This is a genomic window from Curtobacterium sp. NPDC087082, assembly GCF_044745045.1.
In the GTDB taxonomy this organism is placed as follows: domain Bacteria; phylum Actinomycetota; class Actinomycetes; order Actinomycetales; family Microbacteriaceae; genus Curtobacterium.
This window is the reverse complement of record NZ_JBIUZN010000003.1, coordinates 56,820-100,039: the sequence shown is the minus strand read 5'-3', so window position 1 is coordinate 100,039 and position 43,220 is coordinate 56,820. Positions and strand designations below refer to the sequence as shown.

34 protein-coding genes and 1 tRNA gene (1 of these 35 only partly in view) are annotated in these 43,220 nt (G+C 72.2%); 17 read left to right on the top strand and 18 right to left on the bottom strand.

The genetic code is table 11. The features are described from left to right. Positions 1-144: 144 nt before the first annotated feature. From ACIPEP_RS09485 to ACIPEP_RS09465, 5 genes are all read right to left on the bottom strand, one after another. Positions 145-1,431, bottom strand: a complete 1,287-nt coding sequence (locus ACIPEP_RS09485) for a carbohydrate-binding protein (RefSeq protein ID WP_402717112.1) — start codon at positions 1,429-1,431, stop codon at positions 145-147. Positions 1,432-1,591: 160 nt separating this feature from the next. After that, positions 1,592-2,440: a class I SAM-dependent methyltransferase gene (locus ACIPEP_RS09480; RefSeq protein ID WP_402717111.1), complete on the bottom strand. Its 849-nt coding sequence runs from the start codon at positions 2,438-2,440 to the stop codon at positions 1,592-1,594. Between the two features lie 10 nt (positions 2,441-2,450). Beyond that, on the bottom strand, positions 2,451-3,611 hold the full coding sequence (locus ACIPEP_RS09475; protein ID WP_402717110.1) for an Mrp/NBP35 family ATP-binding protein: 1,161 nt from the start codon (positions 3,609-3,611) through the stop codon (positions 2,451-2,453). Next, entirely contained in the window at positions 3,604-4,101 is a 498-nt protein-coding gene (locus ACIPEP_RS09470; protein ID WP_070416691.1) for a DUF1003 domain-containing protein, read from the bottom strand. The genes ACIPEP_RS09475 and ACIPEP_RS09470 overlap by 8 nt, the downstream gene beginning before the upstream one ends. Positions 4,102-4,153: 52 nt before the next feature. Beyond that, positions 4,154-5,473 carry a magnesium transporter MgtE N-terminal domain-containing protein gene (locus ACIPEP_RS09465; protein ID WP_070416690.1) on the bottom strand — a complete coding sequence of 440 codons (1,320 nt, stop codon included), beginning with the start codon at positions 5,471-5,473 and terminating at the stop codon, positions 4,154-4,156. Between the two features lie 104 nt (positions 5,474-5,577). On the opposite strand from ACIPEP_RS09465, the gene ACIPEP_RS09460 reads away from it, so the two are divergent. Then, a complete protein-coding gene (locus tag ACIPEP_RS09460; protein ID WP_229085194.1) occupies positions 5,578-6,546 on the top strand; it encodes a general stress protein in 969 nt (322 codons plus the stop codon). A gap of 279 nt (positions 6,547-6,825) precedes the next feature. Here the strand turns inward: ACIPEP_RS09460 and ACIPEP_RS09455 are convergent, their stop codons facing one another. Then, entirely contained in the window at positions 6,826-7,314 is a 489-nt protein-coding gene (locus tag ACIPEP_RS09455; protein ID WP_092384196.1) for a GNAT family N-acetyltransferase, read from the bottom strand. A 9-nt stretch (positions 7,315-7,323) separates the two neighbouring features. Continuing rightward, complete coding sequence (locus ACIPEP_RS09450; protein ID WP_071302018.1) at positions 7,324-8,808, bottom strand: aminopeptidase P family protein; 1,485 nt, start codon at positions 8,806-8,808, stop codon at positions 7,324-7,326. A gap of 70 nt (positions 8,809-8,878) precedes the next feature. Here ACIPEP_RS09450 and ACIPEP_RS09445 point away from each other — a divergent pair, with 70 nt between their 5' ends. Then, positions 8,879-9,751 (top strand): PHP domain-containing protein, encoded by an 873-nt coding sequence (locus ACIPEP_RS09445; RefSeq protein ID WP_402717109.1) that lies wholly within the window; start codon positions 8,879-8,881, stop codon positions 9,749-9,751. 84 nt (positions 9,752-9,835) lie between these two features. Here the strand turns inward: ACIPEP_RS09445 and ACIPEP_RS09440 are convergent, their stop codons facing one another. Next, positions 9,836-11,350, bottom strand: a complete 1,515-nt coding sequence (locus tag ACIPEP_RS09440) for a DEAD/DEAH box helicase (RefSeq protein WP_071294990.1) — start codon at positions 11,348-11,350, stop codon at positions 9,836-9,838. Between the two features lie 82 nt (positions 11,351-11,432). On the opposite strand from ACIPEP_RS09440, the gene ACIPEP_RS09435 reads away from it, so the two are divergent. Then, the gene (locus ACIPEP_RS09435) at positions 11,433-12,149 is read left to right on the top strand and encodes a ferritin-like fold-containing protein (RefSeq protein WP_070416686.1); all 717 of its coding nucleotides are present in this window, start codon (positions 11,433-11,435) and stop codon (positions 12,147-12,149) included. A gap of 11 nt (positions 12,150-12,160) precedes the next feature. On the opposite strand, the gene ACIPEP_RS09430 is transcribed toward ACIPEP_RS09435, so the two are convergent. Next, positions 12,161-12,457, bottom strand: coding sequence for a hypothetical protein (locus tag ACIPEP_RS09430; protein ID WP_070416685.1), 297 nt, complete (start codon positions 12,455-12,457; stop codon positions 12,161-12,163). A gap of 1 nt (position 12,458) precedes the next feature. Continuing rightward, positions 12,459-12,683 carry a DUF3107 domain-containing protein gene (locus tag ACIPEP_RS09425; protein WP_070419176.1) on the bottom strand — a complete coding sequence of 75 codons (225 nt, stop codon included), beginning with the start codon at positions 12,681-12,683 and terminating at the stop codon, positions 12,459-12,461. Positions 12,684-12,767: 84 nt separating this feature from the next. Between ACIPEP_RS09425 and ACIPEP_RS09420 the strand changes: the two genes are divergently transcribed. Together ACIPEP_RS09420 and ACIPEP_RS09415 are read left to right on the top strand one after the other, a co-directional pair. Next, positions 12,768-15,923: a PD-(D/E)XK nuclease family protein gene (locus ACIPEP_RS09420; protein ID WP_402717108.1), complete on the top strand. Its 3,156-nt coding sequence runs from the start codon at positions 12,768-12,770 to the stop codon at positions 15,921-15,923. Further along, the gene (locus ACIPEP_RS09415) at positions 15,920-19,192 is read left to right on the top strand and encodes an ATP-dependent DNA helicase (RefSeq protein ID WP_402717107.1); all 3,273 of its coding nucleotides are present in this window, start codon (positions 15,920-15,922) and stop codon (positions 19,190-19,192) included. Before ACIPEP_RS09420 ends, ACIPEP_RS09415 begins: the two co-directional genes overlap by 4 nt. A gap of 283 nt (positions 19,193-19,475) precedes the next feature. Here ACIPEP_RS09415 and ACIPEP_RS09410 read toward each other — a convergent pair whose 3' ends face one another. Then, positions 19,476-20,474 carry a phosphotransferase gene (locus tag ACIPEP_RS09410; protein WP_070416684.1) on the bottom strand — a complete coding sequence of 333 codons (999 nt, stop codon included), beginning with the start codon at positions 20,472-20,474 and terminating at the stop codon, positions 19,476-19,478. 108 nt (positions 20,475-20,582) lie between these two features. Between ACIPEP_RS09410 and nudC the strand changes: the two genes are divergently transcribed. Beyond that, positions 20,583-21,518, top strand: a complete 936-nt coding sequence (nudC, locus tag ACIPEP_RS09405) for an NAD(+) diphosphatase (protein WP_071294993.1) — start codon at positions 20,583-20,585, stop codon at positions 21,516-21,518. Then, positions 21,515-23,278, top strand: coding sequence for an ATP-dependent helicase (locus ACIPEP_RS09400; RefSeq protein WP_402717106.1), 1,764 nt, complete (start codon positions 21,515-21,517; stop codon positions 23,276-23,278). Before nudC ends, ACIPEP_RS09400 begins: the two co-directional genes overlap by 4 nt. On the opposite strand, the gene ACIPEP_RS09395 is transcribed toward ACIPEP_RS09400, so the two are convergent. Together ACIPEP_RS09395 and ACIPEP_RS09390 are read right to left on the bottom strand one after the other, a co-directional pair. Further along, positions 23,169-24,026, bottom strand: a complete 858-nt coding sequence (locus tag ACIPEP_RS09395) for a hypothetical protein (RefSeq protein WP_402717105.1) — start codon at positions 24,024-24,026, stop codon at positions 23,169-23,171. The genes ACIPEP_RS09400 and ACIPEP_RS09395 overlap by 110 nt on opposite strands. Positions 24,027-24,085: 59 nt before the next feature. Beyond that, on the bottom strand, positions 24,086-25,462 hold the full coding sequence (locus tag ACIPEP_RS09390) for a zinc-dependent metalloprotease (protein WP_402717104.1): 1,377 nt from the start codon (positions 25,460-25,462) through the stop codon (positions 24,086-24,088). Between the two features lie 106 nt (positions 25,463-25,568). Between ACIPEP_RS09390 and ACIPEP_RS09385 the strand changes: the two genes are divergently transcribed. From ACIPEP_RS09385 to ACIPEP_RS09370, 4 genes are all read left to right on the top strand, one after another. Beyond that, a complete protein-coding gene (locus ACIPEP_RS09385; RefSeq protein ID WP_229085201.1) occupies positions 25,569-26,678 on the top strand; it encodes a PDZ domain-containing protein in 1,110 nt (369 codons plus the stop codon). Between the two features lie 240 nt (positions 26,679-26,918). After that, positions 26,919-29,906 carry a UPF0182 family protein gene (locus tag ACIPEP_RS09380; protein ID WP_175473631.1) on the top strand — a complete coding sequence of 996 codons (2,988 nt, stop codon included), beginning with the start codon at positions 26,919-26,921 and terminating at the stop codon, positions 29,904-29,906. A gap of 64 nt (positions 29,907-29,970) precedes the next feature. Further along, a tRNA-Met gene (locus tag ACIPEP_RS09375) sits at positions 29,971-30,047 on the top strand. A gap of 197 nt (positions 30,048-30,244) precedes the next feature. After that, positions 30,245-31,060, top strand: coding sequence for a carbon-nitrogen hydrolase family protein (locus tag ACIPEP_RS09370; protein WP_402717103.1), 816 nt, complete (start codon positions 30,245-30,247; stop codon positions 31,058-31,060). A 473-nt stretch (positions 31,061-31,533) separates the two neighbouring features. Here ACIPEP_RS09370 and ACIPEP_RS09365 read toward each other — a convergent pair whose 3' ends face one another. After that, the gene (locus tag ACIPEP_RS09365; protein ID WP_402717102.1) at positions 31,534-32,736 is read right to left on the bottom strand and encodes an aminotransferase class I/II-fold pyridoxal phosphate-dependent enzyme; all 1,203 of its coding nucleotides are present in this window, start codon (positions 32,734-32,736) and stop codon (positions 31,534-31,536) included. Positions 32,737-32,928: 192 nt separating this feature from the next. Between ACIPEP_RS09365 and ACIPEP_RS09360 the strand changes: the two genes are divergently transcribed. The 5 genes from ACIPEP_RS09360 (at position 32,929) to ACIPEP_RS09340 (ending at position 39,210) form a co-directional block, all read left to right on the top strand. Continuing rightward, a complete protein-coding gene (locus tag ACIPEP_RS09360) occupies positions 32,929-34,989 on the top strand; it encodes a S1C family serine protease (RefSeq protein ID WP_402717101.1) in 2,061 nt (686 codons plus the stop codon). Between the two features lie 169 nt (positions 34,990-35,158). Then, a complete protein-coding gene (locus ACIPEP_RS09355; protein WP_092384174.1) occupies positions 35,159-36,202 on the top strand; it encodes a glycosyltransferase family 2 protein in 1,044 nt (347 codons plus the stop codon). Between the two features lie 9 nt (positions 36,203-36,211). Further along, the gene (locus ACIPEP_RS09350; RefSeq protein WP_402717100.1) at positions 36,212-37,030 is read left to right on the top strand and encodes a CDP-alcohol phosphatidyltransferase family protein; all 819 of its coding nucleotides are present in this window, start codon (positions 36,212-36,214) and stop codon (positions 37,028-37,030) included. Continuing rightward, positions 37,027-37,935, top strand: a complete 909-nt coding sequence (locus tag ACIPEP_RS09345) for a glycosyltransferase family 2 protein (RefSeq protein ID WP_402717099.1) — start codon at positions 37,027-37,029, stop codon at positions 37,933-37,935. The genes ACIPEP_RS09350 and ACIPEP_RS09345 overlap by 4 nt, the downstream gene beginning before the upstream one ends. Before the next feature lie 42 nt (positions 37,936-37,977). After that, positions 37,978-39,210, top strand: coding sequence for a CDP-glycerol glycerophosphotransferase family protein (locus tag ACIPEP_RS09340; RefSeq protein WP_402717098.1), 1,233 nt, complete (start codon positions 37,978-37,980; stop codon positions 39,208-39,210). 46 nt (positions 39,211-39,256) lie between these two features. On the opposite strand, the gene ACIPEP_RS09335 is transcribed toward ACIPEP_RS09340, so the two are convergent. The 4 genes from ACIPEP_RS09335 to ACIPEP_RS09320 all read right to left on the bottom strand — a co-directional run bounded on the left by ACIPEP_RS09335 (position 39,257) and on the right by ACIPEP_RS09320 (position 42,003). Continuing rightward, positions 39,257-39,559 (bottom strand): hypothetical protein, encoded by a 303-nt coding sequence (locus ACIPEP_RS09335; protein ID WP_071295002.1) that lies wholly within the window; start codon positions 39,557-39,559, stop codon positions 39,257-39,259. Positions 39,560-39,668: 109 nt separating this feature from the next. Next, the gene (locus tag ACIPEP_RS09330; RefSeq protein ID WP_070416671.1) at positions 39,669-40,439 is read right to left on the bottom strand and encodes an ABC transporter ATP-binding protein; all 771 of its coding nucleotides are present in this window, start codon (positions 40,437-40,439) and stop codon (positions 39,669-39,671) included. Continuing rightward, entirely contained in the window at positions 40,439-41,263 is an 825-nt protein-coding gene (locus ACIPEP_RS09325) for an ABC transporter permease (RefSeq protein ID WP_070416670.1), read from the bottom strand. Before ACIPEP_RS09325 ends, ACIPEP_RS09330 begins: the two co-directional genes overlap by 1 nt. A gap of 44 nt (positions 41,264-41,307) precedes the next feature. Next, positions 41,308-42,003: an NTP transferase domain-containing protein gene (locus ACIPEP_RS09320; RefSeq protein WP_070416669.1), complete on the bottom strand. Its 696-nt coding sequence runs from the start codon at positions 42,001-42,003 to the stop codon at positions 41,308-41,310. 321 nt (positions 42,004-42,324) lie between these two features. Between ACIPEP_RS09320 and ACIPEP_RS09315 the strand changes: the two genes are divergently transcribed. Further along, positions 42,325-43,220, top strand: partial view of an ABC transporter ATP-binding protein gene (locus tag ACIPEP_RS09315; RefSeq protein WP_402717097.1) — the 5' portion only. 499 nt of this gene lie beyond the right edge of the window; only the first 896 of its 1,395 coding nucleotides appear in the window; it begins with the start codon at positions 42,325-42,327; the stop codon falls past the right edge of the window.

Genomic DNA, 43,220 nt, shown 5'->3' with positions numbered 1-43,220 from the left:
CCGCCTGGGGGGGGGGGGGGCCCCCCCCCGCCAAACTACCCCCCGGCCCCCCCCACGCCGGCCGGGGGGGGGGGCCCCCCCCCCCCCGGGGGGGGGGGGGGGGGCCCCGCGCCCCCCCCGCCTCCAGTCCGTTCACGGTGGCGACTACTGCAGGTCGGCCAGGAAGCGGTCCGTCCACGCGAGGGCCGGCGCGCTCGGGACGGAGCTGCAGGTGGACATCGCCGTCGTCGAGGAGCACGGGGTGTCACGGTCGAGCGACCAGTAGTGGACGCCGGCGAGCCCGTTCGCCTTCGCGTAGGCGGACAGCGTGTCCACGTCGGCGAGGGTGAAGACCTCGTCGGAGGCGTCGTTCACGCCGATCATCGGGGTGACCTCGATCTTCGACGGTGCGATGCCGTACGTGTGCTCGAGGTTCGTGACGGCCTGGATCGAGGACTTGCCCATCTCGCAGGTCGATCCGGACAGGACGCAGTTCGCGGTCGTCGCGCGGCCGAAGTCCATCGTCATGAGGTTGACGGTGTAGTTCGTCAGGCTCGATGCCTTGATGGCCTTGACCGTGGCGTCACCGGTGCTGTTGAGGCCGCCGAAGCTCCCGTCGCTGGCGGCCAGGGTCGCGAGGGTGAACGAGAACCGCATCCCCGGGTACTTCGACTGCGCGAGCGCTGCGGCGTTGACGAGGTTCTGCACGTCGGCGGCGGACTGCCCGCTCTCGATGTCGAAGTCGACGCCGATCATGTGCGGGGTGGCGTACCGGGCGATGAAGCTCTGCAGCGCGGTGCCCGAACACTTGAACGAGCCCGCCGCACCGCCGGTGCTCACGATGTAGTTCACGCCCGCGGCGTCGAGCTTCGGGATGTTGGCGCTCGCGAACGCGTCCGCGGCGACACCGCCCCAGTTCTCGCTGCCGCAGGTGCCGGTGGCGAAGGCGAGGGTGATCGCCTTGAGGCCCGGCTCCCGGGTGGACACCAGGCTGTTGCTCGACCCGACGACCGGGATGCGCGTGCCGGTGACGGCGGTGTTCATCACGTTCGTGTTCCAGTCGAGGTTCACGGTGACGTCCTTGTAGGGGCTGAAGACCAGGCCCTTCGCCGTCCCGCCGCTGCCGCCGGTGCCCGGGGTGGTGGTGCCGCCGCCCGGGTTGGTCGTACCGCCGCCGGTGCCGGCGCAGGCTCCCGTGGACGTCCAGGGCTGGCCGCTGCCGCTCGCGCCGGAGTGGGTCGCGGGGTCGTCGCCCTGCGTCCACCAGTTCGCGGTGTAGTTCGTCCCGCTCTCGCTCACCGTCGCGCCGCCGCTGTACGCGGTGCCCGCGCTCCACGCGGTGGCGCACGCCGGTGTGGCCGCCATGGCCGGTGCTGCTGCGACGGACCCGCCCGCCAGCGCAGCCGCGAGGGCCGCGACGAGTCCGATCCTGAGTCTGGTCCTGCTGTTCACACGGTTCTCCTGTCCTCGGTCCGGCGGCGTTGCCGGACACGGGTGGAGCCCCTGCGGACCCGATTCCGCAGGAGCATTGTGGAATACCCCTGCATATTGCTCCGCGGTGGAACGACCTGTCCATGAAAGGACGTACAGGCAGCGTCGATCGGCTGGCGGATCAGTCCTTCGACGCGACGATCGTGAAGGTCGTGGGGAGGCGGTCGCGGTCCTCGCCGGGCCACTCCCACGAGCCGTCCCCGGTGTCGACCATGCGCGGGCTGAACCGCCACGGCAGCGTCCGACCCTCGTCGAGTCTGCGCAGCCGGAGCCCGGCGCCGAGCAGGGCGTTCACGATCTCCGACAGCGGGTGCGGCCACTCGTAGGTGCGGGTGTTCGACACCGTGCCGTCGCCCGCGTAGGTGCCGGCGTCGTCCCACTGCTGGGCGGAGCCGTCCGCGAAGTACCGGTAGCGGGTGACGAGCCCGTCGGCGTCCTCGTCGAGCGCGTACAGCGCGGGGTGGCCGTCGCGGATGAAGAACACACCGCCCGGTCGCAGGAGTGCCGCGACCTGGGCGGCCCAGCGGTCGAGGTCGTCGAGCCAGCAGATCGTCCCGATGCTCGTGTAGACGACGTCGAAGTCGCCCACCACCGCGGCCCGGGCGTCGAGGACGTCCGTCTCGACCCAGGTCACGTCGAGGCCGAGGCGCGCCGACAGCCCGGCGGCCGAGGCGAGCGCCGCGGGGGAGAAGTCGACGCCGGTGACGCGGGCGCCCTCGCGCGCGAGCGAGACCGTGTCCGTGCCGATGTGGCACTGCAGGTGGCAGAGGTCGAGGCCGGCGAGGGAGCCGTTCGGCAGCCACGGTCGCAGTGCAGGCAGGTCGTCGCGGACGACGGTCGAGCGGTGGTCCGGGTCGGTCAGGGCGTCGATCTCGTAGGCGCCCTCGTGGATGGGCACCCGGTCGTCCCAGTTCGCGCGGTTGGTGTCGCGGGCCTGCTCCCAGTCGACGCTGACGTGATCAGTGCTCATGCACCCGACCCTACGACAGCGACAGCCCGAGCTTCCGGCCGGACAGCCCCCGTCCCATCGTGCCGATGCGGTCCGCGATCGCCGCCAGCGCCACCGCCGCCGGGTCCTCGGGATCGCCGAGCACCACCGGGACGCCGGCGTCGCCGCCCTCGCGGAGCGGCACGGACAGCGGCACGCTGCCGAGCACCGGGACGGCGGTGTCCTGGTCGCGGGAGAGCCGGCGGGCGGTCTCGGCGCCACCGCCCTCGCCGAAGAGGTGCAGCACGGACCCGTCGGGCTGCACGAGGCCCGCCATGTTCTCGACGACGCCGATCACCCGCTGCCCGGTCTGACGGGCGACGATCCCGCTCCGTTCGGCCACGTCGGCAGCGGCCGCCTGGGGCGTGGTCACGACCAGGACCTCGGCGTGGGGGAGCAGCTGGCCGACCGAGATCGCCACGTCACCGGTGCCGGGCGGCAGGTCGAGCAGGAGCACGTCGAGGTCGCCGAAGTACACGTCGGTGAGGAACTGCGAGACGGTGCGGTGCAGCATCGGACCGCGCCAGGACACCGCGGTCGAGACGTCGTCCACGAACATGCCGATCGAGACGACCTTCACGTCGTGCGCGACCGGCGGCAGGATCATGCTGTCGACCCGGGTCGGGCGAGGGGCCACGCCCGCGGCGTCGGTGAGCCCCATCAGCCCGGGGACGCTGAAGCCGTGCACGTCGACGTCCACGATGCCCACGCGCTGCCCGCGGGCAGCGAGGGCGGCGGCGAGGTTCACGGTGACCGTCGACTTGCCGACGCCGCCCTTGCCGCTCGTCACCGCGATCACCCGGGTGAGCGAGTCCGGGGTGAACTGCACGCCCCGGGGCCTCCCCGCGCGGAGGCGTTCGGTGAGCGCGGCACGCGTCGCCGGGGCCATCACGGACACGTCGACCGCCACGCTCGAGACGCCGTCCACGGAACTCGCGGCCGCACGCACGTCGCGCTCGATGGTGTCGGCGGCCGGGCACCCGACGATCGTGAGCTGCAGATCGACGCGCACCGCGCCTCCTGGCTGCACGTCGACACCACGGATCATGTCGAGCTCCGTGACGGGCCGGCGGATCTCGGGGTCGATCACGCGGCCGAGCGCGGCGAGGACCGCGCTGCCCAGCTGCTCGTCCGACCGGCCGCCGTCAGCCACGGGCCGTCGTGCCGGACTCGTCGGCGAAGCCGGCGTCCTCGGCGTCGCGCCGGTCGAGTTCCTCGAGCAGCGAGCGGATCTCGGCGCGGATGAAGTCCTTCGACGCCATGTCCCGCATCGCCAGGCGGAGCGCCACGACCTCGCGGGCGAGGTACTCCGTGTCGGCGAGGTTCCGCTCGGCGCGCTGCCGGTCCTGCTCGAACTGCACGCGGTCGCGGTCGTCCTGCCGGTTCTGGGCGAGCAGGATGAGCGGTGCCGCGTACGACGCCTGCAGGGACAGCACGAGCGTCAGGGCCGTGAAGCCGATCGCCGCGGAGTCGAACTGCCAGGGCTTCGGGGCGAGCGTGTTGTAGCCCATCCAGACGACGCAGAACAGGGTCAGGCCGACGAGGAACCAGGGCGTTCCCATCGCACGCGCGATGCCCTCGGTCGCGCGACCGAAGGCGTCACCGCGACCTCGGCGCCGGGTCGGCAGGACGCGGGTGCGCATGCCCTTGGGGGAGTCGAGTCGAGCATCGGTCCGCTCGCGATCGCGGGGGTTGTCATCCGTTCGGGCCACGGGTGGTCCTCCTTCCCGTCGTCACGGGCGTCCTGCGTGGGCGTTGGCGCGGAAGCGGTGAGGGTTCCCCCTCGCCCTGACTTCGCCAGTCGTCCGGCAGGACGTGGTCGAGGACATCGTCGATCGTCACCACCCCGACGAGACGGTGGGCATCGTCGACCACGGGGACGGACAGCAGGTTGTAGGTCGCCATGATGCGCGTGACCTCGGCCGCGCTCGCGTCGACGCGGACCGGGTCGGTCTGCTGGTCGATGAGCGTGCCGAGTCGTTCGTTCGGCGGGTAGCGGAGCATCCGCTGGAAGTGCACGAGGCCGAGGAACCGGCCGGTCGGCGGCTCGTACGGCGGCAGCGTCACGCAGACGGCGGCGCCGAGCACCGGCGCGAGTTCGTGGCGGCGGACGAGTGCGAGCCCCTCGGCGACGGTGGCGTCGGCGGAGACGATCACCGGTTCGGTCGTCATGAGGCCACCGGCGGTGTCTGGTTCGTACTCGAGGAGCATGCGGACGTCCTGCGCCTCTTCCGGCTCCATGAGCTGGAGGAGGGCCTCGCTGCGCTCGTCGGAGAACTGCGCGAGGACGTCGGCCGCGTCGTCCGGCTGCATGTGGTCGAGCACGTCGGCCGCACGGGAGTCGACGAGCCGGGTGAGGATCTCGATCCGCTGCTGGTCGGGCATCTCCTCGAGCACGTCGGCGAGCCGGTCGTCGGGGAGCTCCTCGGCGACCTCGAACCGCCGCTCCTCCGGCAGGTCGAGCAGCGTCGACGCCAGGTCGGCCGGCAGCAGGTCGGAGTAGGCGGCGATCACGTGTTCGGCTGACTGGGCCTCGCCGGGGAGCTCGTCCTCGGTGACCTCGTTCCAGGTCGCGAACGTCGTCGGGCCCTTGCCGAACGGGGACGGTGTGGTCTTCGGCTTGCGGAGGAAGAGCTGCGACACCTCCCAGTCGCCCTGCCCGCGGTCCTCGATCGCGACGTCCTCGATGGTGGCGCGGATGCGCTCCTTCTTGATGAGGACCTTGCGACCGAGCATCTCCGCGATCACCCGGACCTCGCCACCGCGCTGCTCGAAGCGGCGCATGTTCACGAGGCCGGTCGTGATGACCTGCCCGGCACCGATCGAGGTGATGCGGCCGATGCTCACGAAGATCCGGCGCTTGCCGGGGACCTCGACGATCAGACCGACGACGTGCGGCGGATCGGCCCGGCGGTACACCACCAGGACGTCTCGGACGCGGCCGACGCGGTCTCCCGCGGGGTCGAAGACGGAGCACCCGGCGAGGCGGGCGACGAAGACCTTCGTGGCGCTCACCCGACCCAGCGTAGTCGGTGCGTCTGGCCGGATCCGCCGTGGCGGTCGGCGGCTTCCCTGAGAGTGCACGTGCGATTGCAAGGTGTGCGGTGAATGATGGCTGTGTGAGCAATCAGAGCCCGTTCGGCGGCCGGACCGCCCAGGCCTTCCCGACGCTGCCCAAGGGCGACGTCCTCGGCACCTACGACAGCTACCCCGACGCCCAGCGCGTGGTGGCGAAGCTCGCCGAGGCCGACTTCCCGGTCAACCAGCTCTCGATCGTCGGCAACGACCTCAAGACCGTCGAGCGCGTCACCGGCAAGATGACGTACGGCCGTGCGGCGATCGCCGGCGCGCTGTCCGGCCTCTGGCTCGGCATCTTCTTCGGCATCGTGCTGACGCTCTTCTCGCCGAGTGCCGGTGGCCTCATCCTCGCCGCCGCCATCATCGGTGCGGCGTTCGGCATGCTCTACGGCATCGTCTCGTTCGCGATCACGAAGCGGCAGCGGGACTTCACGAGCGTGCACCAGGTCCTCGCGACGAACTACCAGATCGTCGTCGAGCCGCAGCTCGTGGGTCAGGCACGTCGCATCCTCGGTGAGGCCGGCCTCGCCCCCACCACGCACTGGAACCCCGGTACGCCGGGTGCCCCGGGACCGCAGAGCGGCCCGGGGGCCGGGTTCCAGGGGCAGCCGCCGCAGCAGCCGTGGCGTCCGGGTCCCGGTTCGGGCTCCGGTGCTCCCGGGTCCGGCGGGCAGTCGGCCGGGTCCGGCGGCGGGTGGGGCGCCGGTCAGCAGGGATCGCCGTACGGTGGGCACGCCACACCGCACCACCAGCCAGGAGGCGCGCAGCAGCCCGGCACGCCGCCCTCCGGCGCGCAGACGGGGACGCCGCGCTACGGCACGAACGAGGGGCCGCGCTACGGGGAGACCCCGGCGACCGCTCCCGCGCCGGCAGCGCCCGCGTCCGCACAGCAGCCGCGTGCGGAGGAGCCGCCGCGCTACGGGGAGCGGGTGACCGGGGCGACGCCGCCGGCGCCGAGCTCCGCCGAGTCCGCGGAGTCCGCGCCCCCGAAGGACGACGAGTCGCGCTGAGGCGCTGGCGGCCGCCGAGCTCGGGGCCGGGGCCGGGGGCGCGGTCAGGGTCGGGGGCGAGGCCGAGGTCGCACGACGCGCCGCTCACGTCCGCCGAGGTCGCACGAACGGCCGCTCCCCGTCGCGGGGAGCGGCCGTTTCCGCGACCTCGGCGGCGTCCGTCCCGGCGCCCGCGGATCGTCGAGCGGGCGGGACACGCCGCGCGCAGGTCGTCGAGCGGGCGGGAACGGCCGCCGAGGTGCTGCGAGCGGGACGTACTTCGCCCGCTCGGGGCCCGGGCTAGAGGACCTTCGAGTAGCAGATCGAGGTCGGCACCCCGACGTACGGCCCGAAGTTCGCGATGCGCGTGAACCCCTCGCGCTCGTAGAACCCGATCGCACGCTTCTGCTCGTTCCCGGTCTCCAGCACGAGCGCCGGCGAACCGAGGTCGAGCGCAGCGTCCTCCAACCGACGCAGCAGCGCCGCCGCGACACCGGCACCCCGGGACTCCGGCCGGACGTACATCCGCTTGATCTCGGTGATGCCGTCCTGCACGACCCGCAGCCCGCCGCAGCCGAGCGGCGTTCCGTCGTCGTCCCGCGCGAGGAAGAACACCGCGATGGAGTCCGCCGTCGGCTTGTCGCCGGGTTCGGTGTCGCCGCCGTACGCACGGTCGATCTCCAGGCGCTGGGCGGCGCGGAGCCGCTGGGCGTCGGGGGAGTCGAAGTGCTCGACGTCGATCGAGAACGCGCTCTCGCTGGGGCTGGGGGAGACCTCCGGTGTCGTCACCCGCTCAGGCTAGCGGCCGGAGCGGGCGATCCACCCCTCCACTTCCGAGGGGGTCCGGGGGATGCCGACGGACAGGTTCTCGGCGCCGTCCTCGGTCACGAGGATGTCGTCCTCGATGCGGACGCCGATGCCGCGGAACTCCTCGGGCACGGTGAGGTCGTCCTGCTGGAAGTACAGGCCGGGCTCGATCGTGAACACCATGCCGGCCTGCACGGTGCCGTCGATGTACATCTCACGCCGGGCCTTCGCGCAGTCGTGCACGTCGAGGCCGAGGTGGTGGCTCGTGCCGTGCACCATGTAGCGACGGTGGAACTGGTTGTCCTGCTGGAGCGATTCCTCGGCGCTGCCGGGCAGGAAGCCCCATTCGGCGGTCTTGCGGGCGATGACCTCCATCGCGGTGGCGTGCACCTGACGGAATGTGATGCCGGGCTTCACGATGGCGAAGGCCGCGTCCGCCGCTTCGAGCACGGCTTCGTACACGAGGCGCTGCACGTCGGTGAAGGTGCCGCTGACCGGGAGCGTGCGGGTGATGTCGGCCGTGTAGAACGAGTCGACCTCGACCCCGGCGTCGATGAGGATCAGGTCGCCCGGCTCGACGGCGCCGTCGTTGCGGGTCCAGTGCAGGATGCAGGCGTGGTGGCCCGAGGCGGCGATCGTGTCGTAGCCCACGGTGTTGCCGTCGGCACGGGCCCGGCGGTTGAACGTGCCCTCGACGATGCGCTCGCCGCGGGGGTGCGCCAGGACCGCGTCGAAGTCGGCGATGACATCGTCGAACCCGGCCTTGGTCGCGTTCACGGCCTTGCGGAGCTCGTTGACCTCGTACGCGTCCTTCACGAGGCGCAGCTCGGAGAGGTCACGGGCGAGGGCGTCGTCCGTCGCGGGCACGCCGTCGGCCTCGGGCGCGCCACCGACGGCGCTGCCGATCCGGTCGTCGAGCCCACGGGTGAGGTCGGTGTCGGCGTCGCGCACGACGAGGGCCGAGGCGTCGAGTCCGGCGCGCACGGCGTCGAACGCGCCGAGGTCGGCCGTCGCGAGACCGAGGTCCGCCGCGACCTCGTCCAGCGAGGGGCGCGGGCCGACCCAGAACTCCCCGATCTCGGGGTTGGCGTAGAACTCCTCGGAGTCGCGGCCGGCGGTCGCGCGGAAGTACAGCGTGGCGTCGTGCCCGGAGCCGTTCGGTGTCATGACGAGCACGGAGCCGACGACGGTGTCGGTGCCCCAGCCGGTCAGGTGCGCGAACGCGGAGTGCGGGCGGAACGGGTAGTCACAGTCGTTCGACCGCACCTTGGCCTGGCCGGCCGGTACGACGATCGTCCGGCCCGGGTGCAGCTCGGAGAGCTTCGCGCGGCGTTCGGCAGCGAAGGCGGCCTGCTCGCGGGGCTCGGGCAGCGGACGGTCACGATCGGCCCACTGCGAGCCGATGTAGTCCTTGAACGTCGAGGATCCGGGGGTGGTGGAACGGTTGCTCGTCGCGCGGGGCGTGGTGTCGGACATGCACCCATCATCGCACCGCCCGTCGCTCCGCGGCCTGTGCGCCCGCTCACCTGTGGATAGCATTGTCGACGTGCCCGATCCGTTCATCGACCTGCACGCGCACTCGAGCGTCTCCGACGGCACCGAGCGACCCGCGGACCTCGTCCGGGCGGCAGCAGCCGCCGGACTGGACGCCGTCGCGCTGACGGACCACGACACGACCGCGGGGTGGGACGAGGCCACGGCGACCGTCCGCGACCTGCCGGTCACGCTCCTCCCGGGTCTCGAACTGAGCACCCGCGTCGGCTACCGCAGCGTGCACGTCCTCGGCTACCTGGTCGACCCCGCCGACCCGGCGCTCGTCGCCGAGACCGAACGGATCCGCGACGGACGCCTCGCGCGGGCCCGCCGGATGGTCGACCGCATCGGCCGCGATCACCCGATCACCTGGGACGACGTGCTCGCGCAGTCCCGCGACGGGGCCACGATCGGCCGCCCGCACATCGCCGACGCCCTCGTCGCTCGCGGGCTCGAGGCCGACCGCAGCGCGGCGTTCCGGGGGATCCTGCACCCGGCCTCCGGGTACTACGAGCCGCACGAGGCGCCGTCCCCGCTCCGGGGCGTCGAGCTCATCCGACAGGCCGGCGGCGTCCCCGTCATCGCCCATCCCGCCGCGTCGTCGCGGGGGATCGTGATCGACGAGCCGATGCTCCGCGAACTGGTCGATGCCGGGCTCGGCGGGCTCGAGGTCGACCACCGCGAGAACCTCGCGCACGGCAAGCGCACCCTGCTCGACTGGGCCACGCGGTACGGCCTGTTCGTGACCGGGTCGAGCGACTACCACGGCACGGGCAAGCCGAACCGGCTGGGCGAGCACCGCACGGCGTCGGCGGCGTTCGACGCCATCCGCTCCGAGGCGACCGGCAGCGCGCCCGTCGTCGGCGCGGGCTCCCGCCTGGCCTGACCAGCGCGGCCGCTCCGGCGGGTGGGGACGACGAAGGGCCCGTCGCGTCGGCGACGGACCCTTCGGTGTGACGGCCTGGAGGCGCTACTCGCCGTCCGACGACCCCTGCGGCGCCGAGGCGGTCGCCTCGGACGAGCCGCTGCCGCTCCCGCGGCGGCGACGCCGACGACGACGCTTCGCGGCGCCGTCGGTCGAACCGTCGGCCGGTGCGCCCTCGGCACCACCGGACTGGGCCGGGGACTCGGCGTCCGCAGGCTGCGAGGCGGACCGTGCCGCGCCTCCCGAGCCGTTGCCGGAACCGGATGCCGAACCCGAGCCGGACCGCGTCCGGGTGCGGGGCGGACGCGAGCCGCTGCGCGGACGGTCGCCCGACTGCTTCTCGGCGGGGCCACCGGCCGATGCCGCGTGCGCCGAAGCGCCGGGCAGACGGCCCTTGGTGCCGGCCGGGATGTCGAGTTCCTCGAACAGGTGCGGCGACGACGAGTAGGTCTCGACGGGCTCGGGGATGCCGAACTCGAGCGCCTTGTCGATCAGCGTCCACTTGTGCAGGTCGTCCCAGTCGACGAACGTGACCGCGATGCCGGTCTTGCCCGCACGGCCGGTGCGCCCGGCACGGTGCAGGTAGGTGTCCGGGTCGTCCGGGATGGTGTGGTTGATCACGTGCGTGACGTCGTCCACGTCGATGCCGCGGGCCGCGACGTCGGTGGCGATCAGCACGTCGCGCTTGCCGGCCTTGAAGGCGGCCATGGCACGCTCGCGCTGCTCCTGGTTGAGGTCGCCGTGCACCGCTGCGGCGTTGAACCCGCGGTCCTTGAGCTCCTCGACGAGCTTCGCGGCCGCGCGCTTCGTGCGGGTGAAGATCACGGTCTTGCCGCGCCCCTCGGCCTGCAGGATGCGGGCGATGACCTCGTCCTTGTCGAGCGAGTGCGCGCGGTAGATGAGGTGCTTGATGTTCGCCTGCATCAGACCCTCGTCGGGGTCGGTCGCGCGGATGTGCACCGGGCGGCTCATGAAGCGGCGGGCGAGCGCCACGATCGGCGCGGGCATCGTCGCCGAGAACAGCATCGTGTGCCGCACCTCGGGGATGGCCTGGAAGATGCGCTCGATGTCCGACAGGAACCCGAGGTCGAGCATGCGGTCGGCCTCGTCGAGGACGACCTCCTGCACGTGCGACAGGTCGAGCAGGCGCTGGCGCTGCAGGTCGATCAGGCGCCCGGGGGTGCCGACGACGATCTGGGCGCCGGCCTTGAGCTGCTCGATCTGCCCCTCGTACGCCTTGCCGCCGTAGATCGCCGCGATGGTCGTCGGGCGGTTCGAGGTGGCGAGCTCGAGGTCCTCGGTCACCTGGACCGCGAGTTCGCGGGTCGGCACGACGACGAGGGCCTTGACGCCGGGCGCCGGGTCGGCTCCGAGGCGCTGGATGAGGGGGAGGCCGAAGCCGAAGGTCTTGCCCGTACCCGTCTTGGCCTGGCCGATGATGTCCTGGCCGGTGAGGGCGAGCGGGATCGTCTGCTGCTGGATCGGGAAGGGCTCGAGGATGCCCTTCGTCGCGAGCGCGTCGACGATGTCCTGCTCGATGGAGAGGTCTGCGAAAGTCAAAGAATCACCTTAGTTCTGGTGGAAGTCCCGACCAGTCTACCGGCGGGTCGGGCTCGGTTCTCCAGGCCCCTATGCTGGAGCCGTGGTGTCGTGGTGGAACCGGAAGCGCGCGGCGGAGCTCGCGTCCGCGTGGCTCGCGTCGCGGAACCCGCGGAACGCCTCGCCCGTGGAACGTCTGCAGCTCGACGACGTCAGCCCCGAGCTGGACGTCTACCTGGGCCAGGCGGCGTACCTCGAACTCTCGCTCTACGAGACGATGGGCCGCGCCGGGGCCGGTGCGCCGACCCTGTCCGGCCGGCTCGTCACGGGTGTGCTCGCGACGACGGCGCTCGAGCGGCACCGCGCCATCGTCGCCGAGATCGAACGGACCGGCGGTGACCCGGCTGCGCTGATGGCCCCCCACCGCGAGGCGATCGACCTGTTCCTCGAGCGCACGAGCGGCGCGGACTGGTACGAGTCGATGCTCACGGGCTACGTCACCGCGGGGATCCTCAACGACCTGTTCGGCTCGCTGCTCCGGTCGCTCCCGGCCGAGGTCCGGCAGCGCCTGAAGACCGTGTTCGACGCGCGTGAGGAAGCCGCCGTCGTCGAGGAGCTCACCGAACGCATCGCCGAGGACCCGCAGGTCGGGTCGCGACTGGCGATGTGGGGGCGGCGGCTCGTCGGGGACACGTTGCTCGTGGCCCGGTCGGCGCTCGCGTCGCACGCGCGTGAGGACCAGGAACGGCTCGAGCCGGTCTGGACCGAGCTCATCGCTGCGCACACGCGGCGCATGGACGCGCTCGGCCTGACGGCCTGACGGCCCCCGGGTCAGGCGCCGGAGGCCTTGACGCGCTCGTAGTACGCCGCGTCGGCAGCCGTACGGCGCTTGCCGAGGACCCACTCCGCGACGAGGGCGACCACACCGGCACCGACCAGGGCGACGACCCAGATCCAGGTCGCGTCGTACTGCCAGCCGGCCCAGGTCAGGGCTTCCCACAGCACCGCGGCGACGATGCCGCCGACCGCGGGGCCGAGCAGGGAACCACGGCTCGAGCGCCACGGCAGGACCACGTGCGCGACGGCCCCGAGGATCAGCCCGCCGAGGACCGCGAAGAGCAGCTCCACGTCAGGCGACGAAACCGATGCGACGGGACTCCTCCGCGCCGACCTCGACGTAGGCGAGGGACGCGACGGGGACGATGAACCGACGGCCCTTGTCGTCCTGCAGCGAGAGGTGCGTCGCCTTGTCGTCGAGCGCGGCCGCGACGGCCTTCTCGATCTCGTCGGCGGTCTGGGCGGTCTCGAACGCGATCTCGCGCGGGCTGTTGGTGATGCCGATCTTGATGTCCACGAGCACAGCGTATCCGAGCGGCCCCGACGGCCATCGGGCGTTCGCCGCAGGCGCACTGTCGGTCGCTGCGGTTACCGTACGAGGGTGCCCCAGACGACGCTCACGCCCGCACCCGAGGCCACGGGCGTCGCGCGGGCGTTGGCGTCCGACCCGTCGCAGGCCGCCGTGCTCGCACTGCCGGACGGTCGGCACGCCGCGGTCATCGGCGCACCGGGCACCGGCAAGACGACCACGCTGTCGCGGCTGGTTGCGGCACGGCTCACGCGAGACGACGCGATCTCGCCCGACGGTCACGCCACCGTCCTCGCCCTGACGAGCGCCCGCGCGGCCGCCACCGCGCTCCGCGACCGGCTCGCCGCCTCGGTCGACCGGGTGATGCCGGGTGCACTCGCACGGACGGTGAACTCGCTGGCCTTCCAGCTCGTCGCGCACGCCGCGGCCGTCCAGGGCCTCGAGACCCCGACCCTCCTGACCGGTGGCGAGCAGGACCGCATCATCGCCGACCTGCTCGACGGGCACGAGACCGACGGCACGGGTCCGGACTGGCCGGCCCCGATCACCGCCGTCGTCCGCGAACGCGCCGGCTTCCGCACCGCCCTGCGCGACGTCATGATGCGGGCGGTCGCCGCGGGCGTGGAACCCGAGGACATGCGCGAACTCGGGGACGACACCGGGCGTCCGGAGTGGCGGGCGGTCGGGGACTTCGTCGATGAGTACCGCGCCGCCGTGACCTCGTTCCGCGCCACCAGCCTCGACGCCGCCGAACTCGTCGCCTACGCCACGGCCGCCGTCCTGCGGGGGCAGGTCCCGGCGAGCGTCGCCGCGCTGCGCCTCGTCGTGGTCGACGACACGCAGGAGCTCGTCGAGGGGGAGATCGCGCTGCTCGGGGCGCTCGCCCGCTCCGGCGTGCAGATCGTCGCCTTCGGTGACCCCGACATCGCCGCGTCGGCGTTCCGCGGGGCCGAGCCCGACGTGCTCGGCCGCCTGGCCTCCCGGCTCGGTGTGGACCGCGTCGACGAGCTGGTCCTCGGCACGGTGCACCGGCACGCGGCACCCGTCCGCGCGCTCGTCTCGGGCATCACGGCGCGCATCGGCGCCGCCGCGGCCGGACGGCAGCGCACCGCCGTGGCGACCACGGCCGACGCCCGCCCCGACGCCGTCCTGCACCTCGAGGGCGCGAGCCGTGCTGCGCTCGTCGTCGCGATCGCCCGGCGGCTCCGCGAACACCGGTTGCTCGACGGCGTCCCGTGGCACCGGATGGCCGTCGTCACCCGCAGTGGTGCCGCGATCCCCGAGCTCGTCCGCGCGCTCTCCGTGGCCGAGGTCCCCGCGACCGCCGGGGCCGCGCCCGTCCGACCCCGCGACGACACCGCGGCGCGGTCCCTGCTCGACGCCGCGGCCGTCGCGCTCGGGGTCCTCCCGCTCGACCCGGTGCTCGCCACGTCCTTCGCGACCGGGCCGCTCGGCGGGCTCGACACCCTGGCGATGCGGCGGCTCCGCCTCGCGTTGCGGCGGGAAGAACTGGCCGGTGGCGGTACCCGCACGGCCGACGAACTCCTCGTGGACGCACTCGGCGCGCCCGAGCGCCTGGCGACCGTCGACGCCGGGTTCGCCCGACGCGCGACGCGGCTCGCACGGAGCCTGGTGCAGGCGCACCAGGACGCCGAGTCCGGTGCGAGCATCGAGGAGATCCTCTGGGGCCTCTGGGAACGGAGCGGGCTCGCCGGCGCCTGGGGCGGCCAGTCGGCTGCCGGCGGGGTCGGTGCGGCCGAGGCCGACCGGCACCTCGACGCCGTGGTCGGGCTGTTCACCGCGGCGAAGCGGTTCGTCGAGCGCACGCCGGACGCCCCCGCACGGGTGTTCGTCGACGACCTGCTCGGCGCCGACCTACCCGAGGACTCGATCGGCCCCGACCGCACCGCCGGCCGGGTCCGCGTGCTCACCCCCTCGGCCACGATCGGGCTCGAGTGCGACGTCGTCGTGGTGCTCGGGCTGCAGGACGGCGTCTGGCCGAACACCCGGGTACGGGGCAGCCTGCTCGACCCCGACGGCCTGGTCCGTGCCGCCGCGGGGATCGACCACGAGACGATCGACGACCGCGCCGCCGTGATCGCCGACGAACTCCGCCTGTTCGCCCGTGCGGTGTCCCGCGCCACCACCCAGGTGATCATCGGGACGGTGGCGAACGACGACGAGTCGCCCTCGCCGTTCGTCCGCCTCGTGCCCGTGCCGCCCGACCGGCAGCCGACCGTGCACCCGCTGTCCCTGCGCGGCCTCGCCGGGTCGCTCCGTCGGCGCGTGGTGGCCTCGGGCGACCACGAGGCCGCGTCCGCGCTCGCACGCCTGGCCGAGGCCGAGGTCCCCGGCGCCGCTCCGGACGACTGGTACGGGCTCGCCGAGCCCTCGACCGACGACCCCCTCGTCGACCTCGACGCCGAGCCGGCACCCGAGCACGAGGGCGGCGAGCCCGTGCCCCCGACCGTGTCGGTCTCGCCCTCCCGCATCGGCACCTTCGAGGAGTGCCCCGTGCACTGGTTCGTGCAGACCTTCGGCGGCAGTGCCCCGAGCCCCGCGATGGGCATCGGGACGATCGTGCACGAGACCATGGAGCACGCCACCGCCGTCGACGTGGAGTCCCTGTGGCAGCACGTCGAGGACCGGTGGGACGAGCTGACGTTCGAGTCGCCCTGGATCGCCGATCGCGAACGCGCCCGCACCCGTCGCATGATCGAGGGACTGAGCGACTACCTCCGCACCTTCGCGAGCGCCGGACGCCGACTGCTCGGCGCCGAGACCTCGTTCGCGCTCGTCACCGGGCCGGCACGGATGCGCGGCAGCATCGACCGGATCGAGGTCGACCCGGACGGCCGGGTCAGCGTCGTCGACCTCAAGACCGGGCGCTCGATGCCGAGCGAAAAGAGCGACATGCCCGAACACCCCCAGCTCGGCGCGTACCAGCTCGCGGTCGAGGACGGCGCGGTCGAGGGGGTCCCCGCCGGCTCGGCGATGGCCGATGCCCGGCTCGTGTTCGTGCAGAACGCCCGCAGCGGCCGTGCCTACTCCGAGCGGACGCAGCAGGCGTTCGACGACGAGGCGCGTGAGGCCTACCGCCAGCGGCTGCACACCGTGGCGACGGGCATGGCCGGACGGACCTTCCTGGCGAACGTCGACGACCACTGCGAGAAGGCCCGGACCGGCGTCGAGTGCCGGATCCACGTCGTGGGCGAGGTGACCTGGTGAACGAGGAACAGCTGCTCGGCCCCGACGGTGCCCGCACCGCCGACCCCGACCGCGTCGAGCCGCCGCGGCACGACGCCGACGCGATCGCCGACGCCCTCGGACGCCCGCGCCCCACGGCGCAGCAGCGCGCCGTCATCGAGTCCCCGCTCACCCCGGCGCTCGTCGTCGCGGGAGCCGGCAGCGGGAAGACCGAGACGATGGCGTCGCGGGTCGTCTGGCTGCTCGCGAACGGGATGGTCCGCCCCGACGGCATCCTCGGCCTGACCTTCACCCGCAAGGCCGCCGGCGAGCTGTCGGTCCGCATCAACGACCGCATCCGCGCGCTCGAGGACGTCGGGCTGCTCGAGGCCGGTGACGCGTTCGAGGCGCCGACGGTGTCCACCTACAACGCGTTCGCCAACTCGGTCTTCCGCGAGAACGCCCTGCTCGTCGGCCGCGACGGCGAGTCCCAGGTGCTCACCGAACCGTCCGCCTGGCAGCTCGCGCGCCGGGTCGTCGTCGCGGCGCGGGACGACCGGCTGGCCGGGCTCGACCGCGACGTCGACACCGTGACCGCCGCGGTCGTCTCGCTCGCCGGCGCGGTGTCCGAGCACCTCGTCGAACCGGAGCGGTTGCGTCGGTTCGCGATCGAGTTCGCCGAGCTGCTCCAGCTGCCGGGGAACGCCCGCGGCGGCGCGTACAAGGTGATCACCGACGCCGTCGCCGCGGTCGGTGCCCTCGAACCCCTCGTCGACCTGGTGGAGGAGTTCCGCCGGCAGAAGGTGGACCGCGGGTTCGTGGAGTTCTCCGACCAGATCGCCCTCGCCCTCGCCGCGGCCGAGTCCGCACCGCGCGTCGTCACCGACCTCCGGCAGCGGTACGGCGTCGTGCTCCTCGACGAGTACCAGGACACCTCGGTCGTGCAGACGCGGTTCCTCGCCCGGCTCTTCCGCGGGCACCCGGTGATGGCGGTCGGTGATCCCCACCAGTCGATCTACGGGTTCCGCGGGGCGAGTGCCGCCAACCTCGCCCGGTTCCCGCGCGACTTCGGCGGGACGTCCGACGACGGCGCCGACGCCGCACGCCCCGTCACCTTCGCGCTCTCCACCAGCTGGCGGAACCCGGTCGACGTCCTCGCCGGCGCCAACGCCGTCGTCGCGCCCCTGTCCGAGGCGTCCGAGGTCGACGTCGAGCGCCTCGTCCCCCGACCCGGGGCGGACGCCGGAACGGTCCACGCCGTGTTCCCGGAGACCCTCCCGGACGAGGCCGCCGCCGTGGCGGAGTGGTTCGCCGCTCGCCGCGCCGCTGACCCGACGGGGTCGATGGCGCTCCTGCTGCGCTCGCGGAAGGACCTCGCCGCGTTCACCGCCGCCCTCGGCGACCGTCGCGTGCCGTTCCACGTGCTCGGCACCGGCGGACTCCTGCAGCGGCCGGAGATCGTCGACCTCGTCGCGTGCCTCCGCGTGCTGCACGACCCCGCCGCCGGCAACGACCTCATCCGGCTGCTCGCCGGCGCCCGGTGGCGGATCGGCACCGCGGACATCGCCGCCCTGCACGCCCTGGCCCGCTGGCTGTTCGGCCGCGACCACACCCAGCAGCGACTCGACGACGACGTCACCGCAGCCTTCCGGGCGTCGGTCGCCGCGGGGGAGCACGGCTCGATCGTCGACGCCCTCGACTTCGTCGCCACCGCCCCGGACGAGCACGGCGCGCTCGCCGACATCAGCGAGACCGGACGCTTCCGGATGCGCGACCTCGGCCGCCAGCTCCAGGCGCTCCGGTCCCGGGCCAGCGGCGACCTCGTCGACTTCGTCACGCTCGTCGTGCAGGAGATGCGGCTCGACATCGAGGTCGCCGCGCACGAGCAGGGGAGCGGGGCGTTCCTCGACGCCTTCATCGACGAGCTCGCGGGCTTCGTGACGACTGACGACCGGGCCGACCTCGGTGCGTTCCTCGGCTGGATCGACGCCGCTGCCCGTCGTGACGACATGGGTCCCCGCTCCGAGGAGCCCGAGGCCGGCACCGTGCAGATCCTGACGATCCACGGGTCGAAGGGCCTCGAGTGGGACGCCGTGGCGGTTCCCCGACTGGTCGAGGGTGCGCTCCCGGCCCGCCCGCAAGAGGGCTCGTCCGGGTGGATCGGCTTCGGCCGGCTGCCGTACGAGTTCCGGGGAGACGCCGACGAGCTGCCGCGACTGGACTGGCGCGGGCACGACACGCAGAAGGACGTCACGCTCGCGATCGACGCCTACAAGGAACAGGTGAAGGCCCGCAACGAGGACGAGGAGCGTCGCCTCACCTACGTCGCGCTCACCCGGGCGAAGCACGACCTGCTCGTCTCCGGCTCGTTCTGGGCGGGCGGGGTCCGACCCACCGAGCCGAGTCGGTACCTGCGGGACCTCGTCGACGCCGGTGTCGTGGACGCGGCCGCCGTCCCCGAGACGACCGAGCACGAGGAGAACCCCCTCGGTGACGCCGGGCCCACGCAGTCCTGGCCGCACGTGCCGTTCGGGCAGCGCGCCGCCCGGGTGGTCGCCGCCGCCGACCGCGTGCGGAACGCCAACCCCGGGGCGGCCGGTCGGTTCAGCGCCGACATCGACCTGCTGCTCGCCGAGCGCGCCGCGAACCGGTCGGCCCGGCACCGGGTGGTCGTCCCGCACCGCGTCCCGGCGTCCGGGTTCAAGGACTACCTCGCCGAACCGGACGCCGTGGCCGAGCGGCTGCGGCGCCCGATGCCGGAGCGGCCGTACCGCGCGACCCGCCTCGGCACGCTCTTCCACCAGTGGGTCGAGCAGCGTGCCCGCAGCGGCGGTTCGCTCGAGACCCTCGACGCCTGGCCGGACGAACTCGACCTCGACCCGGACGACGTGGTCGACGCCTCGGCGGACGTCGCGGTCACCGACGACGACGCCCGGCGGCTCGCCGACTTCCAGGCGACCTTCGCCCGGTCACGGTGGGCGGAGCTGACACCGGTCGAGGTCGAACGGGAGATCCACATCCCGTTCCTCGGCCACAGCGTCGTCTGCAAGCTCGATGCGGTCTACGAGATCGACGGCCGGGCCGAGGTCGTCGACTGGAAGACCGGCAAGGCCCCGTCGGGCGACGACGACCTGGCGAAGCGGCAGCTGCAGCTCGCGTTGTACCGGGTCGCCTACGCGGAGTTCACCGGGCGCCCGATCGATGAGGTCGACGCGGTGTTCTACTTCGTGGCCGACGACCTCGAGGTCCGGCCGCGCGAACTCCTCGACCGCGCCGGACTCGAGCGCGCCTGGCGGGACGCGATCGGCTGACGCCGGCCGGCCGCGCTGACGCCGGCACGGCGCCGGCTCGGCGCCGGGCCGGCCGCGCTGACGCGGGCCCGCAGGTCGAACCACGAATCCGACGTCGAACCACGCGCGGACGCTGGTTCCGTGTCGGAACCGTGGTTCGATACGGACCGGTGGCGCGGCGGACCGCCGGCGACGGGGCGGGGGCGAGCCGCGCCTCCAGGGCCGACGCGCGTCAGCCGTGCCGACACGGGTCAGCCGCGCCGACGCGTCCGCCGCGCCGACGCGGCAGCTGCGCCGACGCGCGTCAGCCGTGCCGACGCTCGGTCGACGACAGCAGCTGCTCGACCTCGCCGATCTCCATCGTCTCCGGCGAGACCGACTGCAGCGGTGCCGCGCTCGGCGTCTGGACCGCGTCCACCAGCCGGTGCATCATCGCGACCGCGTCGTCGACGACCTCGGTGCTCTTCACCTGCACGCCGTGCAGCAGCCACTGCGCGGTCTCGAGCTCATGGTGCACCCGCGCGCGCTGCGCGAGCTGCCGGTCCCGGCCGCCGCCGTTCGCCTCGTACGCGCTGAGGACGGTGTCGAACGCGTCCTTGCGGCCGGCGAGCACCCACGCGAGGTCCTTCGCCGGGTCGCCGAGCCGCAGCTCGCCCCAGTCGATGACGCCGGAGACGTCGTCGCCGGAGACCAGGATCGTCTCGGTGCCGAGCGACCCGTGCACGACGGTGGGCGTGAACTGCCAGAGCTGCTGGTCGCGCGCCGCGCCCTCCCACCGCTCCTTGAGCGCCGCCGGGACGAGCTTCGTGGCGACCGCGCGGTCCATCACGGAGACGGCGGAGCGCAGGACCTCGAACGGGGTGAGGGACGGCAGGCCGGCGTCGGTGACGAAGCTCGTCGGCAGCTGGTGGATCGCGGCGATCGCCCGGCCGACGCTGGTCGCGAGCTCCGGTCGTTCGACGAGGGCCTGCAGCTTCGGGTGCGTCCCGGGCAGGTACGAGGTGACGATGGCGCGGGTCGAGCCGATCGGCGCCTGTCCGCGGTACTCGGCGACGCCGAACGGGAGGCGCGTGCGGATCCCGGCGCTCAGCGCCCGGATCGCGACGAGGTCGGCGGACTGTCGGGCTTCGGCCCGCTGGTTGCGTGGGCGGCGGATCGCGGACCAGGCGCCGTCGGCGTCGCGGAGGACGGCCGACTCGTAGTCCCCGGACGCGGCCGAGCCGAGCGTGCGCGTGCCCGTGACGACGAGGCCTGAGACGGCCGTGGTCGCCAACGCGGCTAGAGTGAACTGGGATCCCGCCATGCCCCTCAGGGTAGGTCCGCAGCCGGTGGTCGAGCGTGCGCCACGCTGGCCCGCGGCAGCCCGGGCTCCCGCACCGCCGACCCGATCCGACCCGAGGAGCCCCCTGCCGTGACCGTCGAGTTCGCCGCGAGGCTGCCCCTCTCCCGCAACGACCTCGACCGCGACGCGGAGTTCCGCACGACGGACGACCTCGACCGGGTGCTGCGGGACGACCCGTCGACCCGGTACCTGCCCGTCCGCGGCTCCGAGATGCTGCGGAACGCCGACGGCACCCTCCGCTTCGTCTCCGCCGATGCCGTGCCGGTCGACGCGGTGACGCTGTACCTCGGTCGCGCCGTGTCCGACGCCCCCGATGCGCCCGCCGGCACCCGGTTCGTCGCCGCGTTCCTCGACGCCGAGACCGCTGCTCGGATCGAACCGGCCGACGACGCGTGGGAGAGCCTGCGGATGTTCGGGACCGAGCTGTCGCCGCGCGACCAGGGCCTCGCGGTCGAGGCCGTGGCGATGGCGAACTGGCACGCCGTGCACGGCTTCTCGCCCCGCACCGGGTCCGCGACCGACGTGGTCACCGGCGGCTGGGTGCGCCGCGATCCCGAGGGACACGAGCACTTCCCGCGCACCGACGCGGCGATCATCGTCGGGGTCACCGACGCCGACGACCGGATCCTGCTCGGGTCGAACGCGGCGTGGGACGCGGACCGGTACTCGCTGCTCGCGGGCTTCGTCGAGCCGGGGGAGTCGCTCGAGGACGCCGTCCGGCGCGAGGTCTGGGAGGAATCCGGCGTCCGCGTCGAGGAACCCGAGTACCTCGGCTCGCAGCCGTGGCCGTTCCCGGCGTCGCTCATGCTCGGGTTCCGCGCCCGTGCGGTGGACGGGGACCCGACGACGGCTCGGCCGGACGGCGTGGAGATCCTCGACGTCCGGTGGTTCTCGCGCGACGAGATCCGGGAGCGTGCGGGCGACACCCTGCTGTTGCCGGGGAAGACGTCGATCGCCCGCGCCATCATCGAAGAGTGGTACGGCGGGCCGCTGGACCTGCCGTGAGCAGCGCCGCCGCCGGGGCCGGGGCCGAGCCGCTCCGACCACCGTCGCCGGACGAGCTCCTCGCCGCCCTCGACGCCGAACAGCGCACCGTCGCCCGGACCCTGCTCGGTCCCGTGGCCGTCCTCGCCGGCGCCGGCACCGGCAAGACCCGCGCCATCACGCACCGCATCGCGTACGGCGTCGCGACCGGCACCTACGCGCCGAACCACGTCCTCGCCCTGACCTTCACCACCCGGGCGGCCGGCGAACTGCGGTCGCGGCTGCGCTCCCTCGGTGCGGGCACGGTCCAGGCCCGCACGTTCCACGCCGCGGCGATGGCGCAGCTCAGCTACTTCTGGCCGGACACCGTCGGCGGCCACGCCCCGAAGATCGTCGAGTCAAAGGGCCGGATGATCGCGCACGCGGCGGACACGGTCGGCCTGCGGGTGGACACCCCGACGCTCCGCGACCTGGCCGGCGAGGTCGAGTGGCGGAAGGTCCAGATGCTCTCGTACGACGAGTACGAGGCCGCGGCGGCCGACCGGGTCATGCCGCGCGACACCGCGCCGCGCCGGGTCCTCGACCTCATGCGCGCGTACGAGCAGCTCAAGGACGACCGGCGGCAGCTCGACTTCGAGGACGTCCTGCTCGCGACGCTCGGCATGGTGGAGTCCGAACCCCGGGTGGCGTCGTACGTCCGGCAGCAGTACCGCTTCTTCGTCGTGGACGAGTACCAGGACGTCTCGCCCGTGCAGCACGACCTGCTGCGCGCGTGGCTCGGCGGCCGGGACGACGTCTGCGTCGTCGGCGACGCCAGCCAGACGATCTACTCGTTCGCGGGGGCGTCGAGTCGCTACCTGCTCGGCTTCGGCTCGGAGTTCCCCCGCGGATCCGTGCTGCGGCTCGAGCGGAACTACCGCTCCACGCGCGAGGTGGTGCACGCCGCGAACGCGCTCATGCGCGGGCAACCGGGCGCCCTCGACCTCGTCGCGCAGCACACCGAGCCCGGACCACGGCCCGAGGTGCTCGCGTGCGTGCACGACGGCGACGAGGCGCAGACGGTCGCCCGGACCATCGCGTCGCTGGTCGCCGACCCGGCCTCGGGCGCGTCCTACGGGGACGTCGCGGTGCTCTACCGCCTCGGCGCCCAGGCCGCCGCGGTCGAGTCGGCGCTCGGACGCGCGGGCATCCCGTACCGGGTCCAGGGCGGCACCCGCTTCTTCGACCGCCCCGAGGTCAAGCTCGCGGTGCACCACATGCGGGGTGAGGCCGTCCGGCAGACCGACGACGAGCTCACCCGGCGGGTCGGCCTCGTGCTGCAGGTGAGCGGGTGGACGCCGACGCCACCGGAGGGCACCGGCGCCGTGCGCGAGCAGTGGGAAGCGCTGCAGGCGATCATGGGCCTCGCCGAGGACGCTCCCGCCGGCACGACGATGCAGCAGTTCACGCAGGACCTGGTGGACCGTGCCGCGACGCACCACGAGCCGGAGCTGGACGCCGTGACCCTCGCCACGCTGCACTCGTCCAAGGGCCTGGAGTGGCCGCACGTCGTGGTGATCGGTGCGGCCGAGGGGCTGCTCCCGATCTCGTACGCCACGACCGACGCCGAGATCGACGAGGAACGCCGGCTCTTCTACGTCGGGCTGACCCGTGCCCGCCGGTCGGTGACGGTCACGTGGTCGCGACAGGGTTCCACGCGTGGGGGAGCCCGGGTGGCGAGTCGGTTCCTGGCAGCGCTCGGCACGAACAGCGCGGATGGAACGTCACCGGGAGCCGACTGACCGACAGGTCGTCGCGCTCGAAGACCAGTTGGTCCGGACCGGGGTGCTGGGTGCGTGACGGCAGCCGTTCGAGGAGCATCCGGGTCACCGCCGCCGCGACCGCCGCGATCCGGTAGGGCGAGAGCGGTGCCGCGGGGCGGCCCCACACCTGCGCCGCGATGGCCGGCCAGCACGGGTCGTCGTCGACGTGCGCGTACTCGACGCACTGGAGGCACGGCCCGGCACCCGGGACGACGAACGGCCCGAGGCGCACGCGTCCGTCCCCGACGACGACCGGCAGGTGCGCGGTGCCCCGCCGGGTCCAGGCCGCGCGGACCGCCGGGTCGACGACGTGGTCGGCCACCACCACGGCGAGCTGGGGATCCGGGTCGGGGACGGTCACCGGTCCGCCCCGCGGCGCGGTCGTGCGCGCGACCGTGACGCCCTCGCCCGAGAGCAGTTCGGCGACCGCGTCCGGCAGGGTCCCGGTGCCGTGCACCTCGACCCGGGCCAGCGGTTCGGGCAGGACGTCGACGACCGCGGGCGAGGCGTCCCCGAGCACACGCGCGGCGAGACCGGGCGGACACCCGATCGCCGCGGCGACCCCGGAGAGTGCGTCACGGCCGGTCTCGCGACGGAGTGCGCACAGGAACCGTTCCTCGGCCGTGCTCGGGACCGGTACGACGGCGCGCGGCGGATCGACCCCGAGCTGGACGGTGGCCGGGTCGCGCCAGACGAACTCGAGGGTCGGATCGATGCGGATGCCCATGCCCCCACGCTGGCGGACGTGACGCCCGCGCGGGGCAGGGTCAGCGGATCTGTGGAGAACTACTTCGGAGCGTCGCCCTCGTCGACGTTGCCGGACTCGTCCTCGCGCGGACGGTCACCGGTGGCGTCGTTGAGCAGGTCCTCGAGCGCCTTGTCGAACTCGTCGTCCTCGGCGGAGCGGCCGGGGTTGCGCAGCCGGGCCACGAAGGCGTCCGGTGCGTCGATGTCGTCCGAGGTCGGGACCGCGTCGAAGTGCGACCAGAGCGCGTCGCGCTGCTCGGTGCCGAGCTCGTCGGTGACCCGCTGCCACATCGCCGCGGCTTCGCGGAGGCGACGGGGACGCAGTTCGAGACCGACGAGGGTGGCGAACGCCGACTCGGCCGGACCGCCGGCAGCGCGACGACGACGGACCATCTCGGCGATCGCGCCGGACTTCGGCAGACGCTCGGTGGCGGCGGCCGTCACGGTGTCGACCCAGCCCTCGACGAGCGCGAGCATCGTCTCGAGGCGGGCGAGGGCGGTCTCCTGCTCCTCGGTGCGCGGCGGGATCAGGGCACCGGACGCGAGGGCGTCCCGGAGCTGTTCCTGGTTCGTCGGGTCGATCTCGGACGCGAGCTCCTCGACGCGGTCGAACGGGATGTGGATGCCCCGCGCGTAGTCGGTGATCGACGAGATGATGTGCAGGCGGAGCCAGCGGGCCGAACGGAACAGCCGTGCGTGCGCGAGTTCCCGGACGGCCAGGTAGATGCGGACCTCGTCCTCGGGGACGTCGAGTCCCTCGGCGAACTCGGCCACGTTCTGCGGCAGGAGTGCGGCGACCTGCTCGTCGAGGAGCGGCACGCCGACGTCGCCGCCGGACACGACCTCCTTCGAGAGCTGCCCGACGACCTGGCCGAGCTGGATCGCGAACAGTGCGCCGCCGACGCCGCGCATCGCCTTCGAGACGTCGCCGAGCATCGCCTTGAGCTGCTCCGGGGCACGCTGCTCGATCGCCTCGGTCAGGGCGTTCGAGATGCTCAGCGCCACGGGTTCCGCGATCTGCGCCCACACCGGCGTCGTCGCCTTCGCCCACTGCTCGCGCGTGTAGAGGCTCGGCGTCGCGGTGAGCTCGGCGACCGAGGTGGCCTCGTCCAGCCAGAGCGCCGCGACCTGGAACGCCTGGTCGGCCGCCTGCGAGGTCGCGGGGTCGACCGGGTGGCCGCCCTCACGAGCGATCGCGGTGGCGCGCTCGGACGCGACGGAGAAGTCGATGCCGTCACCGCCCGACTGCGCGGCACGCTGCAGCTGGCTCATCAGGTTCGCGACGAAGGCCGGGTCGTTCGGCAGTCCGGCGGCACCGGCGAGCTGCGACGGGTCGATCTGGCCCTCGCCGGAGAGGAGCTTCCGGAGCATCTCCTGGAAGTCGTCGTCCGGCCCCGGCTGCGGTTCATCAGGCATGACGACTACGCTAATCGCTGCTCACGGGGCCGCGCCTGGGACGCCCCCGTGGGAACGCCCGAACCGCTGCGCCGAGGGCGAACAGCCCCCGTGGAAGGACGTTCTCGTGACCCTCTTCGCCGCCGAGCCCCGTCGTCGTCCCCGTTCCCGGACCGTCGGCTGGGCGTTCGTGATCGGTGCCGTCGTCCTCGGGCTCCTCGCCAGCCTGCTGCCGAGCCCCTACCTGATCGAGGTCCCCGGCCCGGTGTACAACACCATCGGGACCCAGGAGCAGGGCACGGGCAAGGACGCGAAGCAGGTCAAGCTCATCCAGGTCGACGGCCACCCGACCTACCCCACCGCCGGCGCACTCGACATGCTCACCGTCGGCATCCAGGGCGACGCCACGAACCGCCCCTCCTGGACGAGCGTCATCCGGGCGCTCTTCACGAAGTCCGAGGCGGTCATCCCGGCGTCCGCGATCTACCCCGAGGGCGTCACCACCGACCAGGTCAACCAGCAGGACACGGCCGACATGCAGCAGTCGCAGCAGTCCGCCGTGGCCGCGGCCCTCATCCAGCAGGGGTACGAACTGCCCACCGATCTCGAGGTCGGCACGGTCCAGAAGGGCTCCGCGGCCGACGGCGTCATCGAGAAGGGCGACGTCATCCGCTCCTTCGACGGGACCTCGCTCACCGAGAACGCCGACGCGACCTCGCTCCGTGAGCTGGTCGCGAAGCACGGCACCTCGGGCCCGGCGACGGTCGTCGTCGAACGCGACGGCGCCGAGAAGACGGTCGAGCTGACGCCGCGGAGCGAGCAGGGCACGGCCCTGATCGGCGTGGGCGTGACCGAGCAGTACGACTTCCCGTTCCGCGTCTCCATCGAGCTCCAGGACGTCGGCGGCCCGTCGGCCGGGATGATGTTCGCCCTCGGGATCATCGACGAGATCACGCCGGGCAAGCTCAACGGCGGCAAGCACGTCGCCGGCACCGGCACGATCACCGCCGACGGCGAGGTCGGCGCGATCGGCGGCATCCGGCAGAAGCTGTACGGCGCGAAGGACGCCGGCGCGACCGTCTTCCTCGCCCCGGCCGACAACTGCGGCGAGGTCGTCGGCCACGTCCCGGACGGACTCGACGTCTACAAGGTCGCCACGCTCGACCAGGCGGTCACCGACCTGCAGACGATCGCCTCCGGGAAGAGCACCGCGAAGCTCGCGCGCTGCACGTCGTAGACCCGGCCACGCGCTCCGGGCGACGTCCGCGGCCGTCGCGATCCGTGCCTCCCGAACCGTGTTCCAGGAGGCGCGACCCGCCATCCTGAGTCTCCGTACAGTTTCAGGGGTGCTCGCGCCACATAGGATCGATGCACTGACGGCCCGCCTCGCCGGGCCCGCCGGTTCGACACGTCTGGAGCACATCAAGTGACGACAACCTCGTCCACCTCGGGGCGGCGTTCGCCGCGGGTCCCGATCGTGGTCACGATCATCGTGCTGGCCGCACTGGTGATCGCCTTCTTCATCTTCGCGAGCCTGTACACCGACTACGCGTGGTTCGCGCAGCTCGGCTTCCAGCAGGTCCTGACCACGCGGTGGATCGCCGGGACCCTGATGTTCCTCGCCGGGTTCCTCGGGATGGCGGTGCCCGTCTACGCGAGCATCGCGATCGCGTTCCGGTTCCGGCCGGTCTACGCGAAGCTCAACTCGCAGCTCGACCGCTACCAGCAGGTCATCGAGCCGCTGCGCCGTGCCGTCATGATCGGGATCCCGGTCGTGCTCGGCATCTTCGCCGGGCTGTCGACCGCCGGCCGGTGGACCATGGTGCTCGAGTACTTCAACCGGACGCCGTTCGGCAAGACCGACCCGCAGTTCGGGCTCGACATCGGCTTCTACGTGTTCGAACTGCCGTTCTGGCGCGCGATCGTGGCGTACTCGTCGGCCGTGGTGCTCATCGCCGGGCTGGCCGCGCTCGCCGCGTGCTACCTGTACGGCGCGATGCGCTTCGGCGGCCGCGAGGTCCGGATCTCGAAGGCCGCGCGCATCCAGCTCGCGATCACCGCCGCCGTCTACGTCGCGCTGCAGGCCGTGAGCCTCTGGCTCGACCAGTACGCCGCGCTGACGAAGTCGAACTCGCTCATCACCGGTGCGCAGTACACCGAGGTGAACGCCGTCATCCCGGGTCGCGAGATCATGGCGGGCATCGCCGCGATCGTGGCGATCCTCTTCATCGTGACCGCGGTCATCGGCCGCTGGCGCATCTCGATCGTCGGCACCGGGCTGCTGCTCGTCGCGGCGATCGTCATCGGCGGCATCTACCCGTGGATCGTGCAGCGCCTGCAGGTGAAGCCCTCGGAGCGGACGTTCGAGTCCGCGTACATCGAGCGGAACATCAAGGCGACCCGTGACGCCTACGGTGTCGCGGGCGTCCAGGAGCAGAACTACGACGCGACGACCGAGGCGAGCTCCGGCGCCCTCGCGCAGGACGCCCAGACGACGGCGAACATCCGCCTGATCGACCCGAAGATCGTCTCGGACACCTTCAGCCAGCTGCAGCAGTACCGGCAGTACTACCAGTTCCCGAAGGAGCTCGACGTCGACCGCTACGACGTCAAGGGCGAGACCGAGGACACCGTGATCGCGGTGCGCGACATCGACCTCGACGGCCTCAGCGCGCAGGCGAACACCCCGTACAACCGTGCCTTCGTCTACACGCACGGCTACGGCGTGACGGCGGCGTACGGCAACCAGCGCGCCAGCGACGGCAAGCCGGTGTTCCTCGAGTCGGGGATCCCGTCCAACGGTGCCCTCGGCGACTTCCAGCAGCGCGTGTACTTCGGTGAGACCTCGCCGGCGTACTCGATCGTCGGTGCGCCGAAGGGCTCGAAGAACGTCGAGCTCGACTACCCGTCCGGCTCGGACGAGAACGACGACAGCGGCGGCAACGCCACGACGACGTACGCCGGCGACGGCGGCCCGAGCATCGGCAACTTCTTCAACCGGCTCGTCTACGCCGCGAAGTTCCAGTCCGAGCAGATCCTGCTGTCGAACGCCGTGAACCAGGACTCGCAGATCCTCTACGACCGCGACCCGATCACGCGCGTGCAGAAGGTCGCGCCGTACCTGACCCTCGACAACGACGCGTACCCGGCGATCGTCGACCACCGCATCCAGTGGGTCGTCGACGGCTACACGACGAGCGACGCGTACCCGTACTCGCAGAGCCAGAGCCTCTCCGACACGATCGCGGGTGCTGAGAGCTCGGCGTACCGGACCGACCAGGTCAACTACATCCGGAACTCGGTGAAGGCCACGGTCGACGCGTACACGGGCAAGGTGACGCTCTACGCCTGGGACACCAAGGACCCGGTGCTCAAGACGTGGCAGAAGATCTTCCCGACGGCGACGAAGCCCGTGTCGAGCATGAGCGCGGAGCTGCTCGACCACGTGCGGTACCCGACCGACCTGTTCAAGGTGCAGCGGTCGATCCTCGGCACCTACCACGTCACGAACGCGAACTCGTTCTACTCGGGTGACGACGCCTGGAACGTGCCGCAGGAACCGACCTCGGGGACGAACGACACCGACACCTCGGACGCGTCGACCACGACCAACTCGGGCACGAACGCGCTCGGGGCGACCACCACGACGACGGCCAAGGGCAACCTGCAGGACCCGTACTACCTCACGATGAAGGTGCCGGGGCAGGGGACCGCGTACACGCTGTACACGACCTACATCCCGCAGCAGTCGGCCGGGGCGAACAACCGGAACGTGCTGACCGGGTACCTCGCGGTGGACTCCGATGCCGGAGGCGCGGGGAAGGGCAAGAAGGGGTCCGGCTACGGCAAGCTCACGCTGTTGACGATGCCGAAGACGGACAACATCCCCGGGCCCGGTCAGGTGCAGAGCCTCTTCAACGGTGACTCGACCGTCTCGCAGGAGCTGAACATCCTGAAGCGCGGGAACTCGACCGTGAAGCAGGGCAACCTGCTCACGCTCCCGGTGGGTGGCGGCTTCCTCTACGTGCAGCCCGTGTACGTGCAGTCGACGTCGAGCGGCTCGTACCCGCTGCTGCAGAAGGTGCTCGTGGCGTTCGGCGACAAGATCGCGTTCGAGGACACCCTCGACGAGGCGCTCAACAGCCTCTTCGGTGGCGACTCGGGTGCGTCGGCCGGTGACTCCGGTGCGTCGGGTGGCTCGGGTGACTCGGGTGCGTCGTCGGGTTCCGACTCGGGTTCGTCGGACTCCGGGTCGTCGGGTTCCGACTCCGGTGCGTCCTCGGGCTCGTCCGGCTCCGGCACGGTCGACAACGCGGCGCTGCAGAAGGCCCTGAACGACGCCAAGCAGGCGCTGCAGGACCGCCAGGACGCCTACGCGGACAACGACCTGGTCGCCGCTGCCGAGGCCGACCAGCGGCTGCAGGACGCGATCCAGGCCGCCACCGAGGCCGAGGGCGGGAACTAGACACACCGTGGCGGGGCACTCGATTTGTGCCCCGCCACGGCCCCGTGTAGGCTGTTCAACGTGCCGCGGGGTGGAGCAGTTCGGTAGCTCGCTGGGCTCATAACCCAGAGGTCGTAGGTTCAAATCCTGCCCCCGCAACCAAGCGTCACAGAGAAGGCCCCGGTCCAGTCGGACCGGGGCCTTCTTCGTGTGCGGTGCTGGCTGGTGCGTGTGCTGTGCCGGTGGGCGCGTGTGCGGGTGGGTGGCGCCGAATCTCGGCCGGGCGGACAGTTTCGCGCCCGCACTGCGCGAGGAACGTCCGCGGAGCCGAGTCTCGGGCCGCCCGGTACGCTCGGCGGATGGGCACCCTCACCGTCGCCGCGGCGCAGTTCGCACCCGTTGACGACCCCGTCGCGAACCTCGAGACCGTCCGCGCCGCGGCAGTCGACGCCGCCGCCCGACACGCCGACCTCCTCGTCACGCCGGAGTACACCTCGTACTTCACTGCCGAGATCGACGACCGGTTCGTGGCCGCCGCCCAACCGCTCGACGGTCCGTTCGTCACCGGTCTGCAGGCCGTCGCCCGCGAGGTCGGCATCGCCCTCGTCGTGGGCGTCGCCGAAGCTGCTGACGCCGCGGACCGCTTCCGGAACACCCTCGTCGCGGTCCTGCCCGACGGGTCGATCGCTGCGACGTACCGGAAGGTGCACCTCTACGACGCGTTCGGCTCGAAGGAGTCGGACCACATCGAGTCCGGCGACCCCGAACAGCTGCCGGTGTTCGAGCTCGGCGGGCTGCGCGTCGGCCTCGAGACCTGCTACGACCTGCGGTTCCCCGAGGTCACCCGGCGCCTCGCCGCACCCGAACACGGCGCCGCCGACGTCGTGGTCCTGCCCGCCGAGTGGGTCCGAGGCCCCGGCAAGGAGCACCACTGGAGGACGCTGCTCACCGCCCGTGCCATCGAGAACACCGTGTGGGTGGTCGGGGTGGGACAGACGCCGCCGATCGGCATCGGAGGATCGGTCGTCCTCGACCCCTCGGGCGTCGCGGTCGCCGCTGCCGGGGCGGTCCCGGGGATGCTCGTCGCGGGGATCGACACCGCCGTGACGGACGCCGTGCGCCGCACGAACCCGTCGCTGGTGCTCCGCCGCTACGAGGTCACGCCCCGCCCCTGACCCGCGCGGCGGGGCGCGGGGGGAGGCGTGCGCGTGTGCGTCCCCGCCGAGCGGGCGAAATGCGTGGGCCCGAAGGCGCGAGCGGATCCCATTCCGCCCACTCGCCCTGGCGCGCGGCGGCGCTCGTGCCGAGCGGGCGAAATGCGCCGCTCGGCAGGCGCGACCGGGCACTGTTTCACCCGCTCGCGGTGGGGGCGCGGTGGCGCTCATCGCGAGCGGGCGAAATGCTTGGGCCGGCAGGCGCGAGCGGATCCGATTCCGCCCGCTCGCGTTGGGGCGCGGCGGCGCTTGTGCCGAGCGGGTGAAATGCGCCGCTCGGCAGGCGCGACCGGGCACTTTTTCGCCCGCTTGCGGTGGCGCCGCGGTCGCGCCGGCGCCGAGCGGGCGAAATACGTGGGCCTGGAGGCGCGGGTCGGGTTGATACCGCCCGCCCGCGGTGGCGGGCGGGTCCGGCCCGCCCGCCCGCGGGGGAGTCAGCCGCGCAGGGCGAGACCGGCGAGCCGATCGGCGGCGTCCTCGAGCACCGAGCGCCGCTTGCAGAAGGCGAACCGCACGAGTGACCGGTAGCCGTCGGCGTGATCGGGTCGGACGAACGCCGAGACCGGGACGCCGACCACCCCGGCGAGCTCGGGGAGCTGCAGGCAGAACGCCCGGGCGTCCTCGTACCCGAGTGCGGCCGTGTCGGCGATGACGAAGTACCCGCCGTCCGGGCGCATCACCTCGAAGCCGGCCGCTCGGAGTCCCGCGGCGAGCAGGTCGTGCTTGGCGGACAGCTCGGCGGCGATGCCGGCGAACACACTGTCCGGCAGCCGGAGCCCGGTCGCCACGGCGGGCTGGAAGGGCGCGCCGTTCACAAAGGTCAGGAACTGCTTCACGGTGATGATCGCGTCGACGAGCGCCGGCGCCGCCGTGAGCCAGCCGATCTTCCAGCCGGTGGTGCTGAAGGTCTTCCCAGCGCTCGAGATGGTCACGGTGCGATCGGCGGCACCGGGCAGGGTGGCGATCGGGACGTGCGGCACGTCGAAGGTCAGGTGCTCGTACACCTCGTCGGTGACGATCACGGCGTCGTACTTCGTGGCCAGTTCGACGATCGTGGTGAGCACCTCCGTCGGGAGGACACGGCCGGTCGGGTTGTGCGGGGTGTTCACGAGCACCGCACGGGTCCGGTCGGAGAACGCGGCGCGGAGGGTGTCCTCGTCCGGGAGGAAGTCGGGCGCCCGCAACGGCACCGTCACATGGGTCCCGCCGGCGAGACCGATGAGCGCGCCGTACGCGTCGTAGAACGGTTCGAAGGTGATGACCTCGTCGCCGGGCTCCACCAGGGCGAGGAGTGTCGCGGCGAGGGCCTCGGTCGCGCCGGCGGTGACGAGCACCTGGCGGTCGGGATCGACCTCCAGGCCGTACCACCGGGCCTGGTGCTCGCTGATGGCCGCCCGGAGGTCCGGGGTCCCGCGTCCGGGCGGGTACTGGTTGACGCCGTCGCGGATCGCTGCGACCGCTGCCTCGAGGACCTCTGCGGGACCGTCCTCGTCCGGGAAGCCCTGCCCGAGGTTGACCGCGCCCGTGGCCGCCGCGAGCGCACTCATCTCGGCGAACACCGTCGGCGCGGGGACGCCGTCCGGGCCGAGGAGCATCGCTCCCTCTGCTGCTCGCAACCAGGGTCCTGCGTGACGCATGTGGTTCCCTCCGAGGTGTCGACCGCACTCGCGGCGCTGAACGGACCCCAACCTAGCGGCCGGGCCGAGGGCATCTCGGGAACGGCCGCACAGCCCACGCATAAGATCGCCATAGGTCGCTTGCAGCGTCACCAGGAGCACCGCTCAGGTGGGTGCGACAGACTGCACGAGCTTGAAAGGAGCACGTCCAGCATGACCGACACCACGCCCAACGGGCAGGGCGACGACATCCGTCCGGACGACGCGGCCGCGAAGGCCGCATCCGAGGACGCTTCGCCGAACGACTCCGAGCACTTCGACCACGCGTTCCGCGACGACGCTCCGAGCAGCGATGCTCCGACGAGCGACCGTTCGCCGAACGACGGCTCCGCGGACCACACCGACGTGATCGCTCCCGCGAGCGACACCGATGTCATCGCGCACTCGAACGACCACCCGACCGACCGGTACACGGCGCCGTACCCGACGCTGTCCCAGCACGACACCGGCCAGGCGAGCCAGACGAGCCAGTACGGCCAGCCGGACCAGAACGGCCAGACGAGCCAGTACGGCCAGCCGGACCAGAACGGCCAGACCAACCAGTACGGCCAGACGAGCCAGTACGGCCAGGCGCCGGCCGGGTACGGCGCGCACGGCACCCCGTACGGCACCGACCACGCGCAGCAGTCCCAGTACGGCCAGCAGCAGTACGGCCAGTCGCAGTACGGCCAGTCGCAGTACGGCCAGGACCAGCAGCAGCAATACGGCCAGTCCCAGAACGGCCAGCAGCAGTACGGGCAGCAGTACGGCCAGTCGCAGTACGGGCAGCAGGCGCAGTACGGCCAGCAGCCCCGCTACGGCGAGTACGCCCAGCCGACCTCGGCGCCGGCATCGGCCTCCGAGTACGCCGGAGCCCCGTCCGCCCAGGCCCCCACGAGCGCATTCGGCGACGTCGACGGCTCCAACCAGCGCAACGGCCACTACTTCGACACCGGAGCAGCCGGAGCAGCGGGCGCAGCCGGAGCAGCAGGCGCCGGAGCAGCAGCCCCCGGCCGCCGCACCGGCACCGGCCGCGGCCGCCTCGCCCTCCCGATCATCGCCGGCGTCGTCATCGCGGGCCTCGTCGGCGGCGGCGCCGGCTGGCTCGCGGCGTCCAACACGCAGGGCGGCAGCAACGTCGTCGGGTCCTCGAGCGCGCAGGGCGGCGGCAACCTCACCGTCAACGACTACAACAACGCCACGGTCGTCACCGCGGTGGCCGCGCAGGCGACCCCCTCGGTCGTCACGATCAACGTCTCGTCGAGCAGCGAGGCCGGCACCGGCTCCGGCGTCGTCTTCAGCAAGGACGGCTACATCGTCACGAACACCCACGTGGTGACGCTCGACGGAGACAGCTCCAACGGGACGATCACGGTGACGACGTCGGACGGCAAGATCTACCCGGCGAAGCTCGTCGGCACGGACCCGACGGTCGACCTCGCGGTCATCAAGATCGACGCGACCGACATGAAGCCGATCAGCTTCGCGGACTCGTCCGACCTCAACGTCGGCGACACCGCGGTTGCGATCGGTGCGCCGCTCGGCCTGTCGAACACGGTGACGGACGGCATCGTCTCGACCCTGAGCCGCAGCATCCAGGTCACCTCGAGCGCTCCCACCGAGGGCGGCGACTCGAACGAGGGCGGGAACGGCTCGAGCGGCGGTCCCTTCGACTTCTGGGGCAACGGCGGCAACGGCAGCGACTCGTCGACGAACAGCACCGTCTCGCTGCCGGTCATCCAGACCGACGCGTCGATCAACCCCGGCAACTCGGGTGGTGCGCTGCTCGACTCCAAGGGCAAGCTCATCGGCATCAACGTGGCCATCGCGAGCGCGGGCAGCTCGTCCGACTCGTCGTCGAGCCAGTCCGGCAGCATCGGCGTCGGCTTCTCGATCCCGTCGAACCTCGTCAAGCGGGTCGCGAACGAGATCAAGGACAACGGCTCCGCCACGCACGGGCTGCTCGGTGCGACCGTGGGCGACGCCGCCGAGGACGCGAACGCCACGCAGATGGGCGGCCTCATCAAGTCGGTGTCGTCCGGTGGCGCGGCTGCCAAGGCCGGCCTGCAGAAGGGCGACGTCGTCACGAAGATCGGCTCGGCGACGGTGTCCGACGCGACCGACCTCACGGCACAGGTGCGGTACTTCGCCGGTGGCGCGAAGACCACGATCACCTTCATCCGCGGCGGTGAGACGCGCGAGGCGGACGTCACGCTCGGCACGTACAAGGGCTGACGCGACCAGCGACGGACGGGAGGCACGGTGCCAGCTGGCACCGTGCCTCCCGTCCGTCTGCCGGTCGCCCCGACGACCCGCGGCGACTTGATAGGCTCAGGGTCGCTCTTGCGGGGCGGCACCGTCCGCGGTGCGTCCCGTGCACCCAGGTGAGGACCCCGAGGTACCGATGCAGACAGACGGACAGCCCCTGCCGGGCGTCTCGTACGTGATGCCCGTCCTCAACGAGGTCACCGAGGTCCGGGCAGCCGTCCAGAGTCTGCTCGAGCAGGACTACTCCGGTCCGTTCGAGGTCATCCTCGCCCTCGGCCCGTCGATCGACGGCACCAACGAACTCGTCGCCGAGATGAGCGCGGCCGACCCCCGGATCCGCGCGATCGAGAACCCCGCCGGCTCCACGCCCGCCGGGCTGAACGTGGCGATCCGCGCGTCCGTGCACCCCGTCGTGGTCCGTGTCGACGCGCACTCGGTGCTGCCGCAGGACTACACGCGGATCGCCGTGCGCGTGCTGCAGGAGTCGGGCGCGGACAACGTCGGCGGGATCATGCGCGCCGAGGGGCGGACCCCGTTCGAACGCGCCGTGGCGCTGGCGTACGGCAGCCGCGTCGGGCTCGGTGGCACGCCGCACCACGTCGGCGGCCAGGCCGGTCCGGCCGAGACGGCGTACCTCGGTGTGTTCCGGCGTGACCGACTGTTCGAGGTCGGGCTGTTCGACGAGGGCATCAAGCGCGGCCAGGACTGGGAGCTCAACCGGCGCCTCCGGCAGACCGGTGGCACGGTGTGGTTCACCCCGGAGCTCGTCGTCACGTACCGCCCGCGGCCGAGCCTGAAGCGTCTGGTCCGGCAGTTCGTCGCCACGGGGCTGTGGCGCGGCGAGCTCGCCCGCCGGTTCCCCGCCAACAACGGCCTGCGCTACTTCGTGCCCCCGGCCATGGTCGCCGCGATGGCGCTCGGCATCGTCGCCGGCATCGTCGGGATCATCGGCGCCGCACTCGGGACGGGGGCGGCGTGGGCGCTGCTCGGCTTCGTGGTGCCCGCCGTCTACATCGTCTTCGTCGTGCTGGGGGCCGTCGCGGTCGCCCGGCGGTCGGGGCTGCCGACGCTCCTCTGGCTCGTCGTGGTGCTGCCGTGCATCCACGTCGGGTGGGGACTCGGCTTCATCATCGGCTTCCTGACCCGGACGTCCGAGCTGACCACGCACACGGGACGGTGACCTGACCTCTTGACCGATGACACGACCGGCCGCGGCAACGCCCGCCCCACCTCGATCGCCGAACTCCGTGCCGTCGCCCAACCGGACGAGGTCCGTTCGCGGGCGAACGCCGAGCACTGGACGGCGTCGCTGTACCTGCGGGACGTCTCGCCGTACCTGACGTGGGTGCTGCTGAAGACCCGCGTGACGGCGAACCAGGTGACCGGCCTGATGATCCTCGTCGGGTGGAGCGTCGCGGCCGCCCTGCTCATCCCGGGTATCTGGGGCGCGGCGCTCGCGCTCGTGCTCGGGCAGCTGCAGATGCTCGTCGACTGCTGCGACGGCGAGGTCGCCCGGTGGCGGGGGACCCGCTCGCCCGCCGGCGTGTTCCTCGACAAGGTCGGGCACTACACGACCGAGGGACTCATCCCCATCGCACTCGGCGTCCGTGCGGCCACGTGGCCGATCCACGGCGCGGACTGGATGTGGACCACGATCGGTTGCGCGCTGGGGCTCGTGATCGTCCTCAACAAGGCGCTCAACGACATGGTGCACGTCGCACGGGCGAACGCCGGGCTCGACAAGCTCGTCGACCGTCGCGACGCCGGCACCGCCCCGTCCGGACGACGGCTCGCGACGCTGCGTCGCGCCGCGCGGTTCCTGCCGTTCCACCGCCTGTACCACTCGGTCGAGCTGAGCATCCTCGCGTTCGTCTTCGCGCTGCTGGCGCTCGTGATCGGTCATCCCCTGGCCGACCGGATCCTGGTGGGGGCGCTCCTGCCGCTGGCGGTCGTGGCGACGTTCGGGCACTTCGTGGCGATCATCTCGTCGAAGCGGGTCCGCGGGTGACCCCGGGCACGCTCCGTCGTCACGCGGTCCCGCACCGCGAGCGGCCCCGTGTCGCCGTGGTGAGCCTGTCGCAGGGGACCCGCCCGGACGACCTGCGTCGTGGACTCGAGAGCGTGCTCGCGCAGCAGGACGTCGACCTCGACGTGGTGTGCGTCGGCAACGGCTGGGAGCCGACCGGTCTGCCCGAGGGCGTCCGAGCGCTGGCCCTGCCCGAGAACGTGGGCATCCCCTCCGGGCGGAACGCCGGGGCCGAGGTGGTCGACGGCGACTACGTGTTCTTCCTCGACGACGATGCCTCGGTGCCGTCGGAGACGTTCCTGCGTGACGCGATCGGCCTGTTCGAGCGCGATCCGTCGCTCGGTCTCGTGCAACCCCGGGTCGTCGACCCCACCGGCGCTGCGAACCCGACGCGCTGGATCCCGCGGATCCGCAAGGGCGAGCCCGACCACTCGTCGCCGGTGTTCTCGGTGTGGGAAGGGGCGGTCGTCCTGCCGATGGACGTGTACCGCGCGACCGGCGGCTGGGGAGCGGAGTACTTCTACGCGCACGAGGGCATCGAACTCGCGTGGCGCGTGTGGGATGCCGGCCGACGGACCTGGTACGCCGGGGACCTCGTCGCGCACCACCCCGCGATCGACCCGGCACGCCACACCGAGTACTACCGGCTGAACGCCCGGAACCGGGTCTGGCTGGCTCGGCGCAACCTGCCGGCGGTGCTCCGACCGCTGTACGTCGGGTCGTGGGCGGCGATCCAGGTCGCGCGCTGGTGGCGACACCCGCAGCGGCTCGCCACCTGGTTCGGTGGCGTCCGTGAAGGCTGGGGGAGCGACTGCGGTCCCGTGCACGTGATGGGCTGGCTCACGATCGGCCGCATGACGCTCGCCGGCCGTCCGCCCGTCGTCTGACCCGCCCGGACCGAACCGTCCCCGGACCCAGGAAGAGAGACCATGCCGATCATCAGTGACGCGCGCACGGCCCTGCGGCTCGCCGACCGCCTGCTCAAGTCGCGACGCAGCCGTCGTGAACTCGCACGCCGGCTGCCGTCGGTGGTGGCCCCTGCTCCGGGCACCGTGGAGATCGCCGTCTACTTCGCCGACGGCCCCGTGAACATGTACCAGGTGCGGCAGTGGTACGCCCCCCTCGCCGAACTCGCGGCGACCCACCCGGTCGCGATCATCGCGCGGAGCCCCGGCACCATGCTCACCCTGCTCGACGAGTCCCCGGTGCCCGTGGTCTACGCGCGCCAGGTCGTCGACCTCGAGCAGTTCGTCGAGGAGCAGGCCCCGAAGATCGTCTTCTACGTCAACCAGAACGCCCGCAACTTCCAGATGATGCGGTACGGGCGCATGTGGCACGTGTTCGTGAACCACGGCGAGAGCGACAAGATGTACATGACGACGAACCAGTTCAAGGCGTACGACTACGCCCTGATCGCCGGTGACGCCGCTCGTGGACGGCTGTCGGACGCCCTGTGGGACTACGACCTGGATGCCCGGACGATCTCGATCGGTCGCCCGCAGGCCGACCACTTCGCCGGCGCCGCGCCGTACCCGGCCGACGACCGCACGGTCGTGCTCTACGCGCCGACGTGGGAGGGGGACCGCGCAGCGGCCGCCTACGGGTCGATCGCGAGCCACGGCACCACGATCGCCGAACGGGTGCTCGCGTCGCCGACGCACCGGCTCGTGTACCGGCCGCACCCCCGCAGCGGTGTGCGCGACGCCGCGTACAAGGCGGCGCACGAGCGGATCGTCGCTGCCATCGCGAGCGCCAACGCCGCCGACCCGGGCGCCCACCACGTGTACGACGACGGTGCCGAGCTGGGGTGGCAGCTCGCCGGAGCGGACGTGGCGATCACGGACATCAGCGCGATGATCTACGACCGGCTCGCCGTGGGCAAGCCGCTCATCGTGACCCGGCCGGTCTCGCCCGAGGCGGACGTCGACGAGCGCGGGTACCTGAGCGACGCCAACTGGTTGACGGCGTCCGATGCGCAGGACGTCGTCGCGCGGGTCGACGCCGCGGCGAACGACGCCGCCGAGCTCGCGAAGCTGCAGCACTGGGTCGAGCGGTACTTCGGGGACACGACGCCGGGTGCGGCGACGAAGCGGCTGCACGACGCGGTCGAACGGCTGCTCGCCCGTTGGCAGACCGTCGCGGCGGCGCGCGGCGAGGACTGAGGGACCGACCCGGACCCACCGGACCACGGTGGCGCGACGAGGACGGTCAGGCAGCACGGGCGTCACCCACGAGGGACATCCGCCAGAGGTACTCGGAGCGGTCCGGTCGTCGCCAGCGGACGATCACCACGCCCGTGTCGTCGGCGGTGGCGCCGAACACGGCGATCGAGAGCGACCGACCCGGTTCGAGCCGGTGCACGGCGAGCGGCGGGCAGTAGCCGGTGCCGAGGTGGGTGAGCGTGATGCCGTCGACGGGTTCGTCGCCGGTGTTCAGCAGGTCGTAGCGGCGCGGAGCACGGGAACGGTCGATCGAGAACGGGACGGGGTAGGCCGGTGTCGGGTGGTGCATGCCGTCACCGTAGGGTGAGGGTCTGACGTCCGGCGGCCGGTTCGGCTCGGGGGAGTGGCGGCTGTGGAGAGCGGCCCTGGGGACCCTGGTTGTGGACGGGGATCGGTGGTCAGACGGCGTAGTCGGACGAGTACCGCTGCAGTGCTTCCTCGATCGTGCCGTCGAGCTGCAGGCGACCCTTGTCGAGGTACAGCCCACGCTCGCAGAAGCGGCGGAGGTCCTTGTCGCTGTGCGAGACGAAGAACAGGGTGCGGCCGCCGGCGAGGAGTTCCTCGATCCGCTTGTAGCACTTCTCGCGGAACCCCTTGTCGCCGACCGCCAGGACCTCGTCCACCAGGATCACCGGTTCGTCGAGGCGCGAGATGACCGCGAACGCGATGCGCACCTTCATGCCGCTCGACAGGTGCTTGTACGGGGTGTCGACGAAGTCACCGATCTCGGCGAACTCGATGATCTCGTCGAAGGCGTCGCGGATCTCCGCCCGGGACATGCCGTGCAGTCCCGCCGTGAGGTAGACGTTGTCGCGGACCGAGAGGTCTCCGACGAAGCCACCGGTGATCTCGATCAGGGGTGCGACCCCGGCACCGACGTGGATGCGTCCCTCGTCGGGGAGCATGACCTGGGCCACGAGCTTCAGCAGCGTCGACTTGCCCTGACCGTTGCGGCCGACGACCCCGATCGCCTCACCCGGGCGGACGTCGAACGACACACCCCGGAGCGCCCAGAACTCGTCCGCGCGCTTGCGGCGGTTGCTGCCGGCGAAGAGGTCCTTGAAGCTCCGGCTCGCCCGACGGTTGCGCTTGAACCGGATGCCGGCGTCGCGGACGGAGATCACGGGGGCGACCGTCGCGCTGCGGCTGGTCTGCTCGGTGGCGGTCATCACAGCTCCTTCAGGACGCGGTGCTCGCTGCGGCGGAACACGACGAGTCCGATCGCGAGGACGACGACGGTGACGACGACGGACACCCCGACCTCGAACCAGTTCAGCTGCGACGGGAAGAACGCGGCGCGGTAGATGCCGAAGATGCCGCTGAGCGGGTTGAAGGCCGCGAGGTCGTGCAGCTTGTCGGGCAGTGCCGACGTGCCGTAGATGATCGGCGATGCGTAGAAGAGGAACCGGAGCACGAGCTTCACCGCACGCTCGAGGTCACGGAAGAAGACCACGAGCGGCGCGACGATCAGGCCGAGCCCGTACACGAGCGCGCACTGCAGCACGATCGCGAGCGGGTAGAGCGCGATCTCCCAGTGCCAGTGGGCCCCCGTCGCGATCGCGAACACGGCGAGCACCGGCAGGCTGAGGAGGAACTCGATGCCCTTCGACGCCGTGACCCGGGCGACCCAGATGCTGCGCGGGATCGTCGTCGACCGGATGAGCTTGGTCTCCTTGATGAACGCCCGCGTTGAGTCCGAGACGGCACCGGTGAACCACATCCACGGCAGCAGCGCCGACAGCAGGAACACGATGTACGGCTCTTCGCCGACCGACCCGCGGTGGAACACCTGCGTGAAGACGAACCAGTAGATCGCCGACATCACGAGCGGGTCGAGGATCGACCAGAAGTAGCCGAGCGCCGAGGTCGAGTAGCGGACGCGGAGGTCTCGGATCGTCAGCAGCCAGAGGGCATGACGATAGCGCCGACCGGCGCTCCGGGACGCCGCTGGTGCGGCAGCCGCGGGCGCGGTCGGCGCACTCGCTGTGGTCACGGTTTCCCTTCGGGCGGAATCGCCGAGGGGGTCTTGACGCTGGTTCAGGCGAACAGGTTGTTCGCGCGCTCGAGGTCCTCGGCGAAGTCGATCTCGACCGCGTAGAGGTCCGAGATGTCGATCGGGCTCCAGAGTAGCCCGTCCTCGGCGATGGCAGCCTCGATGCCGCCCTCGAAGTACTCCTGGTCGTCGACGCGACCGAGCTGGCGGATGAGCGCCTGCTTGTCCTTCGAGGACACGTAGTTGATGCCGACGGCTTCGCCGAGGCCACCGACGACCTGCTTCGACAGCTTGTGGATGAAGCCCTCGGCGTCGACGGTGTACTTGACCTCTTCGTCGGAGACCTTGTCGGTGTTGACGCTGACGAACGAGCGGTCCTCGTCGATCATGTCGGCCGCACGCACCAGGGCGCGCGGGTCGAAGACGACGTCACCGTTCATCCAGAGCACACCGCCCTTGCCCGTCGCCTTGAGGGCGCGGAGCAGGCTCTTCGAGGTGTTCGTGGAGTCGTAGGACTCGTTGTAGACGAAGTTCGCCTCGGGGAAGGCCTCGACGATGTACTCCGACTTGTAGCCGACGACGATCGTGACGCGTGCGCTCGAACCGAACGCCGCACGGATGTTGTCGAACTGCTGCTGCATGATGGTGCGGCCGTCGCTCAGTTCGGTCAGCGGCTTCGGCAGGCTGCGCCCGAGGCGGCTGCCCATCCCCGCTGCGAGGATGACGATCTGCGTGGTCATGCTGGTCCCTTCTGGTGTCCGCCCGCGCGCCCTGGGGCACGGGCGGGCCTCGTCGAGTGTGCTCCCGGAAGATCCGATCTGCCCGGGAAGACCGCCGTCTCTGCGCGCATTCGCAGGGAGGGATCGTCACGGGGACACCGGCCGGGGCAGGTTTCCAAGTGGTGAACACTTCGTCGTGCCTCGGTGAATGATACGGAACGACCCTCCACCGGGGTACGGTCTCGGCCGCTTCGTGCTCAATTCGTGACACAGCGCCGGGGATTCGGGACACTGCGCCCGAGGCGTCCCCCGCTGTCCGGTGAGCGTTGGTACGGTGGGGCGGTGGCCGCAGCAGCAGGGGACGACGACGACGTGTACGCCACGTCGGACGCTGCCTGGCTGACCGAGGAAGCGGACGCCGACACCGAGGCCGAAGCGGCCGCCGACGGCGACGACGACACCGCGGACGACGCTGCCACCGAGGACGACGACGCCACCGCGGCGGGAGACGCCGCTGACGACGACATGGGGGACGGGGATGCACACGACGCCTCCGCTGAGGACACGATGACCGACGACACGACGGCCACCGAGACGACGGAGACGGAGACGGGGGCGGACCGCGTCGCCGCGCAGGCGGTGGCGCCGACGACCACCGGTCGCCGCCCTGCCAAGGCGCGCGGCGGCAAGGGACGTGCCACCCGCCCGACGCAGACGGCGGGGACGACCGGCACCGTGCCTCCTGGCCCGCGCGCCGGGGCGGACGAGACGGACGCGACCGCCGGCACGGACGCGACCGACCGCGCGACCCCGACCGACCGCGCGACCCCGACGGACACCGCAACCGCCACGGACCCCGCAGCGGACACGGCAGCAGCCGACACCGCAGCGGACACCGCGGCGCCCGACACCAAGTCCGCGAAGAAGCGCCCGAGCGGCACGAAGCGCCCCGCGCCCACGGCCAAGCAGCCCCAGCAGCCCGTCGTCCTCCGTGCCGACGGCCTCGTGAAGCGCTACGGCCAGACCCTCGCCGTCGACGAGGTCGACCTCGAGATCCGCCAGGGCTCGATCTTCGGCGTCGTCGGCCCGAACGGCGCCGGCAAGACGACCACCCTGTCGATGGTCACCGGACTCCTGCGTCCCGACGCCGGCAGCGTGACCGTGCTCGACCACGACGTGTGGGCCGACCCGACCGCCGCCAAGCGGGACCTCGGCGTGCTACCGGACCGGCTCCGGCT

Excerpts from the sequence above, each read along its gene's own strand:
- ACIPEP_RS09395 (WP_402717105.1), bottom strand. The coding sequence starts at position 24,026 with ATGGGCATCCGCATCGATCCGACCCTCGAGTTCGTCTGGCGCGACCCG.
- ACIPEP_RS09320 (WP_070416669.1), bottom strand. The coding sequence starts at position 42,003 with ATGACCACGCAGATCGTCATCCTCGCAGCGGGGATGGGCAGCCGCCTC.
- ACIPEP_RS09450 (WP_071302018.1), bottom strand. The coding sequence starts at position 8,808 with ATGTCCGACACCACGCCCCGCGCGACGAGCAACCGTTCCACCACCCCC.
- ACIPEP_RS09335 (WP_071295002.1), bottom strand. The coding sequence starts at position 39,559 with ATGCACCACCCGACACCGGCCTACCCCGTCCCGTTCTCGATCGACCGT.
- ACIPEP_RS09340 (WP_402717098.1), top strand. The coding sequence starts at position 37,978 with ATGCCGATCATCAGTGACGCGCGCACGGCCCTGCGGCTCGCCGACCGC.
- ACIPEP_RS09470 (WP_070416691.1), bottom strand. The coding sequence starts at position 4,101 with ATGCGCACCCGCGTCCTGCCGACCCGGCGCCGAGGTCGCGGTGACGCC.
- ACIPEP_RS09355 (WP_092384174.1), top strand. The coding sequence starts at position 35,159 with ATGCAGACAGACGGACAGCCCCTGCCGGGCGTCTCGTACGTGATGCCC.
- ACIPEP_RS09365 (WP_402717102.1), bottom strand. The coding sequence starts at position 32,736 with ATGCGTCACGCAGGACCCTGGTTGCGAGCAGCAGAGGGAGCGATGCTC.
- ACIPEP_RS09360 (WP_402717101.1), top strand. The coding sequence starts at position 32,929 with ATGACCGACACCACGCCCAACGGGCAGGGCGACGACATCCGTCCGGAC.
- ACIPEP_RS09390 (WP_402717104.1), bottom strand. The coding sequence starts at position 25,462 with ATGCCTGATGAACCGCAGCCGGGGCCGGACGACGACTTCCAGGAGATG.
- ACIPEP_RS09370 (WP_402717103.1), top strand. The coding sequence starts at position 30,245 with ATGGGCACCCTCACCGTCGCCGCGGCGCAGTTCGCACCCGTTGACGAC.
- ACIPEP_RS09480 (WP_402717111.1), bottom strand. The coding sequence starts at position 2,440 with ATGAGCACTGATCACGTCAGCGTCGACTGGGAGCAGGCCCGCGACACC.
- ACIPEP_RS09330 (WP_070416671.1), bottom strand. The coding sequence starts at position 40,439 with ATGACCGCCACCGAGCAGACCAGCCGCAGCGCGACGGTCGCCCCCGTG.
- ACIPEP_RS09410 (WP_070416684.1), bottom strand. The coding sequence starts at position 20,474 with ATGGCGGGATCCCAGTTCACTCTAGCCGCGTTGGCGACCACGGCCGTC.